Source organism: Bacteroides sp. AF39-11AC (assembly GCF_003474285.1).
Lineage (GTDB): Bacteria > Bacteroidota > Bacteroidia > Bacteroidales > Bacteroidaceae > Bacteroides.
In genome coordinates, this window is the sequence record NZ_QROH01000008.1 from 57,672 (window position 1) to 114,531 (window position 56,860).

The 56,860-nt window shown below is 40.0% G+C and carries 50 protein-coding genes and 4 tRNA genes (1 of these 54 running past the window's edge); 32 read left to right on the plus strand and 22 right to left on the minus strand.

The genetic code is table 11. The features are described from left to right. Nucleotides 1-64, minus strand: partial view of an amino acid-binding protein gene (locus tag DW036_RS17670; protein ID WP_007663046.1) — the start only. Its footprint begins 362 nt before the window's first position; the window shows 64 of its 426 coding nt (coding positions 1-64); the start codon lies at nucleotides 62-64; its stop codon lies beyond the left edge, outside the window. Nucleotides 65-83: 19 nt separating this feature from the next. After that, complete coding sequence (locus DW036_RS17675) at nucleotides 84-1,382, minus strand: phenylacetate--CoA ligase family protein (protein ID WP_118465566.1); 1,299 nt, start codon at nucleotides 1,380-1,382, stop codon at nucleotides 84-86. Nucleotides 1,383-1,497: 115 nt separating this feature from the next. Between DW036_RS17675 and uvrB the strand changes: the two genes are divergently transcribed. The 3 genes from uvrB (at nucleotide 1,498) to DW036_RS17700 (ending at nucleotide 10,110) form a co-directional block, all read left to right on the plus strand. Then, complete coding sequence (gene uvrB, locus DW036_RS17685) at nucleotides 1,498-3,546, plus strand: excinuclease ABC subunit UvrB (protein WP_118465567.1); 2,049 nt, start codon at nucleotides 1,498-1,500, stop codon at nucleotides 3,544-3,546. A 431-nt stretch (nucleotides 3,547-3,977) separates the two neighbouring features. Continuing rightward, nucleotides 3,978-7,199, plus strand: a complete 3,222-nt coding sequence (locus DW036_RS17695; protein ID WP_118465568.1) for an exodeoxyribonuclease V subunit beta — start codon at nucleotides 3,978-3,980, stop codon at nucleotides 7,197-7,199. Nucleotides 7,200-7,212: 13 nt separating this feature from the next. Further along, on the plus strand, nucleotides 7,213-10,110 hold the full coding sequence (locus DW036_RS17700; RefSeq protein WP_118465569.1) for a PD-(D/E)XK nuclease family protein: 2,898 nt from the start codon (nucleotides 7,213-7,215) through the stop codon (nucleotides 10,108-10,110). Nucleotides 10,111-10,163: 53 nt separating this feature from the next. Here DW036_RS17700 and DW036_RS17705 read toward each other — a convergent pair whose 3' ends face one another. From DW036_RS17705 to DW036_RS17725, 5 genes are all read right to left on the minus strand, one after another. Next, nucleotides 10,164-11,291, minus strand: a complete 1,128-nt coding sequence (locus DW036_RS17705; RefSeq protein ID WP_118465570.1) for a response regulator — start codon at nucleotides 11,289-11,291, stop codon at nucleotides 10,164-10,166. 30 nt (nucleotides 11,292-11,321) lie between these two features. Beyond that, nucleotides 11,322-12,266, minus strand: coding sequence for a UDP-glucuronic acid decarboxylase family protein (locus DW036_RS17710; RefSeq protein WP_118465571.1), 945 nt, complete (start codon nucleotides 12,264-12,266; stop codon nucleotides 11,322-11,324). A 163-nt stretch (nucleotides 12,267-12,429) separates the two neighbouring features. Beyond that, the gene (locus DW036_RS17715) at nucleotides 12,430-12,963 is read right to left on the minus strand and encodes a ParB/RepB/Spo0J family partition protein (RefSeq protein ID WP_118465572.1); all 534 of its coding nucleotides are present in this window, start codon (nucleotides 12,961-12,963) and stop codon (nucleotides 12,430-12,432) included. Continuing rightward, entirely contained in the window at nucleotides 12,960-14,252 is a 1,293-nt protein-coding gene (locus tag DW036_RS17720; protein WP_118465573.1) for a DUF3440 domain-containing protein, read from the minus strand. Before DW036_RS17720 ends, DW036_RS17715 begins: the two co-directional genes overlap by 4 nt. 2 nt (nucleotides 14,253-14,254) lie before the next feature. Further along, on the minus strand, nucleotides 14,255-14,650 hold the full coding sequence (locus tag DW036_RS17725; protein ID WP_118465574.1) for a hypothetical protein: 396 nt from the start codon (nucleotides 14,648-14,650) through the stop codon (nucleotides 14,255-14,257). 1,063 nt (nucleotides 14,651-15,713) lie between these two features. Between DW036_RS17725 and DW036_RS17730 the strand changes: the two genes are divergently transcribed. Genes DW036_RS17730 through DW036_RS17760 form a run of 7 tightly spaced genes read left to right on the plus strand, consistent with a single transcriptional unit; the run spans nucleotide 15,714 to nucleotide 25,494 of the window. Then, nucleotides 15,714-16,919 carry a hypothetical protein gene (locus tag DW036_RS17730; protein ID WP_118465575.1) on the plus strand — a complete coding sequence of 402 codons (1,206 nt, stop codon included), beginning with the start codon at nucleotides 15,714-15,716 and terminating at the stop codon, nucleotides 16,917-16,919. 27 nt (nucleotides 16,920-16,946) lie between these two features. Continuing rightward, nucleotides 16,947-17,819 (plus strand): FimB/Mfa2 family fimbrial subunit, encoded by an 873-nt coding sequence (locus tag DW036_RS17735; RefSeq protein WP_118465576.1) that lies wholly within the window; start codon nucleotides 16,947-16,949, stop codon nucleotides 17,817-17,819. Nucleotides 17,820-17,831: 12 nt separating this feature from the next. Then, on the plus strand, nucleotides 17,832-19,280 hold the full coding sequence (locus DW036_RS17740) for a DUF4906 domain-containing protein (RefSeq protein WP_118465577.1): 1,449 nt from the start codon (nucleotides 17,832-17,834) through the stop codon (nucleotides 19,278-19,280). An 8-nt stretch (nucleotides 19,281-19,288) separates the two neighbouring features. Continuing rightward, on the plus strand, nucleotides 19,289-21,256 hold the full coding sequence (locus DW036_RS17745; RefSeq protein ID WP_118465578.1) for a fimbrial protein: 1,968 nt from the start codon (nucleotides 19,289-19,291) through the stop codon (nucleotides 21,254-21,256). Nucleotides 21,257-21,286: 30 nt separating this feature from the next. Beyond that, nucleotides 21,287-23,443: a hypothetical protein gene (locus DW036_RS17750; protein ID WP_118465579.1), complete on the plus strand. Its 2,157-nt coding sequence runs from the start codon at nucleotides 21,287-21,289 to the stop codon at nucleotides 23,441-23,443. Between the two features lie 22 nt (nucleotides 23,444-23,465). Next, nucleotides 23,466-24,047 (plus strand): DUF3575 domain-containing protein, encoded by a 582-nt coding sequence (locus DW036_RS17755; protein ID WP_118465580.1) that lies wholly within the window; start codon nucleotides 23,466-23,468, stop codon nucleotides 24,045-24,047. A gap of 7 nt (nucleotides 24,048-24,054) precedes the next feature. Next, the gene (locus DW036_RS17760; protein WP_118465581.1) at nucleotides 24,055-25,494 is read left to right on the plus strand and encodes a DUF3868 domain-containing protein; all 1,440 of its coding nucleotides are present in this window, start codon (nucleotides 24,055-24,057) and stop codon (nucleotides 25,492-25,494) included. A gap of 207 nt (nucleotides 25,495-25,701) precedes the next feature. Here the strand turns inward: DW036_RS17760 and DW036_RS17765 are convergent, their stop codons facing one another. Then, complete coding sequence (locus DW036_RS17765; RefSeq protein ID WP_022394111.1) at nucleotides 25,702-26,427, minus strand: RDD family protein; 726 nt, start codon at nucleotides 26,425-26,427, stop codon at nucleotides 25,702-25,704. Nucleotides 26,428-26,528: 101 nt separating this feature from the next. Here DW036_RS17765 and DW036_RS17770 point away from each other — a divergent pair, with 101 nt between their 5' ends. The 7 genes from DW036_RS17770 to DW036_RS17800 all read left to right on the plus strand — a co-directional run bounded on the left by DW036_RS17770 (nucleotide 26,529) and on the right by DW036_RS17800 (nucleotide 33,491). After that, the gene (locus tag DW036_RS17770) at nucleotides 26,529-27,491 is read left to right on the plus strand and encodes a stage II sporulation protein M (RefSeq protein WP_118465582.1); all 963 of its coding nucleotides are present in this window, start codon (nucleotides 26,529-26,531) and stop codon (nucleotides 27,489-27,491) included. After that, nucleotides 27,472-28,395 carry a hypothetical protein gene (locus tag DW036_RS17775; RefSeq protein ID WP_118465583.1) on the plus strand — a complete coding sequence of 308 codons (924 nt, stop codon included), beginning with the start codon at nucleotides 27,472-27,474 and terminating at the stop codon, nucleotides 28,393-28,395. Before DW036_RS17770 ends, DW036_RS17775 begins: the two co-directional genes overlap by 20 nt. 10 nt (nucleotides 28,396-28,405) lie before the next feature. Beyond that, entirely contained in the window at nucleotides 28,406-29,020 is a 615-nt protein-coding gene (locus tag DW036_RS17780) for a DUF4129 domain-containing protein (RefSeq protein WP_118465584.1), read from the plus strand. Continuing rightward, nucleotides 29,017-30,231, plus strand: a complete 1,215-nt coding sequence (locus DW036_RS17785) for a DUF4350 domain-containing protein (protein ID WP_118465585.1) — start codon at nucleotides 29,017-29,019, stop codon at nucleotides 30,229-30,231. Before DW036_RS17780 ends, DW036_RS17785 begins: the two co-directional genes overlap by 4 nt. An 11-nt stretch (nucleotides 30,232-30,242) precedes the next feature. Next, nucleotides 30,243-31,217, plus strand: coding sequence for a MoxR family ATPase (locus DW036_RS17790; RefSeq protein ID WP_118465586.1), 975 nt, complete (start codon nucleotides 30,243-30,245; stop codon nucleotides 31,215-31,217). Continuing rightward, nucleotides 31,214-32,524, plus strand: a complete 1,311-nt coding sequence (locus DW036_RS17795; RefSeq protein WP_118465587.1) for a DUF58 domain-containing protein — start codon at nucleotides 31,214-31,216, stop codon at nucleotides 32,522-32,524. The genes DW036_RS17790 and DW036_RS17795 overlap by 4 nt, the downstream gene beginning before the upstream one ends. 91 nt (nucleotides 32,525-32,615) lie before the next feature. After that, complete coding sequence (locus tag DW036_RS17800; RefSeq protein WP_118465588.1) at nucleotides 32,616-33,491, plus strand: alpha/beta hydrolase; 876 nt, start codon at nucleotides 32,616-32,618, stop codon at nucleotides 33,489-33,491. A gap of 21 nt (nucleotides 33,492-33,512) precedes the next feature. Here the strand turns inward: DW036_RS17800 and DW036_RS17805 are convergent, their stop codons facing one another. Next, on the minus strand, nucleotides 33,513-34,628 hold the full coding sequence (locus DW036_RS17805) for a DUF2971 domain-containing protein (protein ID WP_118465589.1): 1,116 nt from the start codon (nucleotides 34,626-34,628) through the stop codon (nucleotides 33,513-33,515). Nucleotides 34,629-34,868: 240 nt separating this feature from the next. Between DW036_RS17805 and DW036_RS17810 the strand changes: the two genes are divergently transcribed. From DW036_RS17810 to DW036_RS17825, 4 genes are all read left to right on the plus strand, one after another. Then, nucleotides 34,869-35,189 (plus strand): hypothetical protein, encoded by a 321-nt coding sequence (locus DW036_RS17810; protein ID WP_118223592.1) that lies wholly within the window; start codon nucleotides 34,869-34,871, stop codon nucleotides 35,187-35,189. A gap of 194 nt (nucleotides 35,190-35,383) precedes the next feature. Further along, a complete protein-coding gene (locus DW036_RS17815; RefSeq protein WP_118465590.1) occupies nucleotides 35,384-36,415 on the plus strand; it encodes a S8 family serine peptidase in 1,032 nt (343 codons plus the stop codon). Nucleotides 36,416-36,792: 377 nt separating this feature from the next. Further along, a complete protein-coding gene (locus DW036_RS17820) occupies nucleotides 36,793-37,584 on the plus strand; it encodes a zinc ribbon domain-containing protein (protein ID WP_118465591.1) in 792 nt (263 codons plus the stop codon). Continuing rightward, nucleotides 37,565-38,365: a Swt1 family HEPN domain-containing protein gene (locus DW036_RS17825; RefSeq protein WP_118465592.1), complete on the plus strand. Its 801-nt coding sequence runs from the start codon at nucleotides 37,565-37,567 to the stop codon at nucleotides 38,363-38,365. Before DW036_RS17820 ends, DW036_RS17825 begins: the two co-directional genes overlap by 20 nt. Before the next feature lie 56 nt (nucleotides 38,366-38,421). On the opposite strand, the gene DW036_RS17830 is transcribed toward DW036_RS17825, so the two are convergent. Next, entirely contained in the window at nucleotides 38,422-39,189 is a 768-nt protein-coding gene (locus DW036_RS17830; protein WP_118465593.1) for a LuxR C-terminal-related transcriptional regulator, read from the minus strand. A 153-nt stretch (nucleotides 39,190-39,342) separates the two neighbouring features. Between DW036_RS17830 and DW036_RS17840 the strand changes: the two genes are divergently transcribed. The 3 genes from DW036_RS17840 to DW036_RS17850 all read left to right on the plus strand — a co-directional run bounded on the left by DW036_RS17840 (nucleotide 39,343) and on the right by DW036_RS17850 (nucleotide 40,986). Beyond that, entirely contained in the window at nucleotides 39,343-39,834 is a 492-nt protein-coding gene (locus tag DW036_RS17840; RefSeq protein ID WP_118465594.1) for a hypothetical protein, read from the plus strand. A gap of 31 nt (nucleotides 39,835-39,865) precedes the next feature. Continuing rightward, nucleotides 39,866-40,507: an RteC domain-containing protein gene (locus tag DW036_RS17845; protein WP_118465595.1), complete on the plus strand. Its 642-nt coding sequence runs from the start codon at nucleotides 39,866-39,868 to the stop codon at nucleotides 40,505-40,507. Between the two features lie 155 nt (nucleotides 40,508-40,662). Next, nucleotides 40,663-40,986: a helix-turn-helix domain-containing protein gene (locus tag DW036_RS17850; RefSeq protein ID WP_118465596.1), complete on the plus strand. Its 324-nt coding sequence runs from the start codon at nucleotides 40,663-40,665 to the stop codon at nucleotides 40,984-40,986. A 68-nt stretch (nucleotides 40,987-41,054) separates the two neighbouring features. Here DW036_RS17850 and mobA read toward each other — a convergent pair whose 3' ends face one another. Continuing rightward, the gene (gene mobA, locus DW036_RS17855) at nucleotides 41,055-41,504 is read right to left on the minus strand and encodes a conjugal transfer protein MobA (protein ID WP_118465597.1); all 450 of its coding nucleotides are present in this window, start codon (nucleotides 41,502-41,504) and stop codon (nucleotides 41,055-41,057) included. A 491-nt stretch (nucleotides 41,505-41,995) separates the two neighbouring features. Here mobA and DW036_RS17860 point away from each other — a divergent pair, with 491 nt between their 5' ends. The 4 genes from DW036_RS17860 to DW036_RS17875 are packed head-to-tail and all read left to right on the plus strand — an operon-like array spanning nucleotide 41,996 to nucleotide 43,274. Beyond that, on the plus strand, nucleotides 41,996-42,295 hold the full coding sequence (locus DW036_RS17860; protein ID WP_118465598.1) for a DUF3408 domain-containing protein: 300 nt from the start codon (nucleotides 41,996-41,998) through the stop codon (nucleotides 42,293-42,295). Further along, nucleotides 42,292-42,609 (plus strand): helix-turn-helix domain-containing protein, encoded by a 318-nt coding sequence (locus DW036_RS17865; RefSeq protein WP_118465599.1) that lies wholly within the window; start codon nucleotides 42,292-42,294, stop codon nucleotides 42,607-42,609. The genes DW036_RS17860 and DW036_RS17865 overlap by 4 nt, the downstream gene beginning before the upstream one ends. A 10-nt stretch (nucleotides 42,610-42,619) precedes the next feature. Then, a complete protein-coding gene (locus DW036_RS17870) occupies nucleotides 42,620-42,922 on the plus strand; it encodes a DUF3876 domain-containing protein (protein WP_118465600.1) in 303 nt (100 codons plus the stop codon). Nucleotides 42,923-42,980: 58 nt separating this feature from the next. Next, nucleotides 42,981-43,274: a helix-turn-helix domain-containing protein gene (locus DW036_RS17875; protein WP_118465601.1), complete on the plus strand. Its 294-nt coding sequence runs from the start codon at nucleotides 42,981-42,983 to the stop codon at nucleotides 43,272-43,274. A gap of 223 nt (nucleotides 43,275-43,497) precedes the next feature. Here DW036_RS17875 and DW036_RS17880 read toward each other — a convergent pair whose 3' ends face one another. Continuing rightward, nucleotides 43,498-44,727, minus strand: a complete 1,230-nt coding sequence (locus DW036_RS17880; protein WP_118465602.1) for a site-specific integrase — start codon at nucleotides 44,725-44,727, stop codon at nucleotides 43,498-43,500. A gap of 243 nt (nucleotides 44,728-44,970) precedes the next feature. Then, nucleotides 44,971-45,044, minus strand: a tRNA-Asp gene (locus tag DW036_RS17885). Nucleotides 45,045-45,239: 195 nt separating this feature from the next. On the opposite strand from DW036_RS17885, the gene DW036_RS17890 reads away from it, so the two are divergent. Next, a complete protein-coding gene (locus DW036_RS17890) occupies nucleotides 45,240-46,556 on the plus strand; it encodes a pyridoxal phosphate-dependent aminotransferase (protein WP_118465603.1) in 1,317 nt (438 codons plus the stop codon). Nucleotides 46,557-46,575: 19 nt separating this feature from the next. On the opposite strand, the gene DW036_RS17895 is transcribed toward DW036_RS17890, so the two are convergent. Together DW036_RS17895 and DW036_RS17900 are read right to left on the minus strand one after the other, a co-directional pair. Next, complete coding sequence (locus DW036_RS17895) at nucleotides 46,576-48,156, minus strand: SusD/RagB family nutrient-binding outer membrane lipoprotein (RefSeq protein WP_118465794.1); 1,581 nt, start codon at nucleotides 48,154-48,156, stop codon at nucleotides 46,576-46,578. Nucleotides 48,157-48,176: 20 nt separating this feature from the next. After that, entirely contained in the window at nucleotides 48,177-51,284 is a 3,108-nt protein-coding gene (locus DW036_RS17900) for a SusC/RagA family TonB-linked outer membrane protein (RefSeq protein ID WP_187374633.1), read from the minus strand. 145 nt (nucleotides 51,285-51,429) lie between these two features. Between DW036_RS17900 and DW036_RS17905 the strand changes: the two genes are divergently transcribed. After that, the gene (locus DW036_RS17905; protein ID WP_118465796.1) at nucleotides 51,430-52,023 is read left to right on the plus strand and encodes a YqgE/AlgH family protein; all 594 of its coding nucleotides are present in this window, start codon (nucleotides 51,430-51,432) and stop codon (nucleotides 52,021-52,023) included. Here the strand turns inward: DW036_RS17905 and DW036_RS17910 are convergent. The 4 genes from DW036_RS17910 to recR are packed head-to-tail and all read right to left on the minus strand — an operon-like array spanning nucleotide 52,020 to nucleotide 54,861. Beyond that, nucleotides 52,020-52,553 carry a GNAT family N-acetyltransferase gene (locus DW036_RS17910; RefSeq protein WP_118465604.1) on the minus strand — a complete coding sequence of 178 codons (534 nt, stop codon included), beginning with the start codon at nucleotides 52,551-52,553 and terminating at the stop codon, nucleotides 52,020-52,022. The genes DW036_RS17905 and DW036_RS17910 overlap by 4 nt on opposite strands. After that, the gene (locus tag DW036_RS17915) at nucleotides 52,554-53,762 is read right to left on the minus strand and encodes a glycosyltransferase family 2 protein (protein WP_118465605.1); all 1,209 of its coding nucleotides are present in this window, start codon (nucleotides 53,760-53,762) and stop codon (nucleotides 52,554-52,556) included. Continuing rightward, complete coding sequence (locus DW036_RS17920; RefSeq protein WP_118465606.1) at nucleotides 53,759-54,217, minus strand: hypothetical protein; 459 nt, start codon at nucleotides 54,215-54,217, stop codon at nucleotides 53,759-53,761. The genes DW036_RS17915 and DW036_RS17920 overlap by 4 nt, the downstream gene beginning before the upstream one ends. 26 nt (nucleotides 54,218-54,243) lie before the next feature. Then, entirely contained in the window at nucleotides 54,244-54,861 is a 618-nt protein-coding gene (gene recR / locus DW036_RS17925) for a recombination mediator RecR (RefSeq protein WP_118465607.1), read from the minus strand. A gap of 373 nt (nucleotides 54,862-55,234) precedes the next feature. Between recR and yihA the strand changes: the two genes are divergently transcribed. Continuing rightward, nucleotides 55,235-55,840, plus strand: a complete 606-nt coding sequence (gene yihA / locus DW036_RS17930) for a ribosome biogenesis GTP-binding protein YihA/YsxC (RefSeq protein WP_118465608.1) — start codon at nucleotides 55,235-55,237, stop codon at nucleotides 55,838-55,840. 12 nt (nucleotides 55,841-55,852) lie between these two features. Beyond that, the gene (locus DW036_RS17935; protein WP_118465609.1) at nucleotides 55,853-56,455 is read left to right on the plus strand and encodes a DUF4923 family protein; all 603 of its coding nucleotides are present in this window, start codon (nucleotides 55,853-55,855) and stop codon (nucleotides 56,453-56,455) included. A gap of 85 nt (nucleotides 56,456-56,540) precedes the next feature. Here DW036_RS17935 and DW036_RS17940 read toward each other — a convergent pair. The 3 genes from DW036_RS17940 to DW036_RS17950 all read right to left on the minus strand — a co-directional run bounded on the left by DW036_RS17940 (nucleotide 56,541) and on the right by DW036_RS17950 (nucleotide 56,826). Beyond that, nucleotides 56,541-56,613: transfer RNA gene (locus DW036_RS17940), tRNA-Gly, on the minus strand. Nucleotides 56,614-56,644: 31 nt separating this feature from the next. Further along, nucleotides 56,645-56,726 (minus strand) — tRNA-Leu (locus DW036_RS17945). A 27-nt stretch (nucleotides 56,727-56,753) separates the two neighbouring features. Further along, nucleotides 56,754-56,826, minus strand: a tRNA-Gly gene (locus tag DW036_RS17950). Nucleotides 56,827-56,860: the final 34 nt, after the last annotated feature.

Consider the following 56,860-nt stretch of genomic DNA (forward strand, 5'->3'; position numbering starts at 1 on the left):
CAGTCACTTCGGTCAGACGGCCAGACTTGTTTTCAAGGAAAATAGAAAGTTGTTTTGCTACCATAATGATTAGGTTTTAAGTATTACAGTTTACGTTTATCGATAACCCGTTTAGCCTTACCAACACTGCGTTCAATACTGCGAGGTTCTACCAGACGTACATCTACTCCCAGTCCAAGCACACTTTGCAGGCGAGCTGCCACTTTCTTCTTTAATGCCAGCATCTTGTTAATTTCATCCGAATAGTATTCCGGGCGCACTTCAACCTGCAATTCCATAGTATCGGTATTGTTCTTACGGTCTACAATCAGAAGGTAATGCGGCTCAAATTCCTGCATTTCAAGGATAACAGATTCTATCTGAGTCGGGAATACATTGACTCCACGAATAATAAGCATATCATCACTACGACCGAGGATACGATCCATACGAACAAGCGTACGTCCACAAGTACATTTGTCATAATGCAGAGCGGTTAGGTCCTTGGTGCGATAACGCAACAAAGGCATACCCTCTTTAGTCAGATGCGTAAAGACCAGTTCACCCGTTTCACCCGGAGCCACAGGTTCCAATGTATTCGGATTGATGATTTCAGGAAAATAATGGTCTTCATTAAGGTGAGTGCCATGCTGACATTCACACTCATACCCCACACCAGGACCGGCTATTTCACTTAATCCATATATGTCATAGGCTTTTATACCTAATTTTTCTTCAATTTCATTACGCATGTTCTCTGTCCAAGGTTCTGCACCAAAAGCACCAATCTTCAACCTGAACTCTTCGCGTGGAAGACCGGAGTCTTTAATAGCATCCGCCAGATAAAGTGCATACGAAGGCGTACAGCAAAGCACCGTAGAACCGAAATCATGCATCAAAGTAATCTGCTTTTCAGTGTTACCGCTCGACATCGGAATAACGGAAGCACCGATGTTCTCCGCACCTGCATGTGCACCCAGACCACCGGTAAACAAGCCATATCCGTAAGCTACATGGAAAAAGTCGGAACTATCCGCACCATAAGCTGTAAACGCACGCGAAAGGCATTCTGTCCAGGAAGACAAGTCCTTACGGGTATATCCCACTACAGTAGGTTTTCCTGTTGTACCAGACGAGGCATGGATACGTACGATCTGACTCATAGGTACAGCGCAAAGTCCGAAAGGATAATTATCGCGTAGGTCGTATTTTGTAGTAAAAGGAAGTTTTACGATGTCGTCTATACTGTTAATATCGTCCGGGGTAATTCCCAGTTCCTGCATTTTCTTACGGTAGAAAGGAGTGTTGTGATAAACATGCTCCACGATCTTTCTAAGGCGAATGCTCTGGATTTTGCGAAGGCTTTCACGATCCATACATTCGATGCTTTCATTCCAAATCATGTCTTTGTTGTATTACATTGATGGTTATTATTAATTCTTATTTCCTGCAAAGGAATAAAAAAATTTTGTTTATCTCAAGTATTTTCCCGAATATTGCCGTCCATAAGGAGAGAAAATGAATAAATTTGAATTAACATCCGCCTATAAGCCAACCGGAGATCAGCCGGAAGCTATTGCAGAGCTCACTGAGGGCGTACTCCAAGGAGTTCCTGCACAAACATTACTTGGTGTCACCGGTTCGGGAAAGACGTTCACCATAGCCAATGTGATTGCCAATATCAATAAACCAACGTTAATATTGAGCCATAACAAAACATTGGCAGCACAGCTTTACAGTGAGTTTAAAGCTTTCTTCCCCAATAATGCTGTAGAGTATTACGTTTCTTATTACGATTATTACCAACCCGAAGCTTATCTACCGTCTTCGGATACCTATATAGAAAAAGACCTTGCCATCAATGATGAGATAGACAAACTGCGGCTTGCAGCCACCTCTTCCTTACTCTCAGGTCGGAAAGATGTGGTGGTAGTGTCTTCTGTATCTTGTATATACGGTATGGGGAATCCGTCAGATTTCTATGAGAATGTGATAGAAGTACAACAAGGAAAGGCATTCAGCCGGAATGTTTTCCTGCGCCGTCTGGTAGACAGCCTCTATGTGCGCAATGATATTGATCTGAACCGCGGTAACTTCCGTGTGAAGGGAGATACGGTAGACATCTATCTGGCTTATGCAGATAATCTGCTGCGCATTATTTTCTGGGGAGATGAAGTAGACAGTATCGAAGAAGTCGATCCGATAAGCGGTGTGACCATCGCTCGTTTCGACGCATACAAAATATATCCAGCCAACCTCTTCATGACTTCCAAAGAGGCCACCCTGCGGGCTATCCATGAGATAGAAGATGATCTGCATAAACAAGTGCAATGGTTTGAAAGCGAAGGACGCCCCTTTGAAGCAAAGCGCCTCCAGGAACGGGTAACATATGATATGGAAATGATACGCGAATTAGGTCATTGCTCTGGCATTGAAAACTATTCGCGCTACTTTGACGGTCGTAGTGCCGGTAGTCGTCCCTATTGTTTATTGGACTTCTTCCCAGAAGACTTTCTAATCGTTATAGATGAAAGTCATGTGAGCGTCCCTCAAATACGTGCCATGTATGGTGGTGACCGTGCCCGTAAAATCAACCTTGTAGAATATGGTTTCCGCCTTCCGGCTGCCATGGACAATCGTCCGTTGAAATTTGAGGAGTTTGAGGAGATGGCAAAACAAGTAATTTATGTAAGTGCCACACCTGCCAATTATGAATTGATTCAGTCGGAAGGTATTGTTGTGGAACAGGTTATTCGCCCTACCGGCTTGCTGGATCCGATTATCGAAGTACGTCCCAGTAACAATCAAATAGACGACCTCATGGAGGAAATCCAGATTCGCATCGAAAAGAACGAACGTACGCTGGTCACTACACTTACTAAGCGCATGGCAGAAGAGTTGACGGAATTCCTGCTGAATAACAATGTGAAGTGTAACTATATCCATAGCGATGTAGATACATTGGAACGCGTAAAGATTATGAGCGATTTGCGTGAAGGGTTATACGATGTGCTTATTGGTGTCAACCTGTTGCGTGAAGGATTAGACCTGCCGGAGGTCTCACTCGTGGCAATTCTTGATGCAGACAAGGAAGGTTTCCTACGCTCACACCGCTCACTGACGCAGACTGCCGGACGTGCTGCCCGAAATGTAAACGGTATGGTTATCATGTATGCCGACCGTATCACAGAAAGCATGCAATTGACAATTGACGAAACCAACCGTCGCCGTGAAAAGCAGCTAAAATATAATGAGGAACATGGTATCACTCCCCAACAAATCAAAAAGGCGAAGAACCTCAATGTATTTGCACCCAATACTGCATTGGAAAATAGCTTTACCGAAAAAGGAACAACTACTCCCCGTCCTTATGTCGAGCAAGAAAGTTCCGCCAGTATTGCTGCCGATCCTATTGTGCAATACATGTCTCGCCCACAACTGGAAAAGAGTATCGAACGTACCAGAAAACTCATGCAGGAGGCTGCCAAGAAGCTCGACTTCATCGAAGCAGCACAATATCGTGACGAATTGCTGAAAATGGAAGATCTGTTGAAAGAGAAAGCATAGCATATCAGTATTGCTTTCTCTCTTCCCACTTATCCGAACCGTGTCAGGTCCGTATTTACTCCGTATCTATACGCTTGGACTTGGTACGGACTTGGTACGGCGTTGATACGGAGTTGGTAGGTAGAAGATGAAAGAAACTGCACCTTTTCTTAAAATAAATAGAATAAGAAACCATTTTGGCTAATAAATGTTATTAAACATACTTTTTCTTTTGGATAATTTGCAAGTATTCCAAAAGTCCGTATCTTTGCAGTGTGTTTTTCATAGTATTAGATTTAAGGTTAACAAAGGTTGGAGTACAGCGGTACTCCTTTTTTTATATCCATACCCCTCGTTTGAATCAAAATTAACAGATAGAATTGCCATAGACATACCCTCTAATTCATGCTTTTTGCGTATGTTTGTACCAAAGTTCAATCTCGTAAGTTTACATGGAATTATTAGTATATAAAGCTTCAGCCGGTTCTGGAAAGACATTTACGCTCGCAGTAGAGTACATCAAACACTTGATACTCAACCCAAGGGCCTACCGGCAAATACTTGCCGTAACCTTCACCAATAAAGCCACAGCAGAGATGAAAGAGCGCATCCTGCAACAACTTTACGGAATCTGGGTAAGCGACCCGGCATCCTCCCCCTACCTGAACCGTATCCGAGAAGACTTACAACGGAAGAATCTGCCTGAAGACGATATCCGCCTGGCAGCCGGAACCGCCTTACAGTACATGTTGCACGATTACAGTCGTTTCCGGGTGGAAACCATCGACTCTTTTTTCCAATCCGTGATGCGTAATCTGGCACGCGAACTGGAACTAAGCCCTAACCTCAATATCGAACTGAATAATACCGAAGTTCTGAGTGATGCCGTGGATAGCCTGATAGAAAAACTAACTCCATCCTCTCCCGTACTGGCCTGGCTACTGGACTATATCAACGAGCGCATTGCCGATGATAAACGCTGGAATGTATCCAATGAAATCAAACGCTTTGGCTGGAATATCTTCGATGAAGGTTATATAGAACAAGGTGAAGGACTCCGCCAACAACTAAAAGATCCCAATACTATCAAGCTATACCGCAACGAACTGAGGGAAATGGAAACGGAAGCCCTGGAACAAATGAAAGGTTTCTACGACCAATTCATTGGCGAACTGGAAGCACATGCCCTCATACCAGAAGATCTGAAAGGTGGGGCACGAGGTATAGGCAGCTATTTTCGCAAACTGCGGGATGGGCGTTTATCAGATAAAGATACAGTGAATGCCACACTGAAGAACAGTCTGGATGATGCAAAAAACTGGACTACCAAAACATCTGCGCAGAAAAACGATATTATTCGTCTGGCCGAAACAAGCTTGCTCCCGTTATTACAGGATGCTGAAACTTTCAGACCAAGAAACAACAAGATCGTAAATAGTTGCCGACTGTCCCTGCAACACTTGAATAAATTACAGTTACTTGCCCATATTGACGAAGAAGTGCGTGAGCTGAACCGGGAACATAACCGCTTCCTACTATCAGATACGAATGCACTGCTCCATAATTTGGTACGGGATGGGGATTCTTCTTTCGTATTCGAAAAAATCGGTGCCAATATACGAAACGTAATGATCGATGAATTTCAGGACACCAGCCGGATGCAATGGGATAACTTCAAAATTCTACTACTTGAAGGTCTTTCACAAGGAGCGGACAGTTTGATCGTGGGAGATGTAAAACAATCTATCTATCGCTGGCGAAACGGCGACTGGGGGATATTGAACGCGCTGGGTACAAAAGATGCTTCTTTCCCTTTTCCGGTACGTGTAGAAACACTAAAGACCAACCGTCGAAGTGAAACGAATGTCATCCGCTTCAATAATAACTTATTTACCGCAGCTGTGGAATATCTAAATATACTCCACCTGAAAGAGCTGCAAGAAGACTGTCATCCCCTGCAACGGGCTTATGCAGATGTTGCCCAGGAATCGCCACGAACGGAAGCTAAAGGATACATTAAAGCGACCTTTCTGGAACCGGACGAAGAGCATGACTATACAGAACTCACCATTATCTCGTTAGGAGAAGAAGTGCAACGGTTACTGGAAGCAGGCGTGAAGCTAAACGATATCACCATTCTGGTACGCAAAAATAAAAACATCCCTCCCATTGCTGACTATTTTGACAAGACCATGCACCTGTCTGTCGTCTCGGACGAGGCATTCCGACTGGATGCTTCACAGGCCATCTGTATGTTGATAGATGCCTTACGCTACTTATCCAATCCGGAAGACAAAGTAGCATGTGCATCACTCATGATGAACTATGAATTAGGAATCAAAAAACAGGGAAGCGACTGGGACAGCTTATTGACAACGAAACCTGAAGAAGCACTGCCCGAAGCATTCGTCACTGGTATGGAAACTCTCCGGTTAATGCCACTTTACGAATTGTTGGAAGAATTATTCAGCCTGTTTGAAATGAAACGGATTGAAGAGCAGGATGCTTATCTTTTTTCCTTCTTCGATGCTGTCACTGAATACCTTCAAAATAATTCTTCGGACCTGGACGCATTTATACGCTACTGGAACGAGACATTATGTAATAAGACTATCCCCAGTGGAGAAATGGACGGCATCCGCATCCTTTCCATTCATAAATCAAAAGGACTGGAATTTCATACCGTTCTCATTCCTTTCTGTGACTGGAAGCTCGAGAATGAAACTAATAATCAGTTGATATGGTGTTCACCTACGGAAGCACCATTCAGTACACTCGACATCGTTCCGGTAAATTATTCCTCTACCATGGCAGAATCTGTATATCGGCAAAATTATCTGGATGAACGCCTGCAACTCTGGGTGGATAATCTGAACCTACTTTATGTAGCTTTTACCCGTGCCGGAAAGAATCTAATTTTCTGGTGCAAGAAAGGACAAAAAGGTACCATGTCGGAATTATTGGCAAATGCTCTGCCACAAGTAGCCGCTCGGGAAGGTGATGAAAACTGGAATGAAGAAGAACCTTATGAGAGTGGAGAACTCTGTCCATCAAAGTACACAGAAACAGATGACCGTCTACCCGAAGCCCGTAAAGCTTCTGCCAACCGCCTTGCACAAAAGCCTGACAAACTCCCGGTACACATGGAAAGCATGAGGCATGATATAGAATTCCGACAGTCGAACCGTTCTACGGACTTTATCCAGGGAGTTGATGAAGAAGAATCCGACAATCGCTTCATAAACCGGGGGCGGCTTTTACATACCCTTTTCTCAGCCATTGAAACAGAGGAAGATATTGATAATGCTATTGACCAACTCGTCTTTGAAGGTATTATCGGAAAACCCGAAACAGAAGAGAGAATTCGGGAACTGACCCATCATGCATTCTCGCTTCCTCAAGTTCAAGACTGGTATTCGGGGAGCTGGTACCTGTTCAATGAATGTGACATCATCTGGCAGGAAAGAGGTGAACTACGTACCCGCCGACCCGACCGTGTAATGATGCGCGGCAATGAGATCGTCGTTATAGATTTCAAATTCGGAAAACAAAATAAAAAGTATAATAAGCAAGTGCAAGGATATATGCAATTGCTCACTCGCATGGGGTATCTGAAAGAAAACATAGAAGGATACCTTTGGTATGTGGAAGAAGATTTAATAGAAAAAGTATAGATACAACGTTAGTATGCAAACATTTCTCCAATTAGTAGCCCAAGACCTTTACCAAAAGATAGGAAACGATCTTTCAAGAGTAGCCATTGTTTTCCCCAATAAACGTGCCAGCCTGTTCTTCAACGAACATCTGGCAATGCAAAGCGACCGCCCTATATGGTCGCCTGCCTATGTCAGTATCAGCGAACTGTTCCGGCAACTCTCCCCGTGGAAATCCGGAGACCCTATCCGGTTGGTATGCGAACTCTATAAAGTCTTCCGTGAAGAAACCCGCAGCGAAGAAACACTCGATGATTTCTACTTCTGGGGAGAATTACTTATCAGTGATTTCGACGACGTGGACAAGAATCTTGTAGATGCTGACCGGATATTCTCTAACCTGCAGGATTTAAAAAATATAATGGACGATTACGACTTCCTCGATTCCGAACAGGAAGAAGCCATTCGTCAGTTTTTCCAAAATTTCTCTATCGAACGCCGGACACAGCTTAAGGAGAAATTCATTTCTTTATGGGATAAATTAGGCGATATCTATCACCATTACCGCCACAATCTTGCAGAACTTGGCATTGCTTACGAAGGCATGATGTACCGCTATGTAATGGAGGAATTAAAGCCGGATAAACTAAAATATGAGCATTACGTTTTTGTTGGTTTCAACGTATTAAACAAAGTGGAAACCAAGTTCTTTGAACGCTTGCGCGAGGCCGGAAAAGCATTATTTTATTGGGATTATGATGTCTTCTACACCCGCCTGCCCCGTGAAAATACACCTCCCTACACACACGAGGCAGGAGAATTCATTCTTCGTAATCTGAAAATATTCCCCAACGAATTGTCGGAAGCTGTTTTTGATACATTGCGGAAACCTAAAAATGTACGTTTCATCTCTGCTCCGACTGAGAATGCACAAGCACGTTATCTACCGGAATGGATACGTTCCGTAACGAGAAGAGACCTACCGGAGACTCCTGTGAAAGAGAAAGAAAATGCAGTAGTTCTTTGTAACGAAGCACTTCTGCTACCTGTACTTCATTCCATTCCATCTGAAGTAAAGAATGTAAATATAACGATGGGATTTCCTTTGGCACAAACACCCGTATACAGTTTCGTCAGTGCACTCATCGAATTACAGACTACAGGTTATCGCAGAGATACGGGACGCTATCAATACGAAGCTGTACAGTCTGTACTGAAGCATCCTTATACACGTCAGCTCTCCACTTCTGCAGAAGGTTTAGAGAAACAATTAACGAGAGACAACCGATTCTTCCCTTTACCTTCCGAGCTAAAGCAAGATACTTTTTTGGAACAAATATTCACGCCTAAAACGGGTATTTCAGCCCTTTGTCAATATCTCACGGAGATGTTACGCGAAGTTGCTGTCCTCTATCGGCAAGAACAAAAAACAGATGATATCTTCAACCAACTTTATCGGGAGTCTCTATTTAAAAGTTATACTCTCATCAACCGTCTGCTAAACCTGATTGACAATGGAGAATTGAATATACAAATTGACACATTGAGACGTCTGCTCTGCCGATTACTTGCCACTTCAAACATTCCTTTCCATGGCGAGCCTGCTATTGGTATGCAAGTGATGGGAGTATTGGAAACACGTAATCTCGACTTTCGTAATCTTATTATGCTTTCTCTCAACGAAGGGCAGCTACCCAAAGCAGGTGGTGATTCTTCCTTTATTCCATACAATCTGAGGAAAGCTTTCGGCATGACTACTATCGAACATAAGAATGCCGTATATGCGTATTACTTCTACCGCCTGATACAACGTGCCGAAAATGTCACCTTATTATATAATACTGCTTCGGAAGGATTGAATCGCGGAGAAATGTCTCGTTTCATGTTGCAATTCCTTGTTGAATCTCCGCACACCATCTCACGAGAATACCTTGAAGCCGGACAATCTCCCCAAAGTGGCAGAGAAATTCGCGTTGAGAAAACACCGGAAATCATAACAAGAATGTACGAAAGATATGATGTAAACCGTCATCCGCGATCCTTATTTTCACCTTCAGCACTTAATACCTATCTGGATTGCAGATTGAAATTCTATTACCGCTATGTAACTGGTTTAAAGGCTCCCGATGAAGTAAGCGCTGAAATAGACTCTGCTCTGTTTGGTACAATTTTCCACCGTGCAGCCGAATTAGTCTATAAAGATTTGACTGCAAACGGAAAAGAAATTCGAAAAGATGATTTGGAACAAGTATTGCGCAATGATATAAAATTGCAGAACTATGTAGATACCGCTTTTAAAGAGGAGTTCTTCCACGTAGCCCTCACCGAAAAGCCGGAATATAACGGTACGCAGCTTATCAATGCAAAAGTAATCACATCTTATCTCCGCCAACTACTGCGCAACGATCTGCAATATGCACCTTTCTTTATGGAAGGCATGGAAAAGAAGGTAACGGAAATTATAGAAATAGAAACTCCGCAAGGAAAGTTAGCATTGAACATCGGTGGTACCATTGACCGTATAGATAGCAAAGATGACACTTTGCGTATAGTAGACTATAAAACCGGAGGTAGCCCAAAGACACCCGAAAATATCAAGCAACTATTCACACCCGCCGACGGACGTCCGAATTACATTTTCCAGACTTTCTTGTATGCTTCTATTATGTGCCGCAAGCAGTCATTGAAGGTAGCCCCTTCCCTACTTTATATTCATCGTGCAGCGTCAGAGACGTATTCCCCTGTTATTGAAATGGGAGAAGCACGCCAACCCAAGATACCGGTCAACAACTTTGCTTTCTATGAAGATGAATTTCGTGAACGTCTGCAAACTCTTTTGCAAGAAATATACAATCCGGAAGAAGCTTTCACCCAAACTGAAGATACCAAGAAATGTGAGTTCTGTGATTTCAGAGAGCTATGCAGGCGATAAAAAGACAGACCGTCTGTTTGCATGAAACAGACGGTCTGTCTTTAATACAATATTTACTTTTTCAACGGAAGTGAGAAGCTGAATATAGAACCTTCGCCTTTTTGGGAAGTAAACCACAGCTTACCACCATTCTTCACAACAAAGTCTTGACACAAAAGTAATCCCAAACCGGAACCTTCTTCATTGTTTGTACCGAAGGTACTGAAGTGTGTATCTGTATGCAACAGTTTCTTTTGTCCTTCTTCGTCAATACCACAACCGTGATCTTGCACACTAACTACCGCCATACCATCTTTTTCCTCCAGTTTTACCAACACTTCAGAATTTTCGTTGCTGAACTTAATAGCATTGCTTATCAAGTTGCGTACCACGGTTTTCAGCATATCTATATCTGCGGATACAGCCAGTTTCTCCGGTTTCTCTTCACGGATTGTAATCTTCTTCAGACCAGCTACCATATTAAAGATATCTATAACTCCATCCACAACTTCTACCACATCAATATCCTGATATACTACATTCAACTTACCAATCTGGCTCTTCGTCCACTTCAGCAAGTTATCCAGCAATGAGAATACATCTTCTGTCGTCTGGTTTGCCATTGTCAACAGCTCATACATCTCATCACCAATCTTCTCAGCCGGCAGATTCAGTATCAGCATGTTCAGCACCATCTTGATAGAACCCATAGGAGAACGCAAATCATGAGCAATCACCGAATAAAGTTTATCACGTCCGGCAATGGTACGTTGCAGTTCTTCAGTCTTATTCAAAATAATGCGTTTGGCAGCTACCAGCGAAATCTGATGGGTTACACGAATAATCAGCTCTTCCTTATTGAAAGGTTTGGAGATAAAGTCATTCGCTCCCACCTGGAAACCTTTTACAATATCCGTCGTGCTGTTTAACGCAGTCAGGAAGATGATAGGAATATCTGCGGTCTTAGGGTTTGCTTTCAAATGCTGTGCCACCTCAAAACCACTCATGTCCGGCATCATCACGTCCAGCAACACCAAATCCGGGTTTTCCTTATCTACCTGCTCCAATGCTTGCCGACCGTTACTTGCCGTAGCGATAGCAAATTTTTCATTTGTTAAGAGTACCTTCAACAATAAAACGTTGGACATCACATCGTCAACGATGAGAATCTTGTACTCAGAAGGATTTATTTCCATATTCATCTTATACTATATTGTTTTCCCATTTATCTATTAATTTCTATAACGATATTCCTTAAAATATTCCACTATCTTCTGCAAACCATCTCCCAATTCAATTGTTGGCTGCCAATTCAGTTTCTTTTTTGCCAGCGTAATATCTGGTTGGCGCTGTTTCGGATCATCATGTGGAAGCGGCTTAAATACCAACCTCGATTTAGATCCTGTTAATTGGATGACTTTTTCAGCTAGTTCAAGAATGGAAAATTCATTCGGATTTCCAAGGTTTACCGGGCCAATAAATTCATCCTCCGTATCCATCATTCGCACCATTCCTTCTATCAGGTCATCAATATACTGAAAGCTTCGAGTCTGATCCCCTGTCCCATAGATTGTTATATCATGGTTTTGCAGTGCCTGAACAACAAAGTTAGAAACTACTCTACCATCATTCGGCAACATCCGTGGACCATACGTGTTAAAGATACGAATTATTTTAATACGAATATTGTTTTGACGATGATAATCCATAAACAAAGTCTCAGAACAACGTTTTCCTTCATCATAACAAGATCTGATGCCAATCGGATTCACATTTCCCCAATAACTTTCTACCTGAGGATGTACTACCGGATCACCATATACTTCACTTGTTGAAGCTTGTAAAATCTTAGCATTTGTCTTCTTCGCCAATCCCAACATATTAATAGCTCCCAATACGGAAGTCTTAATCGTTTTGATCGCGTCATATTGGTAATGTATCGGTGATGCAGGACAAGCTAAATTGTAAATTTCATCAAGACCTTCAACAAGATAGGGAAATTCCACATCATGATTCACAAACTCAAAATGAGAATTGTTCTTCAGATGCTCTATATTCGCTTCTACACCGGTAAATAAGTTATCCAGACATATGACATGATGCCCTTCATTTATTAACCTTGTGCATAAGTGCGACCCTATAAACCCGGCACCTCCGCTAACCAATATTTTTTTCATGTAAGAATTTTATAATGTCCGAAGACACATGTAACCTGTTCGTTTGTTTATGTTGGCAAAATTAGGAGATTTGGTTAACTTATGCAAGTTTGTAACAGGATATTTCACTTGTTAAGGATAACAAAAGAACATAATAGAAACAAAAATGCCCATTTTGGGCATTTTATTCTTCGGGAACCGGTGTTTCCACCGGGTTAGGAATACTAAAACTTTTGTCCGAAAACAAATCCGCCAAACCGGAAATCTGCTTCAAACGGAGTAATTCATCCCGATCCATGCCAATATTTTTCATAATCCATTGATCGGACATGCCTGCTTTATCCAGCTCAGCCACAATGTGGCACATCAACTCTATATTATGCGAACCGCGCGCACGGTTATGCCGAATGGTAGACGCCATGCGGTTAGAGAGTTCTTTATCAATCACCACTACAGGCAGCAAACCATTTTCCCGTTGATAAATACGTTTGGAACTTCTCAATACGCTATAACGATGATATCCGTCAACCAATATATAACGGTCATTTTCATTATCGTAGTAACATACACAAGGCATCGTAAAACCATCTTCCCAAATAGAAAGCTCCAATAGTTTCATTTCAGGAGGCGCCACGATGTTGGGATTATAATCATTCGCCACTATTTTTTCCAAAGGTACAGCTTTCACAGCATATACCGGACTTTGATCTACACTCATAACATCATATTTTTGAATTGTTCCATTATTTTATCTCGTTTGTATGCTTCTTCTTTGTTTAAGGCAAACCCCATATACTTGCAGGCATGATCGTTTTTCAGGATACAGACACACATTCTCTTATAAGTTGGAATCTCACGAAATTCAGAAATTTCAATATCGTCCAAATAGTCCATCTTCACAGGTTTCTTATGTGTCTTGTAATTAGTAGTATTCACTACTTCCAGCGACACACCGGCATCCCTGAGCTTTTGAATGGTCTCTTCACTAAGGCATCCGCCTTTCGTACGCCAGAATTCAATGCTAACGGTCAATTTCTTCAAGTAATTACGTCGGGTACTCTCAGGCAATGTAGAAAGCAGGAACTGCATAAATTCTTTCCAGGTATACCCTTTCGGCAAGCGAACGGTTTGCCATCCCATAGCATGTGTTCCGCCATAAATTCCAGTAAAGTTCACCCCGTTCACACGCCCCACCATCTTACCCCAGGTAGTAGGATCAATCACTTTATAAAGCCGGAGACTTTCCTGAGCTTCACATAGAAATGGACTTGCTACACGTTGACGTTCAATGTTAACGCCAGCTTTATAATATAAATCATATAAATGATTATAATCCCATCCGAATTTTCCATTAGCTACCCAGATATCCGTCGTTTTCCAATCGAATATAGGATATGCATTGAAAATATCGTTTCCTATCTTAGAAGTCCAACGATAGCTGTGATACATTTGATATTTCCGCGCAAGATGAATACTGCGCCAGCGATTGAAGCTCTCCTGTGTACGAATCCCGATTAGAAAACAAGAACGAACCGCATCTCTTTTTTCATGCAACCACTTGGCAAAGTGCATTTGGAATTCATAGTCCCACATTGCATCGGTATAAAAGGGAAAGCTCTTTACGTCCATACTTCCCTTTGGCATCTGCCGCACCCATATCTCTTCCATCTCCGGATCCCAGGGACGCCAGTAATTCTGATACATAGAGGTACAAGTGGTGACTTTAAAAGGCACACATACCCGATAGACTTCCAAAATATCCTTGTTTGCTTCCAGAATACGATCTACATAATCAATTGTCATGCTATACTGGATTTCATAATCCATATGGTAAACACAAAGTTTCCGCTTGAGATTATTACGCCGGATATAGTCGATACACAAGTTCAGTAATACACCACTATCTTTCCCTCCGGAAAAAGACACGCAGATGTTATCAAACTCCTTAAATATAATATGTAGCCGTTCTTGTGCTAATTCATATACATTCTTCTGAGCCTCCTCCATTTTTAATTCTCCTTATTCATTTTCACATAGCGCTTCCACTCTTTATCTACTGAGAAGCCTAATTCCTTAAATATGTCCTGATGCTCTACAAATGTAATTGAACTCAATTGTTTATCTTCATCCATTTTGGCTATGATCTTTTCCAAAAGAGCTTTTAATACTTCTGCATTATTATTCCTTATATAATAGTTATTAATAACTGCTTCCCGTTTTTTATATTCCAGCGGTATAAAACCTACAACTTCTTTTCCATCCACTGCAACAAACCACACAAAACTTTCCGACGTACGGAAAGGATAATTATAGTTCTGTTTTAAGACTTCCGGATTCATTACTAAAGGAGCTACAAGTTGATACAACCGTTTCTCCGTACCTTGTAATTCTATTATTTGTGTCATAGCTATCTGTTATTTATTATGGTTTGAGTTTAATTCCCACATAAAATAGTGCAGACAAAATTAAATAAAAAAAGAATAGAGACAATAAAGAATCAGGAAAATTAATAAAATTATATTTATTAAACACTTAATCTTAAACTACAGTATATTTCCATAAAATTACTTATTGAATTGCATGCCAAGGTAGTTACCGCAGATTGACACACTGTCGGACACTGCAATATATCAACAAAAGAAAATTAATAAAATATCCAATCTGTCCAAACTTTATTGACCAGTTCTTATTTAGTAAATACATATCTCAACATTAAACAAATTGGGCTTTAAAAACAAGATTTCTATTTCGAAAAACTAATATTTCATTTAAAACGGTACGGTTATGAACTACAACAAGAACAGAATCATATTATATATTATTTACAAACAACATATGGTTAAAGAAAAGTAGTACACTGAACCTAATTCAGTCGTATAGTGAATGCCATTCAGTCGTATACTGAATAGGGCTCTGTCGTATACTGAATAGCATCTGCCATATCAAATTAATAATCAAGGAGTTACAAAACGCCCTACTACAATTGATAAATATCAACAAATTATCAAAATATCATTGTGCTTATGGGGGTAATCAGGTAAAGTGATTAAATAATGCTATCTAAAGTCTCCTCTTCCCCGGAAGAGGGGAATTGAGATACTCTATTTATTCAGATTGGAATACCCATTTCCCTCATAACCCTATGCTATAAGTTAGCTTTCATCTCCTAATCCACAAACTTTTCAAGCAACACTTATTTTATGATATTACAGTATTAGGCAGGCATAATATTTACTTGCCTCAATATCTTCAAAAGAAGATTAACTCATCTGGCACAATTAACAAAAGTTGTAACTAATACAATATTGGATAAAATTCATAAAAAGATCCCCTTTTTGATTATTTCCAATAGAAAATAGTAACTACATTCAAAACTTTCCTATGCAACCATTGTTGTAATGCTCCCAACTGGACGTACGTAAACAACAAAGTATTGGGAATATTTATAAACAGTTATTATTTGAAGACATGAAAATTAAACAGTTATTATTGGCAGGAGTAGCAAGTATGCTATTATTCTCTTGCAGTGACAAAGAAGATGATATCGCCATTTCACAGAATGAAATAAAATCCCTTTCAGTATCACTTGGTGGAATAGAAACAAGGGCTTCTTCCCCATCAGATATCATCATAGCAAATGCACCAAATGTAAACAGTGTATTAATCAATCTGACTGACGCCAGTGGTAAGATCATCACTTCCAAGTCAGTTACTAAAGATGCAGTTCTCAACTCAGACTGGAATAAACTGACTGATCCGGCTAAAGGATTGAAGTTTATCAATATCCCCCAGTCAGTCTCTAAAGTGTATGTTTACGGAAATCCGGGAAACGCCGTAAATAACAATGTGATAAATACCAAACTGGCAGATCAGCAAGGTAGTGGAGTACTATATTATGGTATGGACGATGATTTGACACCGATTCAAAATGAACCAATCGATCCTACTCCAACCGCAGGAAAGACCTATACTGCACAAATTACGATAGCCCCTATTGTTGCCCGCCTGCAAATCACAAAGATTTCATTTAAGAATGCCGGCAGTTTCGATTTTACCCGAAACATTGATGGAACAGACAAAAAAGCAACGATCACCTGGACAGGTTTCTCAGGAAATGTAAAAGGTATATATATGAATAACTTCTACAACACCTATAACCTTCCGGGAACAATGGATAATCTGCTCTTGAATTCTACGTTTGAGAAACACATCCAAAATGGAATGTGGACCTTCGACACCAATCCTATTATAGATGCAGCATCATTCGCCAGTTACAATATTTATAATGCAGATGGTACTTATGGTAATTTACCATTAGATCTGGCAGGCAAATGTTACGGCTTTAATTTCTTCCCGGGTACAGCTATGCCACAGCTTCATATAGATCTTTCTGATTTAAATATCACCGATTTTAAATCAAGCGATACTGAAGTGTTTAACCCCGGATTAGCAAGCAGCGTCCGCTTTGCCAACCTGACAAAGTATTATAAAGAGGTAAATACGGAAATGACTGCCGCAGATTTTAAACCCGGAACAATTTACAACATGGAAATCGAGCTTATACCAATGCTGGATAATGATTTAGGTAATATACAGTATAATGTGTTGGTACATGTTACAATCGCCCCGTGGAATGAGCAAACAATTACTCCGGGATTCGATCTGGAACAATAAGCCTCATCATTAATCTGAATAAAGAACATGAGAAAGGACATAATTCTATACATCTTGTTACTGGCAACAGTAACAGGATGCATAAAAGAAGATCTGGACGATTGTGAGACAACTCTATACTTCAGCTACCTGGGTGATGGTATAAAGGAAATCTTTCCGCAAAAAATAGATAAGGTAGATATGTATGTATACAATCAGGATAATGTGTGCATACAAAAAGCAGTACTTAACAAAAACGAACTGAACCGCCAACGCGGCACTACCTTAAACTTGCCAAGTGGGCAATATCACATAGTATGTTGGGGAAATTCACTCAACGACACGAGAATAAATGATGGTTCCACCCTACAAAACAGTATAGTCGGGGCACCTCATTATTTCACAAAAGAATTGATATCAACCAATGACAGCCTGTATTTTGGAGAAAGAAAAATAACAATCGCCAATGAAGGATATAAAACTGATACTGTTTTCTTCGGTAGTGCACATATAAAGATGCAGATAGAACTGGAAGGATTAGAAGTCAGTAATACCCGTGAGACGACTTTACCCATCAGAATGGAAATGGGTAACTTAAGTTCAACAGTGGATTTCACCAAAACGTTTTCCAACGAACATATCTCTTATTTCCCGTTGATTAACTTCGATTCAAACACACAAAAGTTTGGAGCTAAGTTCAACGTACTACGATTTAATAATGATAATGAAGTATTTCTCCGATTGAAAGATAACCAAACCGATAAGGAACTATACACCATGCAATTGAAGGACTTCATGAAAGACAATAATATTACTGTAGATGGTATCAATGAAGCTACAGTGGGTATCCGCATCCGTTTTAATGGAACCTCCATCACAGTAAAACCCTGGGACGAAGAAGTGATCAGACCGGGGCTATAATCCCCTATATATATGAAGCTAAAAACAAAATACCGGATATATTTGCAACTGTTTGTAATGACATTCTTGCTGTATTCGTGCAGTGAAAATGAGACCTCATTACCAGATACAGGCAACGATCAAGCCCGACTAAGTTTCCTGATCAAAACAACTTCAGCAAACGCAGCCTTGATTAATGGAGACGAAGGTAGTTTTTCAAGTCTGGCTCTTTATATATTCAATAAAGCAGACGAGCGCTGTGAATATTCGGAATTGATTCCGGAATTTACTCCGCAAAAGCTACAAGAGTTTTCACGTTCTACGAATGTGTCCCCACAAACGAAGGTAATTTACGCAATTGCTAATTACAACGATCCGGATAAAACATTTTCGTCTCCTATCACCACTGAACTTACGTTGCAGCAAATAGAGGGCCTGACTGTATCCGGTACTATTTTTGCTGATAACAATCTTCTGATGGTCGGGAAGAAAGAAATTGCAATCAATAGTGAATATGTTGTTGCTGAAGTTCCCATGGAGCGACTTGCAGCACGAGTAGATATCTATATGTTTAAGAACCGGGAGTTAGAGAAGACAGACGTAGCGGTCACCTCCATCGATTTTATAAACCAAGTACTCAATACCAATTGCAGTTTGGAATCAACAACTACGCCAACACCTGCAAATTTGCGGAATAGCTCTCAGGAATTTCTTGGAGGGACACCTCTACAGCTCATGCCATCCGATTTATCAGGCATAGTACCGGCAAATGCACATGCTTCATTCTATACCTATCGGAATATGGTTCCCGGTGGTATACCGGATGCTAACACTCCTTACCTCCGTATAAAGGCAATTTTTGATGGAACAAGTTACACTTACAAAGGGTATTTAACCGACAATGGGCAGACAAACCATAAATACAGCTTGCTACATAATACGGTCTACCGTGTCATAGCCATGCTCGACCATCCGGATAACCAGTTAATAGTAAAAACAACTCCTTATCCATGGGATATCACCTATTCTGAAATCGGACAAGCAGTTACAGATGATAATTATCAGCTTCAACCCTATAATGGCAATGATACTGGAGCCACAACCGGCATCGTACAATTTCCATATATATCAAATGGAGAAGCTCATAATGAGACCTCTTATGCCAATTACAGTTTTAGCTTGACAGCCCCTGCCGGCGCTATGTGGACAGCCACTTTAAGCAATGGACTTGATTTTACGTTCAATACCAATGAAGCCATAAACGGAGTTCAGGCAGTATCCCAAGGTATATCCCGTAGTGAAGCTTATACTATAAAGATAGGAGCCACTAAACGATGGGCCGGAAATCCCCAAAGTACTTACTTCTATATAACTGTAGGAGGTGTCAAACTCAAAATTAATCCGAAGCAAAGCAACGGTACCCGCCAGTTTCCGGGCGACAGTGATACGGATATCTTAATCAGTCAAACCGAATATAAATAAGATGAATTATGAAACGAAACAAACTATATATTCTCCCGTTGATACTCTCATTATTCTGGGGTCTCACCTCTTGCGATGATGACTCCTCGATAGAATCAACAGGAATAGAACCGGCAAGAGGAATTACTCTAAAACTATCTATGCCCAGTTCCGCAATTTCACGTGCAACAGAAGAACCGGGTGAAGAGGCACTCAATGAGAATACAATAAAATCATTGGATGTTTTCATATACCGTGAAGGTGCAGATGAATGTCTGTTCTACCAGCATTTCACATTTTCTCCCGAACTGACCGGAACGGAGGAACATGTAGCTCTGTTGACTGCCCAACAAGAGAAATTCGATCTAAATATCAACCATACTATTTATGTAGTAGCCAACAGTACGGAGACGATTCCAACTGCAGGTCTGTCTCTCCCACAACTGAAAGCACTTGCCGCTCCTACTCTGGATGCCGATAAGAAACAGGATGCCTTCTTAATGGATGGCAAACAAACAATGGTACTGAATGACGGAGTCGTTATCAACAAAGAAATTCCAGTCGTTCTCAAACGTGCTGCCGCAAAAATAAGAATAAGCCTGAACTACATAAACGGTTACACCTCCATAGACAATAGAATACCTTCTAAAAAGATGGTTAACTATGCCGCCAGTGGCTCATCCATTGCAGATGGAAATATAGACATTCCCAGTCTGCAGAGCATGAACTCATTTACGGAACAAAATACGGGTGCAGGTAACAACAATCAATTCATTCTATATTCCTATGCCAACGACTGGACGAAGGATGCAGACCGGGAGACTTATGTACTCATCAACGTCCCGGTAAAGGATGCCGGTGGTAATACTATAGACCAGAACTATTACAAAATTCCAGTAAACTATCGTCTACCCGACGGAAGTACAAACCAGGCGGAAAGCCTCTATAAACTGGAACGTAACCGCTTGTATGATATCCGGGTGAACATAGACAAGGCCGGTGATACCGATCCTCATTCCGCAGTTCAGCTGAATGCCGGATATACTATACAAGATTGGAGTACCCATGAAGTACTTGTTTCTGTAGAAGGTATTAACTTCATCTATGTAAAAGATACCAAGATTTCTATGCCCAACAGTACACAGTTTACCACTACCTTCCAGTCATCTACACCGGACGTAGTGATTAAGCAGATTACAGTGAATGGAACAACAGTTTCCAACGGAGGAAAAGAGGTAAATATTACCGTTACCCCAAATGCAAAATCCGGCAACGTAACTATAACAAGTCCACTTCCTGAAAACTTTTTAGCTAAGGATATAGCTTTTCAGGTAGCAAATGGTGCCGGACTCACTCAAAATATTACTGTCTCCCAATATCCGGCCCTTTATATCGGGTCCGATATCTCAGCTGATGCTCCCGGTGGAAGCCAGGGACAGAATAATACAAAGATGTATATAATGAACTCTTTCGTTGCCGATTTCTCTACTCTTCCCAATCCGGATGAGTTTGACGAAGACTTCGGTAGCGGATATTCCCATTATGCGGCCAATCCCACATTAGGTGCATCCTATGCTTCCTATATACGCGATAATGCCGTACTCGGTTATCCATTGACCGACAGTGAACACGCTGCCATAGACACTGAAGAAAACAACCGGAGGATTTCTCCGCATTTCATGCTTGCTTCACAACATGGTACGACAACGGCAGACACATACACCGTATCAAGAGCTAAATGCCGGGATTATGTAGAACGGGATGCCACCACCGGAGAAACCTACTCTGACTGGCGTATGCCTACGCAAGCAGAGATATACCTCATAGATGTCTTACAAAATATCCGGATTTGTGAAGTAAAAGGTATCCTCGAAGGAAATTATTATTGGAGTTCAAATGCCAACGGTGCTGTTAATTTTATGGATCCCCGTGTCGGAGAAGGTGGAAAGTTCAGTCCCCTGAATGCATCTGTTCGATGCGTACGCGACATTCGATAAACAGTACTGATGAATTAAAATTAGAAAAGTATGAAAAGATTAACCTACCTTATAGCACTCTTCGGTCTTCTTCTGACCTCATGCACCGATGAAGATAGCCTCAGCAATCCACCGACCGGAAATAACAATAAGACCGTCTTCCAATTCTCGGTAAATATGCCTGAGTATACCTCTGTACGCACCCGTGCCGCCATAAATGAAAATGCGGTTAATGACCTTTGGTTAATGACCTTCGATACCAACGGACTATTCATTGGACGGGCTCATGCCTCCCTCCTGAGCAGTAATAGCAATGGTACCGGAACATTTCAGGCAAACATTCCCGATGATTCAAGAATCATTCACCTCATTGCCAACTATTCCCAATGGGATAGTTTTGACGAACGTGCCGCCATGCAAAAAGATGAAAGGGAAATAATACCTTCATTGAGTAGCAGTAATTTAGTTTTCTGGGGAAGACAAACAATCTCTTCACCCAGCGACAGCCCCAATGTCACACTTTACCGTAACCTGGCCAAAGTAACCGTTGAGAATGAAGCAACCAACTTTGAAGTAACGGGATATGCGCTCTGTAACTATACAAGTAGCGGAACCATAGCTCCATTCAATCCGAGTGCTCCTACCACTCCATTCACTTTAATAGACGGTAAACCGACCTTGCCGCGTAACCCTATCTCCAAGACTGACCAGAACGCTGCTGACTGTAATATGGAGCCCAAATATATGTTCGAGAATGAAAACTTCTCCAACGATCAGACATATATCATCCTCAAAGGGAAATTGGCAGGAAAAACCGAGGAACTTTATTACAAGATACAACTTCTCGATACAGATAAGAACCCCTATCCGGTTATGAGGAATTATCATTATAAGATTGTGATAAAATCTTTTAGTGAGAGCGCAAACGGAAGTACTGAATTTGCAGATGCAAAAACTTCGGAACCTTCCAATAACATTTATGCCGAGATATTCAAGGAATCTCCTTCTATCTCCGACAATAACAACAATGTACTGACGGTTAGCAATCTGCATTTCCTATTCACTCAGGCAGGTACCCTGAAAGTATCAGCCCAGTATACAGTGAACGGCGTAACCGATAATTCAAAGATCAGTGTATCTATAGCAGAAGACCAGGGAAGTATACTTCACAACCTGGCCTATGACGGAAACGGTAATATTTCTGCCGATGTATCCCGTATTATTACAGGGCAATACGAAGCGACAATCACCGTCAAGGCAGGAGTACTTTCACGTAGTATCACAGTTATATCCAGCGCATTGTATTCGTTCGATCCCGCCGGCTTATCACCCGAAATATACACTGCCCGTGATCAGGATGTAGCACTGAGCTTTACAATACCCTCAACAATCCCCTACTATCTGTATCCGCTGAAGTGTACCATTACTACAGGCAACCTTTACCCGGTAGAACCGAACAAGAACCTACAACTGGAATATACTAACGGTGGGTATCAATATGTTTATTGGGCTACCGGCCCCGGAACTAAAGTATTGAATTTCCGTACCAGTCTTGAGAATAGTGATGAAACAGTTTTGATAGCCAATGAAATCTTCCAGACAAAGAGTGTAGTAGTAAAAGCACGGCATTTTACCAACGTTTCTGTCAATGGAGACAATACGGTGAACTATGGCGTGAACAATACAGCCAGCTTTATGTTTACTATTCCATCATATCCGGACTATCCGCCCACATACCCGTTAACGGTGTTTATTGCAACTCAAAATCTGCAAACCACCCAAAGCGGATGGACAGCAGTTGCAGGTGGCTATCAATATACCTACACTTCACAGCCTTCAGGAGGGCAAACCGTTACGTTTACTTCAAAAAAGGCTTTAAGTAGTGAAAAACTGATACTATCTGCTCCCGGATTTAGTCCTACGACCATTGGCTTTGAGAATATTCTGGCGCAGTCAGTAACTGTCGGAAATACGATACAGGTTTATCAGAATAACGGTTTGCTCAATATCCCCCGTTATACCGTAACTTCATCGGACACCGGCATTGCAGCTGGTTTTACAGCCAGCCGGACCAGTACTTATTCAACTACTATATACGCCGGAGCCAAATTGAATGATGTAGTTACTTTCACTCTGAGAAACTATGGCTATTCCGCCACATACAAAGTGGAAGAGTTACTGCAAAATCCGGCTATTGTTTTACGATAATATAATATAATATAATGAAAATATGAAAACTATTAAATTCCTTTTGTTGGCAGCCCTGATGTTCACATACACCAACAGTATGTACGGGCAAGATAAGAGCCACTACATGCCTAAATTTGCAATAAAAACCAATGCATTGTATTGGGCAACTACGACAGCCAACCTTGGTTTTGAGGTCGGACTCTCCAAAAAGTTAACCCTTGATGTATCCGGTAACTACAATCCCTGGAAATTCTCGGATCACAAACAAATCAAGCACTGGCTGGTACAGCCCGAACTACGTTATTGGCTGTGCGAGCGCTTTTACGGACATTTCTTTGGCGTCCACGCCCATTATGCAGAAGCAAACGTCAGCAACCTCAACATCTTAGGTTTGGGACACGAACGCTACCAAGGCAACATTTATGGAGCCGGCATTTCATACGGATACCAATGGATACTGAACAAGCGTTGGAGTATGGAAGCTGAAATTGGTGTAGGCTATGCCCGCATAGACTACGATAAGTACAACTGCGGAAAATGCGGAAGCAAACTCGATAGCGGACACAAGAACTACATTGGCCCTACCAAAGTAGCATTAAACATCATATACGTCATAAAATAATATAGTCATGAAAAAGATACTGATATACTCCGTTTTGTGCCTCATTGCCGTACTTCCGGCCCGTGCACAAAAATTCTATAAAGATGCCATCAACATCACCAATGCCTCCCTATGGCAACAGGGAGAGTCACTCTACATAAGCATGCAGATGGATATGCGGAACCTGAAAGTCGGCAACGACCGTACTTTGACATTAACTCCCGTACTGGCAGGTCCGGACAACAACGTCGTATTACCCGAAATCGTTATCAATGGACGCAGAAGGCAAAAAGCTTATCTCCGTGCCATGACATTGGATAAAGCAACCAATATGGAGATACCTTATAATACTCAGGAAGTTCTGAACTACACCCAGGTCATCCCTTACGAACCATGGATGGAGAATGCTTACCTCAATCTGGAAGAAGACTTATGTGGATGCGGCGGACACCAGGAAGTATTGACACAGGAAATGATCCTGAACGGAGTTTCTACGGAAGCCAAACGTCTTGCAGCCTTACAGCCTATCCCCTCTTACATTCAGCCTAAAGCTGAAGTTGTGAAAGCACGTAGCGAACAATATGAAGCGCATCTTGATTTCCCCGTAGGCAAGTCTGTCATTCTACCGGATTTTATGAATAATCAGACTGAGTTACGGAACATCCGGGAAATGTTCAACAAGATACAGAACGATAAGAAACTGACCGTAACAGGTGTCTACATTGAAGGATTCGCCTCTCCCGAAGGTCCATTGAAGCTCAATGAACAACTCTCCAAGAGCCGTGCTGAAGCCTTGAAAACCTATTTGTCCACACACGAACAGATTCCTGCCAAACTCTACAATGTTTCCTTTGGTGGTGAAAACTGGGAAGGACTGGTAAAGGCACTGGAAGCTTCCAACATGAAAGAAAAAACAGAATTCCTCAACATAATCCATAATACCTCCGACATAGCTCGCCGGAAAGAGGAAATAAAACGAGTAGGTGGCGGTATCCCCTATCGTGAAATGCTGAAAGATTTATATCCGGCACTCCGCAAGGTGAATTGCCGCATAGACTATACCATTGCTAATTTCAAGGTGGATGAAGGGAAAGAAATCATCAAAACACAGCCCCAGTATCTTAGTCTGAACGAGATGTACCTGGTAGCAAATACCTATCCCAAGGGTGGTGACGATTTTATCAAAGTCTTCGATATTGCCGTCCGTATGTATCCTGATGACGAAGTAGCCAACCTGAATGCAGCCGCTGTAGCTCTATCTAAGAAAGACTTGCCCGATGCACGTAAATACCTGGATAAATCTAATAAGCAGACTGCTGAATATGCCAACAACAATGGCATCTACTATTTACTGAGCGGCAATCAAGCACAAGCCATAGTAGAATTTACCAAAGCTGCACAGAATGGTAATGAAGCTGCCCGACACAATTTGGGAGAAATTGAAAAAGCCATTAAAACAAAGAAGTAATTAAGAAATGAATATAAAGAAGCCCCGGAACTAACGATAAAAGTTCCGGGGCTTCTTTTAGTTATATAGCCATCATTGCATTTGTTTCCCGGCGTGAAACAAGCAGTTTCATTACTTGAAACAAAGTGTTTCACACCGAGAAACAAACGGTTTCAAGGCATGAAACAAATGGTTTCCTGTGGTGAAACTTTCTAAAGACTAAGAATATCAGATTTCCTCTAATGCATAATACTGATAATCACGGAGAACTGTTTGAAGAAACTGTTCTTGATTACCATCACGGGGAGTTATAGTAAGAAGTTCCTGGACTTTCTTTGCCAATTGTGCAATGCGGTGCACACGGTCTTTCTTGCCGTCCTGCAATGTCCGGGTAATAACATTTATTTGTTCCAGCGACAAATCGGCTGCTTGTGGATAAGTGGGACGATAATCTTTCGTCAGATAATCAAACTCATCAAGGCTGACATGAATCTTGCGATAGTTCTGTTCTTTGATCACCATGGTCCCGGCTGCAAGATCCCCCATTCGCTGACTATTCTTCGTTAATAATACCACCAATAGTCCGAAACCACCGGTAAGCAGACTATCAATCGGAAAGAGAAGCCAACGAAGCAAATAAGAACTAATGCCGGGTGTAGAACCGTCTGCCTTCACTACACGAATGTTCATCAGATTTTTCCCGAAACTTCGTCCATGATTGAACATTTCACATAGAAACGAATAGCCTAATATCGGCAGATAGACTACAATCATAATAAGAATCATTATAAAATCTGACGAGATTCGGAGTGTAGAAAGCAGGGTAGCCGTTGCGTATACATAGAATCCTATCAGAATAAAATCGATCACCAACGCAATGAGTCGTTCACCAATACTCGCAGGTGTTTGGCTGATACGAACAAATTGCCCGGTAATAATTGTAGTTTCTGCCATTTCTGATTAAAGATTTTTTGTATATCGTTGCAAATATATCATTATTCTCTTACTTTTGTTATTGATTTCAGACAAAACTTATTTGAAACCTTTGGAAAAGCATGAAAGAAGTAACGTTTATCCGTCGGAATATCGATAAATGGAAAGAAGCCGAGAAGGTAGTGGAACAAGCAACAAACTTGTCTCCCGACCGGCTTGCCGATGTATATACGGACCTCACTGCCGATCTGGCGTTTGCACAAACGCACTTTCCTACTTCACGTATTTCCATTTACCTGAACAACCTTGCTTCTGCACTACATAACAAGATTTACCAAAACAAGCGTGAGAAATGGACGAGGATCATCACCTTTTGGACACAAGAAATCCCACAGATCATGTATGATGCCCGTCGGGAACTATTGGTTTCATTTATCATTTTTACCGTCAGCGTGCTGATTGGAGCAGTTTCTGCAGCGGGTGATCTCGATTTTGTCCGTTTGATTCTGGGGAACGGCTATGTGGACATGACTTTGGATAACATAGCCAACGGTGAGCCAATGGCAGTGTATAACGGCTCTTCCGAAGTTCCTATGTTCCTGGGAATCACACTAAATAATATTATGGTTTCCTTCTATTGCTTTGCCATGGGAATCCTAACAAGCTTTGGTACAGGATATATGCTTTTCAATAATGGAGTTATGATCGGCGCATTCCAGATGTTCTTTTTCCAGCATGGCTTACTTGGAGAATCCATGCTTGCCATATGGCTGCACGGGACACTTGAAATCTGGTCTATTATTGTAGCCGGAGCTGCCGGACTGGCTTTGGGCAATGGATGGCTTTTCCCCAGAACATATTCAAGACTGGAATCGTTCAAGAGAGGAGCCAAAAGAGGAGTGAAAATAGTTGTAGGTACAATCCCCATATTCATAATGGCAGGATTTATCGAAAGTTTCATCACGCGCCATACCGAATTACCGGACATACTGAGACTCGGCCTGATCCTTATTTCTCTTGCATTTATTATATTTTACTATATTTATTTACCTAATAAGAAACGACATGGAATCACAAAAGCCTAAAATTGCAATGTATGTGAAACGCTCTTTCGGAGAGAAGTTAAACGCATCTTTTGATTTTATAAGGGAGAACTGGAAGCTGATGCTGAAGTTTACCACATATCTACTTTTACCACTCTGCCTTATCCAAGCCCTGAGTCTGAATGGGATGATGAAAGGAATGATGAGTGCAGCGGACATGGATATTTCTTCCGATGCCGCTCTCTTGATTTCATTCCTCTCATACTATGGCCTTTTTGTACTCATCTGTATCATTGGGATGGTATTGCAAGCTTCCCTCATTTATGCAATGATCCGGACCTATAATGAGCGTGAAGAACGTTTGCAAGGAGTGACCTTGCGAATGTTGACTCCTATGTTGTTCCACAATATCAAAAGACTATTCATCATAGCATTTTTCGGACTATTGTTAACAGTATGTGTCAGTTTTGTATTAGGCGCTTTAAGCATTGCATCCCTCCCTGTCGCATATCTGTTTGCTCTTATCATAGTACTTCTTGCCCTACCACTTGCCCTCTGGGCACCTATCTACCTATTCGAAGATATTTCCATCATGGATGCATTAAAGAAAACTTTCCGTCTGGGCTTTGCTACCTGGGGAGGTATCTTCCTTATTTCTTTAGTTATGGGAATCATAGCCGGCATACTACAGGGAGTCACCTTGGTGCCCTGGTATGTAGCTACAATTGTGAAAATGCTCTTCACTATGAGTGACGTAGGAAGTGAAGCAACCGTATCAGTAGGATATAGTTTCATGCTCTATCTACTGGCCATTGTGCAGGCATTCGGTACTTATCTGGCAATGATTTTTACATTTGTGGGATTAGCTTATCAATACGGACATGCATCCGAAAAGATGGATAGTGTAACGATAGAAAGTGACATTGATAACTTTGACAAACTCTAAATCAATTTAAATGATTCTTTCTCCGGCTGATACATTGGTTTGTGATACTACGCAGCTTGCTGTGTGGCAATCTGACGCAGACTACAACTACAACCGTGAGTTGATAGCCCCCGAAGTGAATATATTCGAATGGCTCAACAGGTGGTTCGGAGAAATATTGCAGAGTATATTCGGCAGTCAGTTTGCTGAAAATTATTCAAAAACGATTCTGATAAGTATTGCTGTCCTCCTACTGCTACTGATCGGCTGGTTCATTTATAAAAAAAATCCGGCAATATTCATACGTTCCCGCAAGAATGCTTTACCTTACACTGTAGGGGAAGATACCATTTATGGAGTTGATTTTGCCAAAGAAATAGCCTCTGCCCTTTCCCGCCACGATTACAGGGAAGCAGTCCGACTGCTATATTTGCAGACACTGAAACAACTCAGTGACGAAAAACGTATTGACTGGCAACTCTACAAAACGCCTACACAATATATTTATGAAGTACGGATGCCTGCATTTCAGAGGTTAACCCATCACTTTTTGCGGGTACGCTATGGAAACTTTGAAGCAACGGAAGAATTGTTTCAGACCATGCAGTCCTTACAGGGAGAAGTCAAGAAAGGAGGCGTTGTATGAAAGGAAATCACTTGTTTATCATCTGTATTGCCGTCTTTTTACTCTTAATGTTCGCGATAGAATGTAGATTACCCAAAAAGTTTGTGTGGGCTCCTAGTTTCAGCCACTACGATAAACAACCTTTCGGATGTGCCGTTTTCGACAGTTTGCTGTCTACGTCGTTACCAAAGGGGTATTCTTTATCTCGAAAAACCTTTTACGAACTGGAACAGGAAGACACAATCTCTCGTAGAGGCATATTAGTAGCCGCTAATAACCTGTCTCTGACAGATGTGGATGTAGAAGCAATACTAAAGATTGCAAAACGGGGAAATAAGATTATGCTGGTGAGTAACTCTTTCAACAGAAGTTTAGAAGATACATTGGATTTTAATAGTAGTTATTCCTACTTTAGCCCGACATTATTAAAAAAATATGCTGCTGCATCATTGGAGAAAGATACTCTCTTCTGGATAGGAGATTCTGCCGTATATTCCCGGCAATCTTTCAATTTCTATCCTCAATTGTGTTCTTCTTACCTCGTGCCCGATTCGCTTCCGGCTAAGGTACTGGCAGAAAAGGGTATTCCAAGTGTCCCGGTTGCCTTGTCCTATCCATGGGGAAAAGGCGAAATAATCCTGATCTCCACTCCCCTACTCTTTACTAATTATGGAGTATTAGATGGAAAAAATGCAACTTACATTTTCCGCCTATTATCCCAAATGGGAGATTTACCCATTGTCCGCACCGAAGGTTACATGAAGCAAACGGCTCAAATACAGATGTCCCCTTTCCGGTATTTCCTTTCTCAAAGACCGCTAAGATGGGCTTTGTATTTGACAATGTTCACCATTATCCTCTTCATGGTGTTCACCGCCCGAAGGAGGCAACGGGTAATTCCTGTCATCCACCAGCCGGAAAACAAATCGCTGGAATTTACCGAACTGATAGGAACTCTTTATTTTCAAAAGAAAGATCATGCCGACTTGGTGCATAAAAAGTACATCTACTTTGCAGAAGAATTGAGAAGAGAAATTCAGGTAGATATAGAGGAAGTAGCAAATGACGAACACTCTTTCAGCAGAATAGCCCAAAAGACCGGTATGAATACAGAAGAGATCGGTGAGTTTATCCGTTCCGTCAGACCAGTGATTTATGGAGGGCGCACCATCTCTGTAGAGCAGATGAAGTATTTTATTAATAAGATGAATGAAATAATAGATCATATATAAAGAAGAAATTTATGGAAGAGAATATTGAAAAACGAGTAGATTTGACTCTCTTTTCCGAGAAGATACAAGAGTTGAAAGACCAGATTGCATCTGTCATCGTAGGTCAGGAGCAAATGGTGGACTTGGTATTGACTGCCATTTTAGCAAATGGGCATGTCTTGATAGAAGGTGTGCCGGGAGTAGCAAAAACACTGCTGGCCCGTCTGGTTGCCCGCTTGATTGATGCGGATTTCAGCCGTATTCAGTTTACTCCGGACCTAATGCCAAGCGATGTACTGGGTACAACTGTATTTAATATGAAAACCAATGACTTTGATTTTCATCGGGGCCCCATCTTTGCCGACATCGTATTGGTGGATGAAATCAATCGTGCTCCGGCCAAGACACAGGCTGCCCTGTTCGAAGTAATGGAAGAGCGTCAGGTCAGTATTGACGGAATGACTTATCCTATGGGGGAGCTTTATACAATTCTGGCTACTCAAAATCCTGTAGAGCAAGAAGGTACTTATAAACTACCCGAGGCGCAGCTCGACCGTTTCCTGATGAAAATAACAATGGACTACCCAACTCTGGATGAAGAAATAAACATCCTGGAACGCCATCATACAAATGCCGCATTCGTGAAACTGGAGGACATCGCTTCTACCATTACCAAAGAAGAGCTCTTATCTCTCCGCAAGCTGATGAACCAGGTATTTATTGATCGTACATTGCTTCAATACATTGCCATGATTGTACAGCAGACGCGCACCAGCAAAGCCGTATATCTGGGAGCTTCTCCACGTGCATCTGTCGCTATGCTGCAGACCTCTAAAGCATACGCTCTATTGCAGGGACGTGATTTCGTAACACCGGAAGATATAAAATTTGTTGCTCCATACGTACTCCAGCACCGCCTGATTCTGACTGCAGAGGCCGAAATGGAAGGATATTCGCCAGTAAAAGTAACCCAACGCCTGATTGATAAGGTAGAAGTACCGAAATGATTTTAAACCGACGCTTTTATATTGCCCTCAGCCTGATTATCCTGTTACTGAGTAGCGGGTATACTTTTGCTCCGCTCTTTGTTCTCGGGCAATGGATGCTTTTTGTCATGCTCCTGGTCGTATTAGCGGAAGGATATATGCTTTACCACGTCCATGGTATACGGGCATTTCGCCAATGTTCATCACGTTTTTCAAACGGAGATGAAAATACGGTGAACATTCGGGTAGAGAGCGGTTATCCGTATACAATATCCGTGGAAGTCATTGATGAAATACCTTTTATATTCCAGCAACGAAATATAAATTTCCAGATAAAGCTCCAGGCAAATGAAGGCAAAACTATCAGCTATCAATTACGACCCACCCATCGGGGAATCTATAATTTTGGACGGATTCGTGTATTTGTACAAGGCCGGATGGGATTACTTTCGCGCCGCTATACCTGTGGTGATACCCAAGATATCAAAGTCTATCCATCCTACCTGATGTTACATCGTTATGAATTGCTGGCAATAAGTGATAATCTTACGGAATTAGGTATAAAACGTATCCGTCGCGTAGGACATCGCACTGAGTTTGAGCAGATAAAGGAATATGTAAAAGGCGATGATTATCGCACGATAAACTGGAAAGCAAGTGCCCGCAAGCACGAGCTTATGGTAAATGTGTATCAAGACGAACGTTCCCAGCAAATTTATAGTGTGATAGACAAGGGACGGGTTATGCAACAGGCTTTTCGTGGAATGACCTTACTTGACTATGCGATAAATGCCTCATTAGTTCTTTCGTACGTTGCCATGCGGAAAGAAGACAAAGCCGGGCTCATAACCTTTGATGAACATTTCGATACCTTCGTACCGGCATCAAGCCGTCCCGGACATATGCAGACATTGCTTGAAAATCTCTATAGTCAAGAAACTACTTTCAGTGAAACGGACTTTTCTTCCTTATGCGTACATCTGAACAAGCATGTCAACAAACGTAGCCTTTTGATTTTATACACCAACTTCTCCAGTATGGGAAGCATGAACAGACAGTTAGCATACCTGCAACAACTAAATCGACAGCACCGCCTGCTGGTAGTGTTTTTCGAAGATGCTGACTTGAAAGCCTATATTGCTACTCCTGCCTCAGATACGGAAGGATACTATCGCCATGTTATTGCCGAAAAATTTGCCTTTGAAAAACGTTTAATTGTCTCTACACTAAAACAGCATGGCATTTATTCTCTATTGACCACGCCCGAAAATCTCTCTATTGATGTAATTAATAAATATCTGGAGATGAAATCGAGACAGTTACTCTAATCAACCTCCGAGAATACACAAGCAAATACCCAGAAATAGGGATTGCCTAACCGAATGTTTTCTTCGATCTTTGCACAAGAAATTACGATAGATGAAGAAGCTCTGTTTATTATTACTCATTCAGATAGAATGTATATTTTCCCTACCTGTATATGGGCAGGATTCAATTAATATAGGAAACCGCCATTCTTTGTTTTCCAATATATTAAACGAAGAAAGATCCTATTGGATTTATAAACCAGAACAACGACCAGGAGAATCTGCTCAAGATTATCCGGTTCTTTACTTACTGGATGGGGATGTCTTTTTTCACTCCGTAGTAGGATTTACGCGCTTTTTTTCTTCCTCAAGAATATCTTCCTTGCCTCCCTGTATTGTTGTTGCCATCCTGAATACAGACCGCACAAGGGATTTTACTCCTACCTTCTCGTCTGCACGACGAGATGGCAGCATTCACCCAGAAGATAAACCGCAAGGAGGAGGTGCAGAGCAATTCTATCGTTTCCTGACAGAAGAACTGCGTCCGGAAGTAGAAAGAAAAGTTCCCTGTAGTGGCCGTCACTTCTTAGCAGGACACTCATATGCCGCTTTATTCACGCTACAGACATTACTTGATCATCCTGAATCTTTCGAAGCGTTTATAGCAATAGATCCCAGTCTATGGTGGGATCGTGGCATTTTTCTAAAACAAGCGGAAATAAAAATCAGGCAAAAGAACTATTCCGGAAAACAGCTATATGTTGCTTTTGCCACGCGCCAACGCCCTGATGTAAAATTAGTGCAATTCTCGTTGGCCGACAGCTTAAATATGAAAATTATTCCGGATATGGAGAATCAACATTTACGCGTTGTATTCAAAAAGTTCCCGGAAGAGGTACATGGTACAGTTGCACTCCCAGGATTTTATGATGGCCTTAAATCACTGTTTATGCGTCAATCAGAAAGAACAGAAAGAGTAACAAAGTAAGGTCACCCACCGGACAAATACCTATAAGACACTTACCTTATATTCTGAATTATAATATTCTACTGCCATCTGATATTCAGCAATATTCTTCTCTTTAGCCAATAAGCTCAGTTTTGCCTTATCAGCAGAAGATATATTATTGCCATAATAAATGGCTGTAGGCTTCATCATAACTTTAACAGATTCTTTTTCATAAGAACCCGGACAAATCAATCGCCATTCATTTTCATATCCCCAGCATTTCGCTTTATTCAAAAATACTTTCAAATAAATAAATACGTCAGGCAAAGCAATACTGCTATTATTTTCTCCTTTAAGGCTTATAAGAAAATCATCCATTAAACTTTTTCCTATATGAGTTGCATCAAGTCTTTTATCTGAATAGATTACCGGAAAAAGTATTGCCGGGTGACTACCGGGTTGCGTATCACTTGTTAGAAAAACAACTTGCTTTATATCATATTCCAACACAAACCCGCTATGTCTATCAGCATAATGTGACCACATCAGCATATTATCCTTTCTCTCTGTAAAACATGCAATCTTACAGCTTTCTTTTACACTCTCCACTGATTGATCTAATAAATCCCCGATAAATTCAAGATATTCATTAATTTTATCACTATAAATGCCCTTATCGCCATATGTAGTTCCTTCATAATAAGCCTCACGCAGTATCTGATCCGCTACCTCATCCTCTTCCCCCTTCCAAAAATTAAAGCATTGCATCTCCTTAGCAATTTTATCAATCTTCGGATCTCCAGGGTACTTTTTTCTCATATCCTCCTCAACCAAACTATTTATCTTACTCAGTGTATAAAGAAACCAGTTTTTATTCAGCACTTCCTCATAATTCTTTAGTATCTCCTCTTTATTGTAGCAAACCAAAGAATCAAACGGATCATTAAAATTACGAGGATTACCGGCATAGACTTCATCATCTCTAAATGAATCTAAATTATACTCTTGACAGTTCCGATATCGATATAGTTTTGAAGGTATATTTTTTGCCACCAAATCATGGAGTTTAGAGAACAGTCCACTTGCCTCCGGTGAAGTAGGTTCTCCACGTTTAAGAGGAATAATTTCACTCATCAATATTTTCTCAAACTCCTCTTTAAAATTAGATGTTTCCATTGTGTTTTATATATCAAGTATAATATCTGTGCATACTAAGAATCTCATTATGCAAAAATAGTGTTTATTTACGTAGCTGACAGCCCGATTTCAAAGTTTCTTTGTTACGATCTCTTTTATACTGTTAATTATCTGAATAGTTTAAATACCCTGCAAAACCGTATCACTAAAATATTTGTTTCTAATAAAGGGGTGTTAGTTTTGCCCGGATTCTAAAATCGAGTAAATAAAAAGATAACCATGAAAAAAGAAGTTTCTGAAGTGCTCAAAAAAGAGCAAAATAATGAAAGTTGTATCCATCTGTATCTGGAAGAATGTGGCTGGTGTGCTTATGAAGTTTCAGCTTATCTGCTTATGAACCTCTTAGGAGGAAAATGTATCGTCGAGAAAATAGAACAATGCGGATCAAAAATTGTTCGGGCACTAATGAATATAGATTTATTAGGCGACATTAATTATGGCGATTATCGCTACGCTGGGCTAAACTCATACAATTTACAACTGATAGGAAAAGATAAGGTTGATAAGCAATCATTTATTCATTGGAGAAAGAATGTATAAGGAAAAGCTGGATGTAAGCCACACTCAAAAAAAGGAAACAGACTAAGAAGGAGATTAAAATATAATTCCCAGTAAATTAACAAAAGCGCAATTCTGCTTGTTTATGAGTTGCGCTTTTGGTATTTTTGCAATCATTATATATGATATGATAAACAAGAGACATAATAAAAAAGTTTTTTCTTCATAATACCAACATGAAAAGACGAAAAAAAATCATCTTGATTATTGGTGGAATACTTCTGTTTTCGTTCATAGTTTTTGGTGTGATAGGTTATTTCATAGCTCGCAATAGTTTTAAAAACCCGCCAGAACATTATGTAGCTATCGGGGGACGGGTATATACAGCTGTACCCGCTATGATGATAGATTCAGTCTATGATTCATTAAACCTTAGTGGACGTGGTATTAAGATTGGAGTATTAGATACCGGATTTGGGGGATTGAGGCAACGTTCTTGGACTAAAAACTTGCATGTAACCGCCTATGCTAATTTTATAGATGGAGATACTTTGGATTTTTTTAAGGAAGAGTCTGGCAGAGAAAGGGACCACGGAGCATACTCTTGTGCATGTATAGGAGGACAACTTGCAGGAGACACCATAAAAGGATTGGCATGGAATGCTGAATATTATTTAGCTGAAATAGATGATTTTGATTCCGAACCACGTCTGGAGGAAGTACGCATGATGAATGCGATACGTTGGTTACTGACTCATAATATAGATATAATAACTTCTTCTTGTGGCTATACAATTTTTGATGATTTCGACGGATATTCTGTTCAGATGCTTGACGGACATACATCCCGCATTTCATGTTTTGTAGATAGTATTCTTCAAGCCAATCCTAACTTAATATTTATCCAAAGCATGGGTAACGAGGGCAACAAACCTTGGCGTTATAACAACTTCCCAGCAGATGTTCGGGAAGTGATAGCCGTAGGGGCTGTAGAAGATGATGGTATGACCCGCGCCGATTATAGTTCTCTTGGTTGGGAAGGAACTGAATATATAAAACCTGATATATGTGCTTATGTACAACCTCCTCGCAGAGGTACTTCATTCTCAGCACCTTCTATAGCAGGATTATGTGCTACTTTATTAGAACAGAAAAAAATGAGCAGAAAAGAACTTATCCATCTTTTGCACACTTCAGCGCTTAATGCTTCCATGCCCAATCGAGAAATAGGCTACGGAATGCCGCAAACCTCCCAGATGACACCATAGTAATATAAATTGCTTTCAGAAGACTTCCCCTAAATTAAACGATATACTAACATTTAAAACAAAAAACACCCAGCTTTACATTATTGAGTGTAAAACTGGGTGATTTTCAATATTTATTGCGGTGCGTACGGAAGATGAACCTTAGTTTTATTCCTCACGTAATCAATATCTTAGCAAGCTCTTAATTCTTTCTCCCACTAATAACCCCACGTGTGCAATTCTTTAGATTGCTTGGTGTTGCGGTGGTTGTTTGAGTTTCTGCAAAGATAATAATTTTCTGCGAAAACAAGGCTTTTAATGAAATATTGCATAATAAAGACTTTAACATATCTAAAAATTACATATCTTTGTGCTATTAATTAAACACTCAGATTGTTATGGAATGTATTTATTGCAAACAGAATATACCAGATAACGCTAAATTTTGCCCATTTTGTACCCAACAAATTAGGTGTATAGAATGTAATGAACCCCTCTTTCCCAATGCAAAGGTATGTATTAATTGTGGAAAAGCATTGAATATAGAAGTTAATGCAAATATGAATACTATTGAATTTTCAGAGACTAAAAATTCACGTTCTTTTAAAGCATGCTTTACTGATACAGTTGGTGGTAGTATAGGTGAAGCTATTGGATTGATTATAAACGACAAATTACCTGTTAAAAATACATTTAAATCAAAGACACAAATCTCTGCAAGCTTACTTCCTCATAATAGTAGTGAAGGAGAGAATATAGATACGGTAGAAGTCGTAGACGATGAATTGGAACAACTTAATCAAGTATTCAAAAATAGCAATGGAAAAACATCCTTACAAGAAACAAGATTGAAAGCTAAATCTAAAAGAGATGCGGGTATAAGATTGACATTGCTATTTATGTATTATCAATATAAATTAGGTATTGAAGAAGTTCAAAGAATAGATTTAACTAAAATTTTAAGAGATGCGAGCTTAGAAGATTCCAATTGGCGTACTTGGTTAATTAATAATAATTTAGTAGGTGTAAAGGAAGATAAAGTTGAACTAAAGGCTCCGGGAAGAGATGCGGCTAAAGAATTTTTATTAGAAGTCCTAAATCCTGAAATAGAAGATAAATGGAAATTAGGTACTTCACGTACAAGCAAGAGAGGAAAAAAGAAAGAAAGTAATGATGAAACTGAAATTTGATGACTTTTGCAAAGCTTCTGAAATTGCATTTCAAAAGAAAAAAATAGATGCTGCTGTTTTAATAATTTGGTATCACCAAAAGGTATCAAATAGAAATTCAATATCTATAAATGAAATAAATAATTATTTTAAACAGGCTCACTTGCCAGAATATAATAAATTTCGATTATCAGAACATTTAAGATTAGATAAAAGAATAACAAAGGGTGAAAATGGTAATTATAAACTCAATAGAGCTATTCTTGAGGTATTAGACCAGAAATTCAACCATTTATTTGAAGATGAAACGAAAGTTCAACTCCAAATATCTTTAGAAAATACTCCTTTTTTAGAAAATACAGATATTGAAAATGCTCATAAAATGGCAGAATTGTATCTAATTATTTTTTGTTTTGAAAATTCTGCAAGGCATTTTATATTGAAAATATTTTCATTAAATTTTGGTGAGGACTGGTGGAATATTATAAAAAATACAGATTTTAAAAAGAAAGTAGAAGAACGCATGTCGCGTGAGCAAAAACTGAAATGGATTTGCCAACGAGGGACATCCCCTCTATTTTATTTGGATTGGAGTGATTTATTAAAAATTATACGAAAATACGAAAATTTATTCACACCCTTTATTGCTGATTTAAAATTCATAGAACTACGATTTGAAGAGCTTGAAAGAGTTAGAAATATTATTGCGCATAATGGTATTATACCTGATAAAAATGATATAAATCGATTAATTTTATATTTTCAAGATTGGTGTAAACAACTTAAGGAGCTTTCCATCTGATTATTTATAAATAATCAGATTATGATAAAACTTGTCTTTTCATTTCATAATTACTCTTATTTATTAAACAAACCTAACCTTTGAGCAAAATTTACAGCCTCAATCGAATTATTGGCTTTTAGCTTTTGCAATATATTCTGTCTATGGCTATTTATGGTATTTATACTAACTTTCAAAGTATTTGCTATCTCTTTACTTAACAAGCCTTGCTTCATCAAACGCAAAACCTCCAACTCTCTATTTGTTAAAGGTTCATCCAATGTATCAGATAAATCTATAAAAATCTGTTCTCCAGTTTTAAAGTTATATAGGTGGCTTTTAATAATTTCTGATTCATGGCTTGCGTCAACATCAATAACTGACAACATAAGCCAAATGTTGCCTGATCTATCTAACTCAACAATCTGTTCCTGCTCTATTATACGGATATATTCACCTCGTAGATTCCTCACCCGCATTTCATGAATGGCTTTATAGTTCATTTTTTCTTCATTGGAGAACGAACTCAATATTGAATAGATTTTCTTTCTTACAAGTAATCCGTAGTATATATCATCCGGATGTATAACCTCTACTACTGGCTGATGCCCGTCTATAAACAATCTATGGGAATCAAGCCCATATAATTCAGGAATATTATCAGAAACAAATACGAATTTTTTTGTGTAGCAATCAAACGCCAACACAATACTGTGCGTAACTTCCGAGAGTTTTTTCCAGTCCTTTTTCCTTTCTTCGAGAATGGAATAGTCTACCTCATCAAGTAGTATGTTTGATGTCGGGAGTAAGTTTATTATTTGCTTCTCAATTTCCTCAATTATCATATTTTAAAAATATCTGATTATTAGACATTTGCACGTTCTCTCATTATAAATGACTATTGCCTTTAGAGTCTATTGCTTCTATCTTTGCACAAAGATAATGAAATCAGTATAAGTATAAGATAAATAGATGTTTAATATTTTAATTCATGTAGTATGATAAAGAAAATTTGTTTAATGACACGTAGCGGAAAAGAGGTTGTAGGGCGTAGAGTAGTTGTTACTTCTGAGTTTGAAGCTAACAGGGAAAATATTTGGTGTAAAATTCAGGATATTGATACCTTAAGAGAAATTTGTAAGCCAAAAGCCAGTTTTATATCTTATGATAATACTTCTCCTACTTGGAAAGAAGGAAAATCTTTTTGCTTTAAAATGTTCCTACATGGATTTATTCCAGTAGGAAAACATACAATAAATGTAATCAAAATGGATAAAAGCACAGGAGAGATAGTAACAAATGAGTATAATAAAAAGGTGACTATATGGAATCATTATATCAACATGGAAGATGTTTCTCCTAATGTTACAAGATATACAGATATGGTCGATTTATATGCAGGTGGTTTAACAGCTCTTGCCGCTTGGTGGACGCTTAAATTTTATAAGCATAGGCAGAAAAAATGGCAGAAGATAGCAAAAAACTTATAAAACAATTACACATTGTCTTCTAAGAAAGATTATGCCAAAATGGGATTTAACAGAAAAGCAAATATATAAATTGCTAAAGCATCCTTGCCAAAAGGAAAAAGCTGTAATAGAAGAAATAACTTCTGCATATCTTGAATTTGTTGAAGATTTATTCGATTATCTCAATAGAGAGCATGATAATAAAATCCGTATCAGGCAATTAAATATGAGTTATATAGATTTCGGAACAATAAAAGCATTAGAAGAAACCTCTCCTACTGAAAATAGCAAACTGAAAATCATATATCTTGATAAACTTTTGTCTTTGATAAATATGGAACAAGAACTAATCTATCGCCAAATGGAATATCCAAAATTTTTCATCAATATAGAATCTGATTGGAAATCTCCATTCTACTTAAACAATGAGGTTATTAAAATCGTAGATATAATGGAATTGGTTTGTGGTATTTTTTATATCAGAGATGGAATAGTTCGGATTGATAACAAAGACATCTTTTTAAGTGATGTTGCCCGGATTTTTGAAAAGATGTTCAACATTAATTTTGGAGATATATACAAAAAAGAAATTGCGGTTATCAAAAGGAAACCTACTAAGATAACAGAATTTTTAGATAGCTTGAAAGTCGCTATTATAAAAAAGAGCAGAGATAATGGTTATAACCATTTGTAAAAAGGAATTTTATGTTGTATTGATAATCAACGTACTACAAATTATTTATGGGGGATTAGGTGTACCATTCCCCCATTTTCTTTGCTTCCCTTTTCCGAACTTTGCTTCATCAATCGATTGACAATCTTAATGTATAATCAGAAAAATGAAGCAATATGTATGTAGATAGTTACGAGTTCAAAGACTGGATGCAAAAGCTACTTGATAAACTGGAAGAAGTAGGCAAAGATGTAAAAAATTTGCAAACCAACCCAGAAGTAATGCCGAATGACAAACTTTTGGATAATCAGGATTTATGCCTGTTATTCAAAGTCAGTACCCGGACATTGCAGAGATTGAGAAGCAAGAAACTGCTGCCCTTTATGATGATTAGCGGAAAAGCCTACTATCGGGCTTCCGATGTGCGTGAGTTCATAAAGGAACGGTTCGATGTGGGCACGCTCCGAAAGTTCGAGAAAGAACACGGAGCGAATAAGTAAGAGTGAAATTCATCCCGGAGCTGTACACGTGGCAGTTTCGGGATGTTTTTCTTTTGGCAAGTCTGTATTTACTTCCCTGCTGATATTGTTCCCTCTTCCCTATAAGATGCTTCAAACTGTTTGGTAAGCGCAATAATCTGTTGGTTCGTCTTTACCAGTTCAACAGTGTATTGTTCCAGTTTGTAAAGCAAAGTAAGTGCTTTCTTCTCCGCAAAATTGGAATGAAGCTCTTTCACTACCTGATTATAGTTATTGCTGATACTCCTGAACTGACTGAATAACTGGGAGAGTTGAATGTAATAATCAACCTTGCTTTTATCAATCCTAAGCACCTTAAACGACTTCCCGAAAATACAGTTCTTAATGAAATGCGCTTTTACCTTGTAGCCTGACTGGTCGTAAAAGGCTAAGAACTTGGCGTTCTCCACATCGTCCAAATTCAGGGAATAACGGTGTGTTCGTGGGTCAAGTTTAGGCTTGCGCCCACCTTTGTTAAATGACTTCTTTTTCTGTTCCATAATTATAATTATTTACTGGTTTTACGACTTCGGAGTAAAACCAACCACCTTTTAAGGTGGCAAGGTTTTGAGGCACAAAAAACGAAGTGCGGGCCTCAAAACACAACTTGCTGTTATCATGTGATAACAAAAATCTTCCCTATGGTCAGATTACAAAAGCAAGCGATTTGGCTTCCTCCTATGTCTGTTTGTCGGTTACAAAATTACAGACAGCAATTTACCTCTGAAATATGCCCTATTACGCCAAATTGGGACATAAACGGACAAAGTAACCCCATTTTTAAAAGCATTTGTTTTTACCCTTTTCTTTGCTGAAAATTGATTGAATGGTAGCAATATATAAGGCAGTCAAACAAAGTTTGAATATGGCTTTAAACCATATTTGAGAACCGTTTAGAAGTATAGCAATACTGCTATAAAATCGGCTTGTTCCCTTTCAATCAGTATCAGAAATTAATCAACCTATTTATAAACCATTAAAATTTGAAGGCATGGCAGAAGTAAAACAATCATTACAGGAAATAGCAAGTAAGGAACTGGAAAGCTATAAATCGGTGTTCCTTAAAAAGCGGACGGTTTGCAACCGTCAAAGCGTGTACATAAGTGGAGAGATACAGAAACATATCATGCAGATTGTAGGCGTGATTACGGGCAAACAAGTAAGCATCGGAAATTTCATTGATAACGTACTGGAAGAACATTTAAGTACGCACAATGATGTTCTTTCAGTTCTCTACCGGGAAGAAATGCAGAAAGGAATCTTCAACCAGCCAAAAGAGAAAGACGTATGAATATCGTAACTATTGAGGAACAGACCTTTAAACAGGTGTGCGGGCGGTTCTCCGGTTTCGTCAGTCAGGTGGAACGGATTTGCAGAGAAAATACCCGTCAGCCGGAGAAATGGTTGTCAGGTCGTGAAGTGTGTGCCCTGCTCGGTATCAGCATCCGAAGTTTACAGAACTATCGGGACAGTGGTAAATTGGGCTACTCCCAAATCGGTAATAAACTGTACTACAAATCTGCCGATATTGAAAAACTGGTTGCAGAATGTACGATAAACCAAGTTTCAGGAAAGGAAAACAACTATATACCAACCAACAAATAAATATCGCCTTATGAAAAGAAAACAAGATGTCAATTCAGAAACAAACCAATTTTTCACCCTACCGGCTATTGTCGGTACATGGGAAAGTTTTAATCTCCATCCTACGGTGATGATATACCAAAGCAAGAAGAAGTATCTCCTTTCGATGCTCCATGTTTCGGATAACGGACAGGCGCAACCTGCCACTTACGAGATACAAAAGGAAGATAGCCGTTACTTCATCGTTTCAGCCTTTAAACGGCTTTATATCGGCTATGACGAGGTAAAAGACAGCCTTTCCATTTCTTATTATGGCGAGTATTTGCGTAACTGACAGGTGAAATATGTCAATCATTCAAACCAATTATAAATCAATAAAACGATATAACAAGATGGAACTGATAAACGGCAATAGTGGGATAATTAAGGATTTCTTTCAGTCTATGGATAGAATGTTAGACGGTATCAGCCGACTGGCAAAGGAAAGCAGACCGCATTTGAACGGTGAAAAGTTTCTAAGCAACCGGGAAGCATCCAAATATTTGAAAGTAAGCATCCGCACGCTGCAAGAATGGAGAGTTACGGGCATTATCCCATACATTCAGATAAAAGGCAAAATAATCTACCGTCAAAGCGATATAGAACGGCTTTTGCAGACCTACTACAACAAGGAACGGCAGGAATAATCTGCTACCCTTAAAAAACACATTTTTTTCTGAAATTGACTAAGAACATTAACTCTATCAGTGTAGTAGTCCGTCTGTGCAAGCCTTTGGAAGAAAATACTACCCGGAGCGTAGCGCAGGCGTGGAGATTTTCTTTCAAACCCTTTAGGGCTTGGGCTTGAACGGACGGAATACGGAGCTTACCTTTGTTAATGTTTTATTCAGCTTCGGAAAAAGTACATTCTCACCCTTTTAGAAAATTTCTTTCTACATTTGCCATATCACGCATAATAGAGCTATCCAAAACTTTTGCATAATGTTGTGTCATTCTGATATTGGAATGCCCCAAAATTTTAGATACATTTTCCATTGATACATCATTGGCGAGAAAAACAACGGTAGCCGCAGTATGTCTTGCAACATGAGTAGTTAGGCGCTTGGTAATGCCGCATAAATCAGCGATTTCTTTTAAGTAGGCATTCATGCGCTGATTACTGATTACAGGTAAAAGCACACCTTTCTTTATACACTCTGCATTATCTTGATATTTCCTCAATATCCTTTGAGGAATGGATAAAACGGGGATATTGCACATCTGATTGGTTTTCTGCCGTGCCTTGCGTATCCACAAAGCACCGTTATTGTCTTTTATCAAGTGTTCACGACTTAATTGCTGTACATCAACAAAAGCAAGTGCAGTGAAACAGCAAAAGACAAAAATATCTCTTACCTGCTCCAAACGTTTGATAGCAAATTCCTTGTTCATCAGAATATCCAGTTCCTCACGTGAAAGGAACTCAACATTTACTTCCTCCTGCTTGAAGTGGATGCCGTAAAACGGGTCTTTCTTTATCCAGTCGTTAGCCAAAGCAATGCGGACAACCTTTTTCAAGTTCTTCAAATGTTTCAATGCAGAGTTGTTTTGGCAATGCTTATCAGTTTTCAGCCAAAAATCAAAATCACGGATAAATTGTCCGTCCAGTTCTGCCAGCATTATATCATCACGGTGGTAACAACTGCGGATATACTCTTTCAGGCGGTTTATGGAAGTATCATATTTGGTGACGGTACTTTCCGTATATTCTTTACCAATCAGGGCACGGCATTTCTCGTTATGCTCCGCATAAACTTCCAATAAACTACGTTGTACTTTGTCCCGTCCGTAGAAACAATCCTTTATTATATCGGCTGTTATTGGCTTGTTGTCTATTTCCAGTTCACGGTGTATCTGTAATACTTTGGCACGAACCGTATTTATATAGTGGTTCAGTTCGGTGGCTACACGGTCTTTTCCTTTGGAACATTCCTTTTTCTGATTCCATAAATCTACGGGAATGCTCCGTTTAATCATAACTTCGGCTACTCGCTTGTTTACGGTGATGCGCATACAAATAGGAGCTTCACCGTTTTTCAGAAGTTTCGCTTTCTTGATGATGAACAATACGCTTAGTGTGTTTCTTTTCACTGCTCCCATAATTCTTTGTTTTTTAAGTGGTGCAAAATTAGTTTGTTACACTCAAAAACCAGCTACGCAAAAAGCTGACAATCAAAGACAAATGCGTCAATTCGTGGGAGCAAAAACTGTTTTCAAAAAGTCCCACGAATAAGCCACGTGAGAACTGCCTAAAACTGCTATTTTTTGCCGAAGCAGAGCAAAAGAAAAAGCTCTGAAATCCTTGAATTTCAGAGCTTTGCTTTCTTTTGCTATTTGCTTTCGCGGTGCGTACGGGACTCGAACCCGTGACCCCATGCGTGACAGGCATGTATTCTAACCAACTGAACTAACGCACCATAATTTCATTTTTAATTGCTATCTCTCTCGATTGCGGTTGCAAAGGTAGACAATTCTTTGAAACCTGCAATAGCTTGGAAGAAATATTTTTCATCTTTTTTAAACTAAGCTTGATTATAAGATATTTATATTACCTTTGTCTGACGAAAAAAAATCGAATAACAAATCAAAATGAACCAAAAGCGAGAAAAACCATGAGAAATACTCCTATTGAACGTAAGTTGATAGACGAAACCATCGAAGCATTTCAAATTGCCGACTTTGGAAAGGCTACTATCCGCGAAGTAAAAGCAATTGCTGCCAAAGCAGAAGCTGAGTCAGGTATAGAATTCATAAAAATGGAAATGGGTGTACCGGGTCTGCCTCCTTCGGCAGTAGGTGTGAAAGCTGAAATCGAAGCACTACAGAAAGGAATTGCCAGTCTCTACCCCGACATCAATGGATTACCTGCCCTGAAAGAAGAAGCTTCACGTTTTATCAAAGCTTTCATTAATGTAGATTTAAAGCCCGAAGGGTGTGTACCAGTTACCGGTTCTATGCAAGGAACTTTTGCCTCATTTCTTACTTGCAGTCAATGTGATGAAAAGAAAGATACGATATTGTTTATCGACCCGGGATTTCCTGTGCAAAAACAACAGTTGGTGGTCATGGGACAAAAGTTTGAAACCTTTGATGTATATGACTTCCGTGGTGACAAACTAAAAGAAAAGCTGGAAAGCTATCTTGAGAAAGGCAATATTTCTGCTATTGTTTACTCAAACCCTAACAATCCCAGTTGGATATGTTTAAAGGAAGAAGAACTGCGTATTATCGGAGAACTTGCCACGAAGTATGATGTAATTGTCCTGGAAGATCTGGCTTACTTTGCAATGGACTTCCGCCAGGATTTGAGCAAACCATTCCAACCGCCTTATCAACCGTCAGTGGCACATTATACAGACAATTATGTATTGCTTATTTCCGGCTCTAAAGCATTCAGTTATGCCGGACAACGCATCGGAGTAAGCTGCATCTCAAACAAATTGTACCATCGCTCCTACCCTGGACTCACCAAGCGATACGGAGGTGGCACATTTGGTACAGTATTCATTCATCGGGTACTTTATGCTCTTTCTTCAGGTACCAGCCACTCTGCACAATACGCACTTGCTGCCATGTTGAAAGCTGCTAACGAAAGGCAATACAACTTCCTTGATGAGGTAAAGATATATGGTGAACGTGCACACAAATTAAAAGAAATTTTCCTTCGTCATGGTTTCCATTTGGTATATGACAATGATTTGGGTAATCCTGTTGCCGATGGTTTCTACTTTACCATTGGCTATCCGGGTATGACCAGTGGAGAACTTGCTAAAGAATTGATGTATTATGGTGTCAGTGCCATATCACTGATTACAACAGGTAGCCACCAGGAAGGTTTACGCGCTTGTACTTCTTTCATTCAGGATCATCAATACGCGCAATTAGAAGAACGGATGGCAATCTTTGCAGAAAACCATCCGGTGAAATAAGTAAATAGAAAGAATAAATTTACCAGTTAGTGCCGGTATCCCACCACAAACGGGTACCGGCATTATCATCCCCACCCAAAGCATTGACTAATGCACGATACTGCTCCGGATTCTCCGTTTGTAAACCTCCGGGAAAATTTAACCGACGTATCATGATTTCCGTATCGACGCAACCGTCCTTACTGTGGTTGAAGCGTACAGGGAAAAGACGTGGGTATCCTGTTCTACGCTGTTCCGCCCAAGCTTCACATCCTTCCGGAAACATCGCTAACCACTTCTGAGTCATAATCTTTTCTAATTTTATATCCCGGCCAGCTGTTTCAATCCACTTTGGAGACACTGTACAACGTGCCTTTATATTATTTTCAGTATCATATGTATCCACAAAATCAGCAGCCAATTTATCACTATTCAAATAATCTGCTGTTTGCGATATACCATGTTGACGCAAAGATGCAGTAACCCCTCTCTCGTAACAGGTACCGGCATTTTCACTTGTCCAGTCCCGTAAAGCAGCTTCTGCTCGTAAGAACCAAACCTCAGCTGCAGTCATAAGAATAGCATCTGTCTTTTGAGTGGCTTGCAATTTAGATAAACCAAGATAAGAAGTATGAGAGAAACAAGTCCCCTGCCGGATACCACGATATTGTCCCGTATATGCCTTATCCTGACAAGTAGCAAAATAAACAGCTTTCCGGGGATCTTCGTAACCGTTCATAATAGATTCCATAGGAGCACTCATATAAGTTTCATTCCACACCAGATTAAGTTCACCCAGCGGATTGGTATATCCACTCTGAGTTGAGACAGCTACCAGTTCATTTTCCGTTTCCAACACTCCATATTCATTATTAAATGCTTTGAGAAACTCTGAACGTGATTTTTCCTTATCCGCCAATGCAATACGCATGGCAAGTCTCATTCTCAATGAATTGGCAAACTTAATCCACGAAGTATATTTACCATCCATCAATATATCAAAACGGGAGAACTCAGCAGCTTCCGGATTCGACTCAACAAAATCGGCAAGAACTGTCACAGCCGTATCTAACTCACAAAAGAATTCTTTGTAAACAGCTTCCTGTGTATCGGGTGCATATCCTGCATCAGGATCGGCAAAATGTGTATACACAATAGGACCATAATAATCCGTAACCCGGTGCATCACTTCAACTTTCAGAATCTTTGTTATTCCGAAAAAGCCGGAATGATTGTCACGAGTTGCATTTTCCGATTGGTATATCTGCGGAAGAATATACGAATAAGTATGTCCCCACATAGCACTATTCCAACCATCCTGCAAATTATAGTCCGAATTATGACTTCCTCCATTCAGCGGTTTACCATCATGCATATATCCACTGAACATATCGGCATTCAGATTCTGTGTCAATTGAAAAGGCCAGTTCTTACCTTTTCCATAATCATAATTAAAATAAATACCTTGCTGGATAATGCCTAGACGAATACCATGTTCATTGTAATCAATCTGCAAATCTTCATCCGTCACCCCGGATAAATCCGTATTAATGTCTTTAAAGTCACCTGTACACGAAGCTAATAATAGTAGCCCCCCGAATATCCAACTATATCTTTTCATTCCACTTTTCTCCTCATCCATTAAAATTCACACTTCAATGAAAAGCCCCAACTACGTGTCGTAGGCATTCCATACACATCAATACCTTGATTGTCATTGCCGGTAGACAATACCAAATCAGGATCAAAAGGAGCCTTCTTATAAAAGAAGAACAAATTACGGGCTATAAATGACAGTTGTACTTTCTTCAAAACCTTAGATTTCTCCATCCAGGAGGCAGGTAACTGATATGATAACGAAAGCTCTCTCAACCGGATATTTGTAGCATCATACATATAATATTCCGTTGTTCCCGCACGTCCACCAACTATCTTATAAAATCCCTTTACGTTATCTATCTGATGTCCTTCAAGCATTACATAGCCTTCATCACGAGCTTGCGCTGTAACTTCCGATACACCATACAAGTCCATATCCGCCTGCGTTTGTGAAAGTACTTTCCCTCCACAACGGCAATCTACTAGGAAATAAAGCGAGATGTCTTTATAAGAAAGTGTATGATTCCATCCCATCTGGAACTTCGGATTAGAGTTACCTACCTTTACCGTATTCCCGTCACCTTCTATTTTAGGTAATCCGGCATTACTTCCTTCTGTCTCATATACAATATTACCTGAAGCATCCCGAACAAAAGCCTTTCCATAAATATCACCGATAGAACCACCTTTCACCAACTTCATAGCATAACTGGAAGAAAAACTGGTAGGTCCGTAAACAAACTCTTTCAATTCTTCATGCAAAGCGACAATCTTATTCTTATTAGTTGCAAAATTAAGAGTGGTACTCCACATGAAATCTTTCGTCAACACTGGTGTTGCATCCAATGCAATTTCCCAGCCACGGTTCAGAATATTACCAGCATTCACATATCGATAAGCATACTTATCACCCGCCAATGTAGGTAATTTAAAGAATTGGTTGCGAGTATTCGTTTTATAAAAAGTAAGATTAAAACCAATGCGACTATTCAAAAAACGCGCCTCAGCACCAGCCTCCCACGAATAATTCATTTCCGGTTCCATCTCTTTAAAAGGAGCTGCATCATTTGCCAAATACTCACCACCGGCAGTTATATGAGACAGAGAATATGTCATGAATGGAGGAATATCATTACCTACCATACTATAAGCTCCACGTACCTTAGCGTATGACACCCATTCCGGCAATGTAAACAAGCGACTCAAGATCAGCGATGTTCCGATAGAAGGATAAAGATATCCCCGTTTTTCATGTTTGGTATGTGAAAGAGTGGATGCCCAGTCATTACGGGCACTCAAATCAATATAAGCACTTTCTTTGTATCCCACCTGGGCAGTGGCAAACAAGGATTGTAGCTGACGGCGGGCATCTATCTTCTGATCAAGGGCAGCAGAACCATTCATTATTATATTTGCCAGATTGAAAACATTGGCATAATATAATGAAGCAGTCTTAGAGTCATAACGAGTAGAATTGGTGGTTTTGTCATTGATACTCGTACCCAGCGCGCCGTTCACAGAGAAGTCACCCCATTGCTTCTTCATCATAAGCATCAGGTCACCATAAAACTGGATATCCTGATAATCCATTTCTATGTAACGTCCGTTCGTACCTGCTAAAGCCGGAGCTGTGGAAGCATAGAATTTTTGACGAAGCTTGTCATTGATACAATCAACATTACCACGAGCCTGTACTGTCAGCCAATCATTCACTTTGAAACTTGCCGATAAGGATACTATAGCATGCAAGCGTACTTCTTTACTTTGTATACGATTCACAATCCAATAAGGATTTTGTTCAAAGTCATCATAAGAGGTATGCCAGTTTTGTATATTCAAATTTCTACTCTCATCATATATTTCGAAATTATCCTTGTAATATGTCATATCTTCCCCACGAGGAAAGCGATAAAGACCGACTAACGGATTCATATAAAATCCGCCCACCGTCGGTTTATTCTTAGTAACTTGCCGCATCAGGTTTACACTACCATCTAACTTCAGACGATCATTAAACAAAGTAGAAGTTTCTCTGAATGTAAGATTATGTTTCGACAAACGGTTTTTATCAATAATTCCTTTACCGGTAGTATTAGCATACGAGAAATAATTTTGTATTTTTTCGTTGCCATGACTTAAAGAGACCGAAGTGATAGACGTCATTCCTGTAGAAAAGAAATCTTTCAGATTATCATATTTTGGCAAATTTTGCCGTTCACCCCAACTATCTATAACTTCACTGACTCCATAACGGTTTTGCATCTCAGGCAAAGAAACAGCTTTATCAAACATAAGACTGGTAGAGAATGAAATACTACGCTGTCCCTGTGATTTACCTTTCTTAGTTGTAATCAAAATCACACCATTACCTGCTTGGCTTCCATAGAGTGCAGCAGCGGGAGCGCCCTTCAGGATACTTATACTTTCAATATCTTCTGAATTTAAATTTGAGATACCATCACCACCATCGCGATTCCCTGCATTAGCCGTTCCTCCTATGGCACTGAAAGCCTGCTCAGAACTTGAGTTCAGCATGGGAACACCGTCAATTACATAAAGAGGTTGATTTTCACCAGCCACCGAACGGATTCCACGAATACTCACTTTCGCGGAAGCCCCCAAACCTGATGAGACCTGATTTATCTGCACACCAGCAGCTTTACCTGTCAATGATGTTATTAAATTAGGCATTTTAACCCTGGTCAGTTCTTCATTCTTTATTTGGCTCATGGCATAAGAAAGAGAATGTTCTTTCTTCTCAATGCCTAATGCAGTCACAACAATTTTATCCAGCTCTACAGCATTCTCTACCATTGTTATATTCAGAAAAGTCTTTCCGCCCACACTTATCTCCTGGGTTTTATATCCCATAAAAGAAAACCTCAACATAGCATCGTCTGCAACAGTCAATTCAAACTTTCCCTCCATATTGGTAACCGTACCATTCGAAGTACCTATTTCTAAGACTGTAGACCCCGCCAAGGGCACACCATCCTCGTCTACAACGCATCCTGTGACAGTTTTTTGCGCCGAGACTACAATCAAACGACTCTCCAAATCGTTTACAACAAAAGCATAACAAGAACTACTGTATAAAAAAAAATAACTAAAAAATAAAAAACAGATATAACTATAGATAGTAAGTTTCATAATTTGCAATAAAGAAATAACAATCTGCAAATGTAACCAATTTCTTTTTCAATTAAAACCTGTTATATAACATATAAGCTATATCAATTCGTGAAAAAAGAGAAATAATATTTGTTTTTCGAGGATTTGTATGTATATTAGGGGCATGGACACTAATGCAGACATATTTAAAATAGAAACCAACCATGTGATACCCTCACGTGGAAAAGTACTAATATCTGAGCCGTTCCTCTATGATGAGATGTTCGGACGTTCTGTTATTTTGCTGGTAGACCACTCTACAGATGGTACAATGGGGTTAGTACTCAACAAACCACTTCCTTTACGCCTAAATGATGTATTGAAAGAATTTAAAGATATAAGCAGTATACCTATCTATAAAGGCGGTCCATTAAGTACTGACACTCTATTTTATCTTCACACCCTGAAAGATGTGGAAGATTCGCTCCAAATAGGAAAAGGGGTCTATCTGAATGGAGACTTTGATGCCATCCGCCGTTATATTTTACAAGGTAACGATATCGAAGGAAAGATACGTTTCTTCCTGGGCTATTCCGGTTGGGAACATGATCAATTATGCCAAGAAATAGAAGAAAATACTTGGCTGATAGGTTCAACAGGCATCGCCTCCCTTATGGATGAAAAAGGGAGTGCAGAGTTATGGAAAAATGTATTGGGCCAGCTGGGAGGCAAGTATGAAATATGGTCACGCTTTCCACAAATTCCTACACTAAATTAATCATGCCGGATACGCTGTAATAATGCAACATCTTTGAAACATCCCTCGATACATAGCCAATCTTTTAACAATCCGCAAGAAACAAAGCCACATGAAGCGAACAAGCGCATACTTGCTTCATTATCTGTAGCGATGTGAACGAATAATTGTCGCATACGCAGAAAGTCAAAAGCATATTCGCAAAGCAATGTTAATGCATCCTTTGCATAGCCTGCTCCACGAAACTCTTTCCTGATCACGATACCCACTTCTCCACGCGCGTGCATAGGAGAAAAGTCTGTTATATCAACCGTACCAATTGTTAGACCGTCTTCAAGACGCATAATCATCATACGCAGTTGCTTATCAGCAAACATATCACACTGTGAGTTTTCCATGTATTGCTTCATAACATAACGCGAATAGGGTACTGTAAAGTTACTGATATCCCACTGTTGAGGATCATTTTCCATCTCACAAATAAGTTCCAAGTCTTCCGGCTCCATAGCACGAAGACGAATACGGTCATTTATAAAATAGGTGTGTTTCATTCAGATGTAACATTTATCAGGAGTAACCAGTACACGGCTCTCCGGGTTATAAATACCAAGTTTCAATCCCATTTTGCGATGATGGGACAACAAGCGAATAATAGTTGAAAAAGAAAAGGCACGACAATCATACACTACATGCGTGAAACCTTTCAGTGAAATGAATGGACTTCCATGACCATCTACAGCAGACATTTCGTTGGCTATGACAAAGTGATGCTTTCCACCCAATCCGTTACGCTTTAAAAGTACGCGCAAGCTATGAATGGTTGCTTCTTCGCCAAATATGAGAAAACGAGGAAAACGTTGTCCTTTCTGGAAAGAGATTTTCGTCTCTTTTACCGGAAAACTAAACAAACGCTGCACAAAAAGTACAAACAAGCGAACATACATCTGCAGATGAATACCCACACGCACCAGCCAACGCCCTATAACACCATAACGTTCGCCATGTTTACAAAAGAAAATATCCATTGCCTTACAAAATACACGCACATGACGGTAAGTATCCTTCGATGTGCTTTCTCCCTTATAATGCAATATTGGATAAGGCAAATAATAATTTTGATATCCTGCTTCTTCTATCCGGCAAGACAGGTCAATATCCTCACCATACATGAAGAAATCTTCATCCAGTAATCCGGTTTTATCTAATGCTGAACGACGAAGCAACATAAATGCACCCGCCAGCACTTCCACCCAATGAACGCCATCCATATCCAAAGCAGTACAATAATAACCACCCAAACTTTTAGAGTGCGGAAACAATCGTCCCAAACCGGACAATTTACCGAAAGTTGCCGCCAAAGTAGGATATCCACGTTTAGATTCCCTCAAAAAGCGTCCGTCATGCGTTATCATTTTCACACCAGCAGCCCCGGCTTCAGGATGAGCATCCATAAAAAGTATTGCCTCTTCCAATGTCTGTTCCGACAATACAGTGTCAGGATTCAGCAGTAGCACATACTCCCCTTTCGACTCACAAATTGCTTGGTTATTGGCACGGGCAAAGCCCAGATTTTCTTTATTATAGATATAGGTGATATTCGGAAAACGCTCAGTGATATATGCTTCAGAACCGTCCATAGAGGCATTATCCACTACCAGAATCTCGGCTGAAAGATTGTCAATAGCCCTGTATAAGGAACAAAGACACTGTTCCAGGTAATACTTAACATTATAATTGACTATGACAACGGAGAGTTTCATGCTTCCTCCTCTTTATTAATATGCAATTCCTTACGCAAGCGTCCTTCACCGGGTAAACAAAACAAGGAAGCCGTTAGAGCTATAAAAGCACAAAGAATTCCTTTATTACTCAACATGAGATAATAAACGGCAAAGCCCACCAACACCGGTAACATTAAAAGTACGATACGAATTTTGCTCCAGAAAGAATACAAATACAAGGCTTCGGGCAAACTAACCTTGTCGATCTTGCGCGTAAGCACCCATGCAAATAATTTTAAGGATACAGGCACACAAATAGCCGCCAGCAAAATAACCAATGTTTCAGCAAAATAAGTAGTACGTACATCAGCAGCATACATGCCTACCCATTCCCCACCTGTTTCACCTACTATAATTAACAGAATCGGCAGCAACCAAAAGCTTACAAATATAACTTTTAAACGAACTGCCACGTGTTTTATCTGATCTTCCATGCACTAATAACTTAATAACTAATAATTCAATTTGTTCCGGAAAAAGGAGTTCGATTCACAATACTACGTCCCAATGTCACCTCATCAGCATATTCCAGTTCGTCACCAACAGAAATACCACGAGCTATGACACTCAACTTCACACCCAGTTTCTCCAATTTACGGTAAATATAAAAATTGGTTGTATCACCCTCCATTGTAGTACTAAGTGCCAGGATAACTTCCTTTATTCCACCTGCAGATACACGCTGCACAAGACTATCTATTTGTAAATCGCCTGGCCCCACCCCATCCATGGGTGAAATGACGCCACCCAACACATGGTAAAGCCCACGGAATTGCTGCGTAGCTTCCACTGCCATGACATCACGGATATTTTCCACAACGCACACAATAGAATCATCCCGCTGTGGATTAGCACAGATACGGCAAGTCTCAGTATCCGATATATTGTGGCAGACTTTACAATATTTCACTTCGTGCTTCAGCGTAACAATAGCGTTACCAAAAGCCTCCACTACTGCCGTATCCTGTCGCAAAAGATGCAACACCAGGCGCATAGCCGTCTTTCGTCCCACTCCGGGCAGCTTGGCAAATTCACTCACTGCCTTCTCCAATAATATCGAGGAAAATTGTCCATTCATACTTAAAAATCAACTATTGTTTGCAAAGATAATGCAAATTGGGTGCAGAACTTTCATGCAAGCATGAAAAAGTTCTGCTAAAATGCAGCTTATCTTCTCAAAAGATAATTAGAATTCTGCATTCTGAACACGAAATTTTGAAATAAGTGCTACCTTTGCACACGTAGAAAAAGAGAAACAGCCGGCAAGAAGTGTAAGTATTTACGTACTACGACTCACAAGTGGCTCCTTGAATAAGGTATAAAGTTCTAAGAAAACGAAGGTAATGTTTTAAAAGACGTCCGCTATATTTTTAAAACAATGGGAGATTTTTGTTAAAAGATTCTCCATACAGATAAAAAGAGTAAGAAACTTTCTAAAATTGACAAGAAAAATGGAGATTACAAGCGCCGAATTCATTATTAGTAATACAGACGTTAAAAAATGCCCCCCTGGAATATTCCCTGAATATGCCTTTATCGGACGCTCCAACGTTGGGAAATCCAGCCTTATCAATATGTTGACAGGGCGTAAAGGACTTGCCATGACTTCCGCCACTCCGGGAAAAACAATGCTCATTAACCACTTCTTTATTAATAAAAGTTGGTATATAGTCGATCTGCCTGGTTACGGTTACGCCAGACGTGGACAAAAAGGAAAATCACAGATACAGCGCATCATTGAAGATTATATTCTGGAACGTGAACAGATGACAAATCTCTTTGTGCTTATCGACTCACGGCTCGATCCACAAGTCATCGACATCGAATTCATGGGATGGTTGGGCGAACATGGAATCCCCTTCTCCATCGTCTTTACCAAAGGCGATAAACTGAAAGGAGGCAGGCTGAACAGTAATATTCAGCAGTATCTGAAAAAACTAAAAGAGCAATGGGAAGAACTTCCCCCATATTTTGTGACCTCTTCTGAGAACAGAATGGGCAAGAAAGAGTTATTAGATTATATAGAGAGTATCAATAAAGAATTGAATACCAAATAAAGTAATAGTTATATGAAAAAGAGTGTATTTTCAGTGACATTTATTGTCACTTTACTTCTGGTGCCTGCCAATAGTCAGGCACAGTCGCTAAAAGATTTATTCAATAAAGAAAACGTAGAAAAGGTAGTCAGTGCCGTTACCGGTAAAAACACCGTTGATATGACAGGAACATGGTCCTATACCGGTTCTGCCATCGAATTTGAATCAGATAATTTGTTAATGAAAGCCGGTGGTACAGTAGCCGCTACTACAGCCGAAGCCAAACTCAACGAACAATTAAGTAAAGTAGGCATCAAACCCGGACAAATGAGTTTTACCTTTGCGGCCGACAGTACATTCAACGTCAAATTGGGAGCCAAAACCTTGAAGGGTACCTATACATATGATGCTACCGAAAAACATGTAGTCATGAAGTTCGTTAAACTGATAAATATGAATGCCAAAGTCAATTGCACATCAAGCAATATGGATTTGCTGTTCGAATCTGATAAACTTTTAAAGCTTATTACTTTCCTTTCCAGCAAAAGTAGTAGTGCAACATTAAAAACAATCAGCTCTCTGGCAAACAGCTACGATGGCATGATGTTAGGATTCTCACTCGAAAAGAAAGAATAACAATATACGGAAATTAAAAAGCCCCGTAAACTTACTGTTTACGGGGCTTTTTAATTATTAATTTCTTAGATTATTATGAGAATTGAGCGGAAAACGAGACTCGAACTCGCGACCCTAACCTTGGCAAGGTTATGCTCTACCAACTGAGCTATTTCCGCATTAGATGACTCTCCTTTCACAAAGAGTTAGTGCCCAGAACAGGACTCGAACCTGCATGCCTCTCGACACACGCACCTGAAACGTGCGCGTCTACCAATTCCGCCACCTGGGCATTAGGTAATTGCAATCTATGCACTTGAGCGGAAAACGAGACTCGAACTCGCGACCCTAACCTTGGCAAGGTTATGCTCTACCAACTGAGCTATTTCCGCGATTGCGGATGCAAAGGTAGATATTTTCTCCAAA

Coding starts and splice junctions, on each gene's coding strand:
- DW036_RS17675 (WP_118465566.1), bottom strand. CDS start 1,382: ATGATTTGGAATGAAAGCATCGAATGTATGGATCGTGAAAGCCTTCGC.
- uvrB (WP_118465567.1), top strand. CDS start 1,498: ATGAATAAATTTGAATTAACATCCGCCTATAAGCCAACCGGAGATCAG.
- DW036_RS17695 (WP_118465568.1), top strand. CDS start 3,978: ATGGAATTATTAGTATATAAAGCTTCAGCCGGTTCTGGAAAGACATTT.
- DW036_RS17700 (WP_118465569.1), top strand. CDS start 7,213: ATGCAAACATTTCTCCAATTAGTAGCCCAAGACCTTTACCAAAAGATA.
- DW036_RS17705 (WP_118465570.1), bottom strand. CDS start 11,291: ATGAATATGGAAATAAATCCTTCTGAGTACAAGATTCTCATCGTTGAC.
- DW036_RS17710 (WP_118465571.1), bottom strand. CDS start 12,266: ATGAAAAAAATATTGGTTAGCGGAGGTGCCGGGTTTATAGGGTCGCAC.
- DW036_RS17715 (WP_118465572.1), bottom strand. CDS start 12,963: ATGAGTGTAGATCAAAGTCCGGTATATGCTGTGAAAGCTGTACCTTTG.
- DW036_RS17720 (WP_118465573.1), bottom strand. CDS start 14,252: ATGGAGGAGGCTCAGAAGAATGTATATGAATTAGCACAAGAACGGCTA.
- DW036_RS17725 (WP_118465574.1), bottom strand. CDS start 14,650: ATGACACAAATAATAGAATTACAAGGTACGGAGAAACGGTTGTATCAA.
- DW036_RS17730 (WP_118465575.1), top strand. CDS start 15,714: ATGAAAATTAAACAGTTATTATTGGCAGGAGTAGCAAGTATGCTATTA.
- DW036_RS17735 (WP_118465576.1), top strand. CDS start 16,947: ATGAGAAAGGACATAATTCTATACATCTTGTTACTGGCAACAGTAACA.
- DW036_RS17740 (WP_118465577.1), top strand. CDS start 17,832: ATGAAGCTAAAAACAAAATACCGGATATATTTGCAACTGTTTGTAATG.
- DW036_RS17745 (WP_118465578.1), top strand. CDS start 19,289: ATGAAACGAAACAAACTATATATTCTCCCGTTGATACTCTCATTATTC.
- DW036_RS17750 (WP_118465579.1), top strand. CDS start 21,287: ATGAAAAGATTAACCTACCTTATAGCACTCTTCGGTCTTCTTCTGACC.
- DW036_RS17755 (WP_118465580.1), top strand. CDS start 23,466: ATGAAAACTATTAAATTCCTTTTGTTGGCAGCCCTGATGTTCACATAC.
- DW036_RS17760 (WP_118465581.1), top strand. CDS start 24,055: ATGAAAAAGATACTGATATACTCCGTTTTGTGCCTCATTGCCGTACTT.
- DW036_RS17765 (WP_022394111.1), bottom strand. CDS start 26,427: ATGGCAGAAACTACAATTATTACCGGGCAATTTGTTCGTATCAGCCAA.
- DW036_RS17770 (WP_118465582.1), top strand. CDS start 26,529: ATGAAAGAAGTAACGTTTATCCGTCGGAATATCGATAAATGGAAAGAA.
- DW036_RS17775 (WP_118465583.1), top strand. CDS start 27,472: ATGGAATCACAAAAGCCTAAAATTGCAATGTATGTGAAACGCTCTTTC.
- DW036_RS17780 (WP_118465584.1), top strand. CDS start 28,406: ATGATTCTTTCTCCGGCTGATACATTGGTTTGTGATACTACGCAGCTT.
- DW036_RS17785 (WP_118465585.1), top strand. CDS start 29,017: ATGAAAGGAAATCACTTGTTTATCATCTGTATTGCCGTCTTTTTACTC.
- DW036_RS17790 (WP_118465586.1), top strand. CDS start 30,243: ATGGAAGAGAATATTGAAAAACGAGTAGATTTGACTCTCTTTTCCGAG.
- DW036_RS17795 (WP_118465587.1), top strand. CDS start 31,214: ATGATTTTAAACCGACGCTTTTATATTGCCCTCAGCCTGATTATCCTG.
- DW036_RS17800 (WP_118465588.1), top strand. CDS start 32,616: ATGAAGAAGCTCTGTTTATTATTACTCATTCAGATAGAATGTATATTT.
- DW036_RS17805 (WP_118465589.1), bottom strand. CDS start 34,628: ATGGAAACATCTAATTTTAAAGAGGAGTTTGAGAAAATATTGATGAGT.
- DW036_RS17810 (WP_118223592.1), top strand. CDS start 34,869: ATGAAAAAAGAAGTTTCTGAAGTGCTCAAAAAAGAGCAAAATAATGAA.
- DW036_RS17815 (WP_118465590.1), top strand. CDS start 35,384: ATGAAAAGACGAAAAAAAATCATCTTGATTATTGGTGGAATACTTCTG.
- DW036_RS17820 (WP_118465591.1), top strand. CDS start 36,793: ATGGAATGTATTTATTGCAAACAGAATATACCAGATAACGCTAAATTT.
- DW036_RS17825 (WP_118465592.1), top strand. CDS start 37,565: ATGATGAAACTGAAATTTGATGACTTTTGCAAAGCTTCTGAAATTGCA.
- DW036_RS17830 (WP_118465593.1), bottom strand. CDS start 39,189: ATGATAATTGAGGAAATTGAGAAGCAAATAATAAACTTACTCCCGACA.
- DW036_RS17840 (WP_118465594.1), top strand. CDS start 39,343: ATGATAAAGAAAATTTGTTTAATGACACGTAGCGGAAAAGAGGTTGTA.
- DW036_RS17845 (WP_118465595.1), top strand. CDS start 39,866: ATGCCAAAATGGGATTTAACAGAAAAGCAAATATATAAATTGCTAAAG.
- DW036_RS17850 (WP_118465596.1), top strand. CDS start 40,663: ATGTATGTAGATAGTTACGAGTTCAAAGACTGGATGCAAAAGCTACTT.
- mobA (WP_118465597.1), bottom strand. CDS start 41,504: ATGGAACAGAAAAAGAAGTCATTTAACAAAGGTGGGCGCAAGCCTAAA.
- DW036_RS17860 (WP_118465598.1), top strand. CDS start 41,996: ATGGCAGAAGTAAAACAATCATTACAGGAAATAGCAAGTAAGGAACTG.
- DW036_RS17865 (WP_118465599.1), top strand. CDS start 42,292: ATGAATATCGTAACTATTGAGGAACAGACCTTTAAACAGGTGTGCGGG.
- DW036_RS17870 (WP_118465600.1), top strand. CDS start 42,620: ATGAAAAGAAAACAAGATGTCAATTCAGAAACAAACCAATTTTTCACC.
- DW036_RS17875 (WP_118465601.1), top strand. CDS start 42,981: ATGGAACTGATAAACGGCAATAGTGGGATAATTAAGGATTTCTTTCAG.
- DW036_RS17880 (WP_118465602.1), bottom strand. CDS start 44,727: ATGGGAGCAGTGAAAAGAAACACACTAAGCGTATTGTTCATCATCAAG.
- DW036_RS17890 (WP_118465603.1), top strand. CDS start 45,240: ATGAGAAATACTCCTATTGAACGTAAGTTGATAGACGAAACCATCGAA.
- DW036_RS17895 (WP_118465794.1), bottom strand. CDS start 48,156: ATGAAAAGATATAGTTGGATATTCGGGGGGCTACTATTATTAGCTTCG.
- DW036_RS17900 (WP_187374633.1), bottom strand. CDS start 51,284: ATGAAACTTACTATCTATAGTTATATCTGTTTTTTATTTTTTAGTTAT.
- DW036_RS17905 (WP_118465796.1), top strand. CDS start 51,430: ATGGACACTAATGCAGACATATTTAAAATAGAAACCAACCATGTGATA.
- DW036_RS17910 (WP_118465604.1), bottom strand. CDS start 52,553: ATGAAACACACCTATTTTATAAATGACCGTATTCGTCTTCGTGCTATG.
- DW036_RS17915 (WP_118465605.1), bottom strand. CDS start 53,762: ATGAAACTCTCCGTTGTCATAGTCAATTATAATGTTAAGTATTACCTG.
- DW036_RS17920 (WP_118465606.1), bottom strand. CDS start 54,217: ATGGAAGATCAGATAAAACACGTGGCAGTTCGTTTAAAAGTTATATTT.
- recR (WP_118465607.1), bottom strand. CDS start 54,861: ATGAATGGACAATTTTCCTCGATATTATTGGAGAAGGCAGTGAGTGAA.
- yihA (WP_118465608.1), top strand. CDS start 55,235: ATGGAGATTACAAGCGCCGAATTCATTATTAGTAATACAGACGTTAAA.
- DW036_RS17935 (WP_118465609.1), top strand. CDS start 55,853: ATGAAAAAGAGTGTATTTTCAGTGACATTTATTGTCACTTTACTTCTG.